Origin of the sequence: Lactobacillus sp. ESL0237, from assembly GCF_003692985.1 — a bacterium.
GTDB classification, from domain to species: Bacteria; Bacillota; Bacilli; order Lactobacillales; family Lactobacillaceae; genus Lactobacillus; species Lactobacillus bombicola.
Map to the genome: position 1 here is coordinate 1 of NZ_REHE01000006.1, position 57,671 is coordinate 57,671.

A 57,671-nucleotide genomic window follows, 5' to 3' on the forward strand; every position below is an offset into this window, starting at 1 on the left:
AAAAGAAGTACGGTGGCAAGAGCAAGAAGGAAACACCTGTAACCATGCCGAACACAGAAGTTAAGCTTCTTAACGCCGAGAGTAGTTGGTGGGAGACTGCCTGCGAGGGTAGGACGTTGCCGTGCTTATGGAGGATTAGCTCAGCTGGGAGAGCATCTGCCTTACAAGCAGGAGGTCACAGGTTCGAGCCCTGTATCCTCCATTCCGAGTCGTTAGCTCAGTCGGTAGAGCATCTGACTTTTAATCAGAGGGTCGACGGTTCAAGCCCGTCACGACTCATGGCCCCATTTTTTGCGGGTGTGGCGGAATTGGCAGACGCGCTAGATTTAGGTTCTAGTGTTTTCGGACGTGTGGGTTCAAGTCCCACCACCCGTATTCGCCAATATTATTACCATATTTACATTATGCCGATTTAGCTCAGTTGGTAGAGCATCTGTCTTGTAAACAGGGGGTCGTACGTTCAAATCGTATAATCGGCATTACATATTTATGCGGAAGTAGTTCAGTGGTAGAACATCACCTTGCCATGGTGGGGGTCGCGGGTTCGAATCCCGTCTTCCGCTTTCATTACTTGCCGGGGTGGCGGAATTGGCAGACGCACGGGACTTAAAATCCCGCGGTTGGTTTCAACCGTACCGGTTCGACTCCGGTCCTCGGCATATAATGACGCGCCCTTAGCGCAACTGGATAGAGTGTCTGACTACGAATCAGAAGGTTGAAGGTTCAAATCCTTCAGGGCGCATTAATTTCGGGAAGTGGCTCAGTTTGGTAGAGCACCTGGTTTGGGACCAGGGGGTCGCAGGTTCGAATCCTGTCTTCCCGATTGTAATCTTTATTATTAATGGTTACATTTGTTTGTTGGCGGTGTAGCTCAGCTGGCTAGAGCGTCCGGTTCATACCCGGGAGGTCGAGGGTTCGATCCCCCCCGCCGCTATTTGTTCGACCTTGGACCTTTAGCTCAGTTGGTTAGAGCAGACGGCTCATAACCGTCCTGTCGTAGGTTCGAGTCCTACAAGGTCCATATGGCATGGTAATTTGTTAATATCGCGGGATGGAGCAGTATGGTAGCTCGTCGGGCTCATAACCCGAAGGTCGGTGGTTCAAATCCACCTCCCGCAATTGGTCCATTGGAGCAGTGGTTTATCTCGTCTCCCTGTCACGGAGAAGATCATCAGTTCGAATCTGATATGGACCGTAAGATGGCTCGGTAGCTCAGTCGGTAGAGCAAAGGATTGAAGCTCCTTGTGTCGGCGGTTCGATTCCGTCCCGCGCCATTTTTTGATATTTATTTGCGGGTATGGTTTAGTGGTAAAACGAAAGCCTTCCAAGCTTTAGTCGCGAGTCCGATTCTCGTTACCCGCTTTAGGGGCCTATAGCTCAGCTGGTTAGAGCGCACGCCTGATAAGCGTGAGGTCGATGGTTCAAGTCCATTTAGGCCCATCTAAATATATGGAGACTTACTCAAGTGGCTGAAGAGGCGCCCCTGCTAAGGGTGTAGATCGGGTTATTCCGGTGCGAGAGTTCGAATCCCTCAGTCTCCGCTATATAATAATAAAAAGGCTTGATACTTCAAAGTATCAAGCCTTTTTATTTACTTTCGTAAGGAAAATGCACGGCAAAAAAGTAATTTACATGTTTAATTTTTGGATTAAAGCAATTACAGTAGCTTCGTGCTTGGTTAATAAGTCGTTTTTATGACGACGTTGCCTAGCACCTTAGATTATGACTAAGCGATAAGAAATATGGTTTACTACTGCGCCGGAAGTTTCAACTTAAATGTATGCTAATCTTTTTAATTAGATTTGATAACCAACAATCGTAAAAGCGGTTATGTTATTTTTCTTTATGGAGCTAGTCTACTTACTGAAGGAATTAAAAGATGATTAATTTTTTGATATACGAGGTCGAAAAAATCATTTACGTCAATCTATTAATTTGATCTTGCAACAGCTTGGAAGCGTTAAAAATACCAATTCCCAATTTTTTATTCTCTAGTAAAGAGCATAAAGGAAAATTCGACCTCCATGCTTTTAAAAAAGGCGTACTGGGCTTGTTGGTACCAAGCAATTTGCCAATTGCGAAAGTGGGAGCATTTTATCTCTACTGGCGATTTTACCGCTAATCGCTTATTAGCAAGCATTTAGGGTGTTTTTGGTAATATTACAGAGCAAAATTGAATTTTTTACTTGTTGTTAACAAATTGTTTTAAAATTATGGTAAATAAAATTGCATGATTTAAAAATAGATTGGTCGAATTGTGGAATCAAAAAATAGCTACAATAAAAAGCCCAGATTATTGGACTTTTTATCTGCTATCCAGATTTAAATTCACAAATTTATTTTGGGGACGATTGTTTGTTCTGATTTAGTGGCGTTTTTTGCCTACTTTGTTTAAGGTACATTATATTAAATTGGTAGTGGTATAAATTAAGGACAGGTAAATGTAATAAATTTGTTTCTAGTTATGCTTCATTAATAGCTGCATTTTTATTAGTAGAATAGACTACCCTAACTATTGTTGCTAAAATAATTAAACAAGTTACACCTAACAGTGTTAATGCGATAGTAATACCGAACGAAGCAGTAATTGTAGTAAAAATAGTTGTCATAACTGGCGCAGTCACTACTAAAATCGTGTTAAGCATTCCCATAGTTGATGACAAAATGTTTTGGTCGACTGCTTTAACAAGCCACTGTGTTAATTTAGGGCTAGCCGTACCAATAAATATTGCAAGGCTTGCCATGATTGGCAGATAAATGAAAATATTTTTAATAAGCATTGTACCAATAACTACGATACTTAAAGCTGTTGAAATAATTGCGATAGTGAATAATGACATATTCTTGAATAATTTTGTGCCTACAATACTACCAAGTGCCATACCAGCAGTCATTACACCTCCTATTAGGGCAATCGTAAAACTGTATGTTCCAATGACCATAGAGGACTTATTACCGGCGATTACGATTGAAATTAAAGGTTCAATTGTTCCTAAAACTCCATTTAATAAAGCAATTGTTTTAAAGCCCCCCTCTTCATTAACTGACGTAGTTCCTTCTTGAGGACGAGTCTTGTAATAATTACGGCCGACGCTGGCAAAAAGGGCACCTGCCGCTAGAAATGTTAAGGCGTTGAAGATTGCTAGACTGGAATAAGACATGAAAAGTAATAAACCAGAACCAATGAATTGTGCAATCATATTGATAATACCGTTGATCCCACTAACAAATCCCTCAGCTTCAGCAACTTCATCATCGCCAACAATGTTAACAACTAGAGGCATTTGAAGACCGTTAGAGTATGAGCCAGCGATATCTGATATTAAGTTAATACCAATAACAGCTAAAACTAGATTCCAACCAGCAAAGCCGCTGGCAAAAAGCAAGCCGACGATTAGATAGAGTCCAAAGCGTATAGCGGCTAACCAAACCATTAATTTGAATTTATTTTTGGTACGGTCAGCTAAATAGCCACTAAAAACTTGTAGAATTTGAGGTACTGATTCTGAAATTGAAATCAGTGAAATAGCTAAGGCATAATTTCTTAATTTACTTGCATAAGTAATAAGTGCTAAGTAAAACAAAATATTGCCTGCACCAGATAGAAAACTGGCGATTGTAAATTTTCGATAATCCTTGTTCTTTGCAAAAACGTCCATAATTTTATAACTCCTAAATTAAATATTTTATACATTAAGTTATAACGTGTTTATAATAAGGAATATCAAAAAAAGTCGTATTTGAATGTTAAACGCCAAATTTGAATGAAATTAAGAGGATCACGAATGACAATAGGACAATTGCTAAAGCAATATCGAATTGAGAGCTTGAAAACTCAAAAAGAATGGGCTGGTAATACGATTAGTACATCATATTATTCAAAAGTTGAAAAAGACCAGCACAGAATTACAGCCGAGGATCTAATTGCATTATTGCATGCTAATAACATTAAGCTGTGGGAATTTTTTGGCAGGCTTAGTCAAGAAGATAAAGTAAAATATGATGAAAACAGCGATATCGGCGAAGCAATTAATGAAGCGTTTTATCATAATGATAAGGAACAGCTTAAGGATATTAAAAATGTCATTGCAAATAGCGAAATAGTTGATAAAGAAGATCAGTTGCTATTTATAGATGCACTTATAGCTTTAGTTGGCAATCACGTAGAAGATCTTGATGAAAAAGAACGAATTAAGTTGAAAGAAAAGATTTTTAATATTTCTAATTTTGACGAAAATAAATTAGATTTGTATTGTAACTTGATGCCATTTTATGATCTTGATAGCAACTTGTTAATAAGTCGGCGAGTGATTACGCAATTTTGCCATTCTGGGAGTTCGAATGTTCAAGAAACAATATTAGGAATAGAGATAAACATGTTAATTATGTGTATTGAGAAAAGTAGATATAAAGAAACAGAATTCTTTATTCGGACAGCTGATCAAATTAGTACTAAACCAAATTTGTTTTTTTATAAAAACTGCATTTTTATACTTAAAAATATAGTGAATTATCACTGTGAAAGAAAGGATGAGTATTTAAATAAAGCTCGAATGGCAATTGATCACATTAGTTCGTTAGGCATGCCGGAGTATAGCAAAGATATGAAAGACATTCTAGATAAGTATGGGAAAAATTAAAAAAAGTCGTATTTGATATTTAAAATTCAAATACGACTTTTTATTATCTTCTGTTAAATCGAAAATATACTTAAGCTACAAAGTTTAAAACAGAAGGAGAAGAAAATATGAATACATCAACTTTTACATGGATGATTATTATCATTCACAAGTAATGCAAGTAATGAATAAAGCGGAGCAACAAACAGTTAAACATCAAGTATCTACAAAAGCAGTGTTGATAAAATTTTAAATCACCAGTTTATAAATTAATATTTTTGGTGGTCTTTTTCTTTTTTTAAAGACCTTATATGGCGCGGATAGTTTGCTTGAAGATACCTGATTCATTCGCTAACTGCTTGATTGTTTTGGCCACAATACATTCTTCATCTTAGTAATTACTGCTGATTATTTAGGTATAGCTACCAAGAAGTTGAAAACTATAGGATAGCTGCTCGTGTCGCACATGTCTAGATTGTTGACCGGTTAAAAATAAAGAATAGGTTTTTAATGTTATACCTTAAGAAAAAAACAAATTTTTTTCAAAAAAGTCTTGCAAGATCACTTTGAATCCTGTATTATAAATAGCGTTGTGAGTCAACGTAGTAGCTCAACTTAATTATTTGAAAAAATTGTTGACTTTCTTGCTTAAGTTAGGTATTATAATTAAGCGTTATGTGACATTTGTCATGACGAATCTGACCCGTTGGTCAAGTGGTTAAGACATCGCCCTTTCACGGCGGTAACATGGGTTCAAATCCCGTACGGGTCATTACCACTAATATTTTGGTAAATTTACAATTGGAGGATTACCCAAGTGGCTTAAGGGGACGGTTTTGAAAACCGTTAGACGGTCTTGCCGTGCGTGGGTTCAAATCCCACATCCTCCTTTATAATATCGCGGGATGGAGCAGTATGGTAGCTCGTCGGGCTCATAACCCGAAGGTCGGTGGTTCAAATCCATCTCCCGCAATTGGTCCATTGGAGCAGTGGTTTATCTCGTCTCCCTGTCACGGAGAAGATCATCAGTTCGAATCTGATATGGACCGTAAGATGGCTCGGTAGCTCAGTCGGTAGAGCAAAGGATTGAAGCTCCTTGTGTCGGCGGTTCGATTCCGTCCCGCGCCATCAGCCTGGAGGAGTAGCGAAGTGGCTAAACGCGGCGGTCTGTAAAACCGCTCTCTCTGAGTTCGGCGGTTCGAATCCACCCTCCTCCATAATAGGGATATCGTATAAAGGTAGTACATCGGTCTCCAAAACCGCTAGTGTGGGTTCAATTCCTACTATCCCTGTTAAAACTTTATGGCGGAATTGGTGAAGGGGTTAACACACCGGTTTGTGGATCCGGCATACATGGGTTCGAATCCCATATTCCGCCCTAGCATTGGGATATAGCCAAGTGGTAAGGCACTAGACTTTGACTCTATTATGCGCTGGTTCGAATCCAGCTATCCCAATCTATTAATAAAATATTCGATGGCGGTGTAGCCAAGTGGTAAGGCAGAGGTCTGCAAAACCTTAATCGTCGGTTCAAATCCGATCCCCGCCTTTGGTTCAGTCATTGAGCTTTAAATTAATAAGTAGCTTTTATGGCGGTGTGGCGGAATTGGCAGACGCGTCAGACTCAAAATCTGGTGTCCCTTGGGACGTATCGGTTCGACCCCGATCACCGCTATAATAATTAGCCCTTCTGAAGGGCTATTTTTTTATAATTTTTTGCTTTTTTTCTTATATAAATTGCACAAGTATTAACTAATCTTTATAATACCTTTATACGGAGGTATTCAAATGAATATTGGTATTTTTACCGATACATATTTCCCACAAATAAGTGGAGTGGCAACATCAATTGAAACGCTTAAAGAAGCTCTAGAAGATCAGGGACATAATGTTTTTATTTTTACAACTACTGATCCCCATGTTGAAAAAGGACGAGTAGATGCTAATGTTTTTCGTTTTAGTAGTGTACCGTTTATTTCTTTTACTGATCGCCGAATTGCCTATAGAGGTTTTTTTGAAGCAACTAAGGTTGCTCGTGAAGTTAAGCTTGATATTGTTCATACTCAAACTGAATTTGCACTAGGAATGATAGGTAAGTATGTAGCCCATCAGCTCAAGATTCCAGCCATTCATACTTATCATACAATGTATGAGGACTATTTACATTATGTTCTAAATGGTCATTTGCTTAGACCATATCATGTTAAGCAGTTTACCAAGGTCTTTCTTAAAAACATGGATGGGGTAATTGCTCCTAGCGAACGTGTAGACGAACTTTTAAAACGTTATAGGGTTGGTATACCTATAAAGGTAATTCCAACAGGCGTGGACGTTAAAAACATGAATAAGAAGGTAAATCGTGATATTCGTCAAGAACTAGGCATTGCTGCTGATGCACCAGTAATATTAACTTTAAGTAGAATCGCTGGCGAAAAAAAGATTGATCGCATACTTAATGTGATGCCAGAAATCGTTGAAGAATTTCCTAATGTTTGTTTAGTTATTTCTGGTGATGGACCTGATGTTAAAGTATTGCAAGATCAAGTGGAGCGGTTGACCCTTGAAAATAATGTAATTTTTACTGGTGATGTGAATCATGATGACGTCGGAGCCTTTTACAAAATGGCAAATTTATTTGTTTCAGCAAGTGATACTGAAACACAAGGATTAACTTACATTGAAGCATTAGCAGCTGGAACAAAATGTGTAGTTTATGATACTGATTATACTGAACATGTTTTTGATGATCCTGACTTTGGTCAAGTATTTACTACTCCAAGCGAGATGCGCGACAAAATTATATTCTATTTAAATAATAAGCAAACTATAATTCCTAAAGATAAACTAAAGACGAAACTCGATCAAATTTCTGCTGAAAAATTTGGTAGAGAAGTTTATCAGTTTTATCAAGAAGTAATTGATAATTATCAAGAAAATTTTAAAGAGGATTCAAATGATTAGAATCAACATGTTCTCACAAGCAGATTCTGTAGCTGGTCAAGGCGTTGGCTCGGCTTACAAAGAATTGATGAGCCTGCTTAGGACGCATTTAATTAATGAATTTTACGTGACAAATAATAAATATGGGCTGAGTGATTTAACCCACTATCATACAATTAATCCAACTTATTATGCCAATAGTTTTTCACCAGCTAGAGGACGTAAGATTGGATATGTGCATTTTTTGCCTGAAACACTTGAAGGTTCACTTCAATTACCTTCATATGCTAAAAAAGTCTTTTATAACTATGTCATTGATTTTTACAAAAGAATGGATCAAATTGTTGTAGTTAATCCAATTTTTATTGATAAGTTAGTTAAATATGGCATCAGACGAGAAAATATAAAATATATTCCTAATTTTGTAGCTAAAAATGAATTTTATCCCAAGAAACAAGTAGAAAAAAATGCTTTTCGTCATCAAATAGGGATTCCATTGGATAAATTTGTTGTTTTTGGAGATGGTCAAGTTCAAGCACGTAAAGGTGTCGATGATTTTGTAAAAATGGCCAAAGCTAATCCAGAGATTCAATTTATTTGGGCTGGAGGTTTCTCATTTGGTAAAATTACTGACGGCTATGAGCATTTTAAAAAAATGGTTGACCAACCACCAAAAAATTTGCAATTTACAGGGATCATTGACCGGCAAAAGTTAGTTGACTACTTAAATATTGCCAATCTTTTTGTTTTACCATCATATGATGAATTATTTCCAATGTCAGTGCTTGAAGCATTTAGCTGTGGTACGCCAGTATTATTGCGTAATCTTGACTTATATGAAGCAATTATTAGTGGCTATTATCTAAAAGGTAAGGACTTTGCTGAGATGAATGCACAACTTCGTCAAGCTGTGCAAGATCAAGCGCTCTTAAATAAATACAGTAATTTATCAATTAAAGCTAGTGAAAAATATTCAGAAAATAACTTAGCAAAAATTTGGAACGATTTTTATCATGAACAATATGAAATTGGACAAAAATTAGGGCAGATTCACTAATGAATAAAAAATATTTTTGGGGAATTGTGGTTGTTTTATTAATTAGTGGCGGAGTCTTATACTTAGACCTCAAAGACATACCTTTTGTTCACTTAATCGAAGCTGCTAAAAATATAAATGTTATTGCTTTATTTGCAGTATTTGGTCTAATGATGCTATCTTATGCTTTTGAAGCGAGTATATTAGCAGTGTTAGCGAAGAGAAAGAACGAACCTAGGCGCTCAAGATGGGCTTTTTTTCGTATACCGATAATCCAAGCTTTATTTAATGCAATAACGCCTATGTCAACTGGGGGACAACCTTCACAGTTAGCAGCAATGATTCAGATTGGAATTGAAGGAGGACGGGCGACTTCAATTTTATTAATGAAATTTATTATTTATCAAATTGTAGTATTTTTTGCTTATGTGATAACGATTATTACTGGATTTAACTTGGTTGCAACCAAGTTCGCTGGCTTGGCTTTTCTGATTGCGGTTGGTTTTTTACTACACATTAGTTCAATTGTCTTTTTACTAGCAATTTTTTTTGCTTATGATTGGACAAAAAGAGTGACAAATATCTTAATGGATTTATTGAGTAGATTTATTAATACTAGCCGAGTTGCTGGCTGGCGAAATGGTACTTTAGAAAAGATTGATGCCTTTTATTATGAAAGTCAGAAATTAAGACAGGAAAAAAAGAAATTACTTTTGTCTGGTAGTTTAACGATATTACAGTTACTGTGTTTTTATTCGGTGCCATATTTGATATTACTAACTTTAAATGTATCGGCTGATTGGGTAAGCGTCACTCAAATGAATATTATGATTATGATGTTGATGTCAATAGTCCCAATTCCAGGAGCATCTGGTGGCGCTGAGTATAGTTTTCAGACACTTTTTGCAACATTTGTTTCTTCGCGTGGTTCATTGATTTTGGTTATGTTTTTGTGGCGTTTTGTTACGTATTTTTTTGGCATGATTTTAGGAATATTAGGCTGGATTTTTAAACCCCAAAAAATTTCTAGTACACTAGATGATTGATTTTAACTAAAAGATGTAGTAAGTAATCATACTGATTAGGATATTGGCATGGCAAAAGGAGAATAAAATGACACGAATTAAATCTTTTCTTCAATGGCTAACACAAGATAAATTGGGTTTTTTTGTCATTGTTTTAATGGCCTTTTGGCTAAAAACCTACATTGCATACTTGACCAAATTTAATTTAGGTTCAGTGGGTGCGATGCAAAACTTTTTATTATTTATTAACCCGCTTCCTGCTGCCATTTTATTGATGGGAATAGGTCTATTTTTTAAAGGGCGTAAATCATACTGGATTATTTTATCAATTGATCTATTACTGACTTTATGGTTATTTGCTAATATTTTATATTATCGGGAATTTTCTAACTTTTTATCCGTTTCAATTATTAAGACTTCTGGTTCAACTGCAGATAATTTAGGTAAAAGTATTATAGGAATAATTCATCCAAGTGATTTTTTAGTTTTTCTGGATTTCATAATAATTATTGGATTAATATCCAGTAAGGTAATTAGGTATGATCTCCGTCCTTTAAAATTGAAATTCAATTTATTAGTAGAGGGACTAGCAGCAATATTAATTGGACTGAACTTATTAATGGCACAAAAAGATCGGTCTGGCCTTTTAACTAGAACTTTTGATAATAGTTATATTGTTAAATACCTAGGAATGAATGAATATGCAATCTATGATGGCTTTAAAACCGCCCAAACAAGTGAACAGATGGCTAAAGCTAATGTATCAGATTTGCAATCGGTAAAAAAGTATTTAAAAAGTAATTCAGTTAAACCTAATGCAACATATACTGGCGTTGCCAAAGGGAAAAATGTTTTAATTATTCATTTGGAAAGTTTTCAGCAATTTTTGATTGACTACAAGTGGAAAGGTAAAGCAGTTACCCCCAACTTGAATAAGCTTTATCATTCTAAAAATAGTCTAAGTTTTGCTAATTTTTATAATCAAGTTGGTCAAGGTAAGACATCAGATGCTGAAATGATGCTTGAAAATTCACTTTACGGCTTGCAGTCTGGTTCAGCTATGTCTAGTTATGGCACATCTAATACCTTTGAGAGTGCTCCAGCCATCTTAAAGCAAAAAGCAAATTATACAACTGCAGTTATGCATGGTGGAGCAGGATCATTTTGGAATCGAAATAATGCATACAAGCAGTTCGGCTATCAATACTTTATGCCCCTTTCGTACTATGATAATAAGCCAAAATATTATATTGGTTATGGTTTAAAAGATAAAATCTTTTTCTCTCAATCAATTAAATATATAGAGCGCCTGCCGCAGCCGTTTTATTTAAAATTGCTAACCGTTACTAACCATTATCCTTATGAGATCGATAAGAAAAACCAAAAAATAGAACGTACGGATACTGGTGATGAAACAGTTGATGGTTATGTTCAGACAGCGCATTACTTGGATCAGGCTGTAGGTGAATTGCTTTCTTGGATGAAAAAAACGGGCCTAGATCAAAAGACGATTTTGGTTCTATATGGTGATCACTACGGTATTTCTGGTAATCATCATAAAGCTAGCGCTGAATTATTAAAGCAAGCTGATTTTACTAATTTCGATAATTTAAAATTTCAAAGGGTACCATTAATATTTAACATGAGAGGACTTAATGGCGGCATTAAAAAAACATATGGCGGTGAAATAGATGTGTTGCCAACTTTACTAAATTTACTTGGAATTAATAATCAAGATACTATTCAATTTGGGCATGACTTGTTGAGTTCAGCAGCGCCGCAAATTGTTGCTCAAAGAAATGGCGACTTTATTACGCCAAAATATGCAAAAGTAGGCGGAAATTATTATAGTACTAAGACAGGATTAGAAATAGAACATCCTGATAAAAAATTAAAAGCTGAACTTGTTGGCCTCTCAAATAAAGTTACTACGCAATTGTCGCTATCAGACCGAGTAATTGCGGGGAATTTGCTACGTTTTTATAAGCCTAAATGGTTTAAAAAAGTTACGCCACATAAATATGATTATAATGAGGAAAAGTCTTTGAAAGATTTATTTAGTCAAAATAAGACTTCAATGTGGTATCAGAATCATCAGAAGTCAACGCAGTCGAAGTTTAAAACTGATGCGCCAGAATTGGAAAAATAAAATTAGTAATAAAACATATTTTGTGCTAAAATTTAACAGTAATCGTATCTGTATATTGGAGGCAGCATATTGTATAATTTATTTATGACGCTACTAATTATTGTTTCAATTTTAATCGTTATTGTTACAATGATGCAGCCGCAAAAGCAGCAAGATGCATTAAATGCCTTATCTGGCGGTGCAGTTTTTAGTGGACAAACAAAAAAACGTGGTTTTGAAGCATTTATGGAAAAAGTGACCGCAATTTTATTAGTTCTCTTTTTTGCTTTTGCTATTGTGTTAGCTTATTTGTCCTCAAAATAAGTGTTGGTTCCTCCCAATCAAACGATGGGAGGATTTTTTTTATCTTTTTATTAAAGAATGGAGATTAGTGCATGGCACAAAACGATAAAATCTTAGCTAATGTTTTAGAGATATTTCGTCATAATCCCAAAAAACAATATCAAGTAGAACAAATTGATCGAATGTTGCGACGCGACCACCTAGGTAACTTTTCTGATATCGTTAAAGCTTTGTCTTTCCTTGAGCAACAAAAACAAATTATCACTGACGGCAACGGACATTATCAGCTTACTCAAGAAAATATTGTTGTTGAAGGAGTTTTTAAGGCTAATAGTAAAGGATTTGGCTTTGTGAGACTCGAAGATGAAGAAGCCGATGATGTTTTTATTGCTAAAGATTATACAAATTGTGCACTTGATGGTGATCAAGTGCGTGTAAAGATCACTGCTGGTGGTAACCCTTGGAATGGTAAGGGGCCAGAGGGTCAAGTTGAAGAAGTTGTTGAACATGGCATTGAGAATGTAGTCGGGGAATTTAATCCTTTAACCGATCAACAAGTTAAAGTTAGTCATTATATTGGCTATGTAGTAAGTACTAATAAAAAATTAGCAAATTACCGTATTTATGTGGGTGAAGTCGGACTACACCCACAAAAGGGTGACATTGTTAAGGTGGCAATTGAAAAGTATCCTAATGAAGCTAATCCTGATACAATGCTAGGAATTATTACCAACGTCATTGGTAATAAAAATACTCCTGGTGTTGATATTATGGCAATTGTTTCTGCTCATAACGTTCGTTGTGAATGGGATCAAAAAGCATTGGATCAAGCTAACGCAATTCCGGATCATGTGACTGCTGAAGATATGGCTAATCGAGAAGATATTCGTGAACAACCAACAGTTACAATTGATGGTGATGATTCTAAAGACTTTGATGATGCAGTTGTTTTGTGGAAATTACCTAATGGTAATTATCATTTAGGTGTTCACATTGCTGATGTTGCCTATTATATTAAAGAAAATTCTCCTTTAGACCAAGAGGCATACACTAGGGGTAACAGTACTTATTTAGTTGATCGAGTAATTCCAATGTTACCATTTAGATTATCTAATGGAATTTGTTCCTTAAATGAGGGCGAAGACAGATTAGTTTTATCATGCGATATGGAAATTACTCCTGAAGGTGAACGGGTAAATTACTGTATACATCCTTCTGTTATGCGCTCACAGGCTAGAATGACTTATAACAATGTAAATAAGGTCTTAGATTTAAATAATCGTGAACCATTGGAAGAAAAATACCATAAGCTGGCACCAATGCTACATGATATGGCAGAATTGCACAATGCACTTTATCAAAAGCGCCATCAGCGTGGTGCAATTGATTTTGAAGAACCGGAAGCTAAAATTGTCGTCGATGAGCTAGGGAAACCCGTTGATATTGTCCTTCATAATCGTGGAATTGCCGAAAAAATGATAGAATCCTTTATGCTGATAGCTAATGAAACAGTAGCTGAGGATTTTTATAAAAAGCATGTTCCGTTTTTATATCGGGTCCATGAAACTCCAGATGGTGAGCGGATTAAGGGATTCTTTGAATTTTGTAGTGCTTTTGGGTTGCAAATTACGGCTGATCCTAACCATGTTCGCCCAATTGACTTACAAAAAGTAGTTTCAAAAACATTAGAAACGCCAGAAGAAGCTGTGGTTCAGATGATGATGCTTCGTAGTCTAAAACAGGCACATTATTCAGAAGAGCCGCTGGGTCACTTTGGTCTTGCAGCCAAATTTTATACGCATTTTACTTCACCAATTAGGCGTTATTCTGATTTAATGGTTCACCGTATGATTCATGCATATATGGATCAGGGAACCGATAAAGCTATTCAAGCTCATTTTGCTAGTTGTTTACCTGATGTTGCCGATCAAACTTCAACTCAAGAACGTGTGTCAATTGATACTGAACGTGAAGTTAATGATTTAAAGATGACGGAATATATGTCGGATCAAGTTGGACAACACTTTGCTGCAGTTGTTTCATCCGTAACTAGTTTTGGTATGTTTATTCAGTTACCCAATACAGTTGAAGGTTTAATTCATATTTCGAATTTAACGGATGATTTTTATAGTTTTAATGAAAAAAGCATGACTTTAACTGGACGAGGAACGCACAAGCAATATCATGTTGGAATGCCAATTAAGGTTACTTTAATAAATGCTAATATTGAACAGCATCAACTTGACTTTGAAATCTATGATCCTGATGCACCTAAGAAGGCACATAATGATCGTGGGCATGGTTTTAAGAAGACGCAGGACCGTAACCGCTCTAATCATCGTGGTAAGCGGACTGGTTTTCATCAAAGCGGCAATCATCCGCATTTAAGTAAATATAAGCGGTAGGTTAAAAAATTGAAGAATGAAAAGAATGAGAATTTAGTTGCTCAGAACAAGAAAGCGCACCATGATTATTTTGTTAAAGAGACTTTTGAAGCGGGAATTGCTTTAACTGGAACAGAGATTAAATCTGTGCGAGCACGGCGGATAAATTTGCGTGATGGTTATGTTCAGATAATTAATGGATCAGCTTTTTTGGAAAATGTGCATATTAGTGAATACAAGCAAGGTAATCGCTATAACCATGAACCACTTCGAAGTAGACGCCTATTGTTACATAAAAAAGAATTATTGCGTTTAGCAAAGGCACAGGCTGAACGAGGAATCGCTATTATTCCGCTTAAAGTATATATCAAACATGGCTTTGCAAAAGTATTACTTGGTGTGGGTCAAGGTAAGAAAAAATATGATAAACGAGAAACAATTAAAAAACGCGATCAAGAACGTGAAATTCGTCGCCAGTATAAAATTTAAAAATAGTTTGGCTAATTTAGTAGTCAAACTATTTTTTATTAAAAATTGAATTTATTTTGATTCATTTTATCTAGTTAAACAAGCAATTTGATTTTTAGATTTAAACAATTTATTGGTTAAATCTTTTCTCAGAGTTACAGCTAAAGAAGAAAGATTATTTTTATACTTAAAAAATATAAATATAACTGGACTTTATATTGTAGATATAGATAATATAATGCTGAGGTCTAAATTTTGGCCGATTCATTTAAATTAGTTAATTATTATTTTAACAAGGTACAGAATAAATTTGGGTTTGTAATATGTTATTTTATAAACCAATAATTTTAATAAAAATTATGCGCCACAAGTATAATTGTCTTCTGACGTAAAAATTATGCTTATTTATTCAGATTTCATTTATTTGCTTACAACTGTGATATTTCGTATTATTAAAGTGTATGTGTATGTATAGTTACACTTGCTTACAATAATATACTCGGTTACTTTTTTGAAAAGTAGACTATAATTTTGCAAAAGTTATTTAATTTAATTTTATATTTTAAAATATTTGCTAATTTTGCTAATAATGTGAGGATTTGAAACAAAATGGAATTTAATGATGTTTATAATGGTGAACGTGTGACACGTAAGTTTACAAATCGTAAAGTCAATGAAAACTTACTTGCTAAAATAATTGAACATGCTAAGCAATCACCTTCACTGCTCAATTCACAGCCATGGAAGGCATATGTTTTAACAGGTGAAGCATTAAAAAAATTTAAAAAAGATGTCAAAGAGCAATTGGATGCCAACGTTGAACCAAATGAAGATTTTACCAAAATGCTATCACTTAATTGGGATTTATATCCTAGTCAAAATATGGCAACAGTTGGGGCTTCACAACCCTATTTTTTTAATAATAAAATGGAATTATTTACAGAAGCAAATAATACTATGTTTAATGCCCAAGATATAGTTTTTTTAACAATTCCGAAAGCTTCGCCCATATGGTCGGTGTTTGACTTAGGGATTTTTGCACAAAGTATTATGCTTTTAGCGATTGATGCCGGCTTAGCAATTATGCCAGCCCATTCAATGGTTTCTTATCCTGAAGTAGTAAGGAAATATACCAAAATTCCTGATGAGGAACTAGTTGGAATGGCGATTGGTCTAGGCTATCGTGACAATGCAGCAGAAGTCAATAACTCCAAGTATATTCCTAATAGATTACCTACTGAAGAAGTTTATAAATTAGTTAAGTAAAGGGATAGATTTTTCCATTAAAAGGGAGCGATTAATGTTAAGATATATGCTAGAGGATAATTAGTAAAAGGTGATATAAATTTTGAATGATACCCAAATAATTATAAATTTGTTTGCTACCCTAGTAATTTTTGCTTTTGCTGCTTTTTTTGTGGCAGCAGAGTTTGCACTAGTGCAGACAAGATCGAGCCAACTTGAAGATATGTTAGCTAATAATGAAGGTAATCCGCGCAAGGTTAAACATGCTCTGCGAATGGTTCATAACTTAAATGAATATTTGTCAACAACTCAAGTCGGGACAACATTAGTAGGAGTAGTTTTAGGTTGGTTTTCAGCCGATACGTTTGCCGCGATAATTGAACATCTCTTAAAGCTAGCACCGGTGAATTATTCTTTACTTAGATCAATTAGTGCGATTTTGGGTGTAATTTTATTAACTTATTTAGAAGTTGTAGTTACAGAAATTGTACCTAAAAATATTGCAATCGATATGCCAGTAAAGATATTACTTAAAATTGTTACGCCCTTGCAGCTTTTTCATACTCTGGTTTATCCATTTGTTTGGTTATTGAATGTTAGTTCTAATTCGCTATTAAAGTGGCTGGGATTTGAGCCAGCTGATGAAGAGAATCAGGTTTATTCTCAATCAGAAATTATCAAATTATCAAGAAAAGCTGTTCATGGTGGTTCACTTGATAAAAATGATTTAACTTATATGAAACGTGCTTTTGAATTTAATGATAAAGTTGCCAAAGATATTATGACAGATCGGACTAGGCTAATAGTTATTAATTCAGCTGATACAATTAAGAAGGCTTTAAAAATGTATCTAGATGATGGTTTTAGTCGACTGCCGGTTGTTCGCGATAATAATAAAGATAATATTGTTGGCTATATATATGCTTATGATGTGATTCAACAAAGCCAAATTGACGAACGAGTACCAGTGACAAGAATTATTCGCACAATGATTACAGTTCCAGAATCAATGCCCATTCAAGATATTCTACATTTAATGATAAAAAAACATACCCCAATTGTTTTAGTGGTTGATGAATATGGTGGAACAAGCGGAATTGTAACTGATAAAGATATTTATGAGGAGCTTTTTGGAACTGTTAAAGATGAAATTGACGATGTTTCTGATGATTATATTATTCAAGATAAGAAAGGAAACATCCGAGTTTCCGGTAAAACTACTCTGTATGATTTTGCCCGCTACTTTCGGACAGATTTAAAAAGCTTTCAAGATAGTGATATTATCACAATCGGTGGTTATATGATGGAACATTATCCAGATTTGAAAGAACATCAAACTGTAAAATTAGAGAATTTTGAATTTGAACTGGAAAGTATAGAGCAAGGATTTATGCGTTGGTTTGTTGTGAAACCACCAATAAATGAAACCAACGAATAGCTAATATTAAAAAAAGGAACTATTGGTTTTAGATAGTTCCTCTTTTATTAAATTTAATTATTTTTAAGACTAGCAATAACTTCAGGTTTAAGTACCCCGATAAAACGTAAATTACGGTAAAAATTCATAAAATCTAAACCATAACCAACTACAAATTCATTGCCAACTTTTGAGCCGTAATATTCAATCTCAACGTCAGTTCTACGATTAGTTTCTTTATTCAGTAAAACACAGCATTTGACACTTTTGGCACCACGTTTTTTCAGCAAATCTTTCACATATTTTAAAGTCAATCCTGTGTCAACAATATCTTCAACAATCAGAACGTCACGATTTTTAACATCGGTTTGCAGGTCTGAAATAAGGTCCACTTTGCCAGATGATTCTAATTCATTACCATAGCTGGATACATCAAGAAAATCAATTTCTTCTTTAACGTCCATTTCTCGAACAAGGTCAGTTAAAAAGAAAATTGCACCTTTAAGTGCACCAACAATCAGTGGTTGCTTGCCTGCATAGTCTTGGGTTAACTGTTTGCCTAATTTGACGCACATTTCGTGAATATCATCTTCGGTAAACAACTTATGATCAATAATACTGTTAATATTGTCGTTTTTCGGCATTTATTTACCTTTCACTTTAAACAATTTAAATTTCTAATAAAGTCGATTATATCATTTTCTAGATGAAATAGTAGATAGTTTTAATTTTTTTTGTCTATACAAGGTTTTTATTTAAAAATGAAGTTTAATTTAAATTGTAGTTTTCTTAATATAAATTTTGCTACAATTAAGAATAATAGTAAAAAATGAAAGGCTAAAAAATGAAAAAAGAAGAAGAAATTAAAATGCTTAAAGCCTTTGCAGATGCAAACGCAACCTCTGGCTTTGAAGAAGAATTTGTTAAATTGTTTACAGAAACTGTGAAGAGTTACGCTGATATTAAAATTGATGGTATGTTGAATGTTTATGCAGCTAAAAAGCAAAATAAAGCTCACCGTCCAATAATCCAGCTTGATGCACATTCAGATGCTGTTGGCTTTATTACACAGGCTGTAAGGCCTAATGGCTTAATCAAATTTGTTCCACTTGGTGGCTGGGTTAAATACAATATTCCAGCTTTACGTGTCAAAATTAGAAATCGTGATGGTGAGTATATTCCAGGAGTAGTGGCAACTAAACCGCCTCATTTTATGACTGAAGCAGAGCGTAACAATGTTCCAGATGTTGCTGACATGTCGATTGATGTTGGTTCAAGCTCACGCGAAGAAACTATTAATGATTACAAAATTGACACTGGCTGTCCAATTTTCGTTGATGTAAAATGCGAATATAATGATAAGACAGGTTTGTTTTTTGGTAAAGATTTTGATGATCGCTTTGGTGCAGCCGCAATGGCGGATGTTCTTGAAGAATTAAAAGATGAACAAACAAACTTTAATATCGTTGCTGCTCTTTCAAGTCAAGAAGAGGTTGGGTTACGAGGTGCGTATGTAACAGCTAGGGAAGTTAAACCCGATTTGGCGATTGTACTAGAATCATGTCCAGCTGATGATACTTTTACCCCTGACTGGTTATCTCAAACTGGTCTTAAAAGAGGACCGATGCTACGTGACATGGATACCTCATTCTTACCTAATCCTAAATTTCAACAGTATGCCTGCGATGTAGCTGATAAAAATCATATTCCTTATACGCGCTCAGTTCGTACTGGTGGGGGACAAGATGGAGCCGCTATTTACTATGAAAATGGTGCACCTACTATTGTGATTGGTATACCTGTACGATATGAACATTCACCATATTGCTTCAGTGCATACCATGATTTTAAGGCTGCAGTTGATTTAGCAGTGGCAATTATTCGTGACATGACTGAGGAAAAGCTTGCTAGTTTTAGTAATTTTTAAATACTTAATAAAATAAAATCGTGTAAGCAAAGGCTACACGATTATGCTATAATACAGAAGAAGTCACTAGGGGTGCATATAGCTGAGAAATACCCTCTGAACCTGAACGGGATAATTCCTGCGTTAGGGAAGTGTAACAGAGTAAATTACTAAGTACTCCTAATGACTTAATAGTTATTTAGGAGTATTTTTATGTTTACAAGATCATCAAAGTGGAATACTAAATCAATTATTTTAGTTGCTTTAATCGGAATAATTATGGGTGTGATTTACACTTATGGCTTCAATTGGGCCTATAATTTAATTAAAATGGCCTTGATTCCAACAGGCTTTGCACCGGTAGTTGATACAGTTTTTACAGGTTTGTGGCTCATGGCTGCGCCTTTAGCAATATATTTTGTGCCAACTGCTGGGTCTGGTACTATTGGTGAATTATTAGCGGCAGTTGTTGAAATGGCGATTGGGGGACAATGGGGAGCAACGACTATTATATCTGGTATTCTACAGGGGGCATTAAATGAAATTGGCTTTTTCCCTAAAAAAGAACGCTATCAGAAATTTTCTTGGGCAAGTGTGATAACAGGAGCAATTTTTGCTGGCTTGGGCTGCTTTATTTTGTCATATGTGCTTTATGGTTGGTCAAAATTTAGTCTTGTACTACAAATAACAATGTTTATTACTAACTTGATTTCAGCTGTTGTTTTTGATGGTATTTTAGTTAAATTAATTATTAATATGTTTGAACGTGCTGTAAAGCCAAAAATAAGTTAATTAGAGTAAAATAGTTGCAACTTATCCTGTCCAAAGGTTGATAGCAGATAAAACAGTTAGCGGCTATTTTTGTTTTGGTTGAAATTTGGCTCTAGCTCGAGTAAATTTTTTGATAAAAAGAATAATTCGGATATATTAGATATAGATAAGGGGAATTATGGTAAAAGATATTACGAACTGGCGCTCATTAGGCGGTTATGTCGGTGCAAATGGGAAAAAAGTAAAAGAAAATATGCTTTTTCGGTGTGGACAGTTATTTGATTTATCTTTAGAGCAAAAGGAGGCCGTCCGAAATAAATATCAAATTAAGCAATTAATAGATTTTCGTGGTGCTGATGAACGAAAAGAATATCCAAATTATATTTGGAATGGATTAACTTATATTACGATAGATGTTCTAGCAGATGCTGCTACTAACCAAGCTAGTCTTGATGAAATTATTTCTGCTAATGGGGATGTTGCAGGTAATATGCTAATTACATACAAGCAACTAGCTTTAACAAATTCTGCGCGTGAGGGATATCAACAATTTTTGCTGACTCTAGTTGACAATCCCGTACCAACAGCTTTCCATTGCTTTGCGGGAAAAGATCGTACTGGTGTTGCAGCAGCGTTAATTTTAAAGTGTTTGGGTGTTGGTAATCATGATATTTTTACTGATTATTTAAAGACAATTGAAGCAAGAAGCAAAGCTAATAACGAAATTTTAAATCTTTTAAAAGGACAGTTAGATGCAGTTCAACTTGAAAGTGTAAAGGCAGCACTAACTGTACAGCCTTCGTATTTAGAATGCTATTTTAAAACAATTGAGCAGAATTATGGGGATTTTGATAATTACTTGGTAAATGGGTTGAAGTTGCCAACTAATTTTAAGGAAAAAATGCAAGGTACTTATTTGGAATAATTAATGAATAATCATCAAATAACTTAGTAGCAAAAAGGACTGATCTCGAACATAAAGGAGAATCAGCCCTTTTTATTTAGAACAGAATGTACTTTGGTTGTCAACATATCAATAGCAACATCATTAGTGCCACCTTCTGGAATAATGATGTCAGCATAACGTTTAGTGGGTTCAATAAATTGATGATACATCGGCTTAACTGTGTCAAGATACTGTTCAATTACTGAATTAATTGAGCGCCCACGTTCTTCAATGTCTCGTTCAAGTCGGCGAATAAAACGAATATCGTCATCAGTATCAACGTAAACTTTAATATCCATTAAGTCACGAATTTTTTTACTGGATAAAACTAAAATTCCTTCAAGTATAATAATATCAACGGGTTCAGTATGAATTGTTTCGCTGCTACGAGTGTGTTCTTTAAAATTATAAACTGGCATCTCAATAGGTTTATGTTGTAATAAACTTTGCAAATGCTTAGTCAAAAGGGGAACATCAAAAGCATCTGGATGATCGTAGTTAATATTTAAGCGTACATCCATTGGCACCCCGGTGTTATCTTTATAGTATGAATCTTGCGTCATAATTAAGACATGCTCATTTTCTTGCATTTGTTCCACAATTTTATTAGCAATAGTAGTTTTACCGCTGCCTGAACCACCGGTTATACCGATTACAACGGGTTTTTCAAGTTGAGACATTAAGACACTCCTTTTTTTATCAAATAACATTTTACTTTACTTTGTCAAGAATTACCAATTGATTAGGTAAAAAATACTGATTTAGCAAATAAAATTTATTTGGATATAGTCAGAATTGGGAAAATAGTTCTCAACTGTTAGGTTAGCTAACTTGCTTGTGGTTCAGCTTAACTTAATAAGCTTTATTTTTTTGAAATAAGTGTATTAGATTTTGCTTGCTAGTGTACTTGTTTCCCCAAGAGCTGTTGACTCATTTAATGAAAGCGATTACTATATCTTTGGTACCAAAAAATAATTATTTATCATTTATATTTTAAAAAAATGTTTTTAGTAGTCATGTTTTAACCTTGTTTATTTTTCAAAAGATACATTAATTAGTAAAAGAGGACCAAGAGCTAGAATGGAATATAAAGAAAGAACAGCTGCTACGCAAGCCCAGGAATATATACAAGATTTAATTCAATTTAAGTCCGCTACTAAATTTTTGCCATCGCAAAGAGCAATTGCTGAAGAACTAGGAGTTAGTCGCAATGCTGTGTTACATGCACTAGTAAAGTTGAAGAGTGCAGATCAAGTTTCAACTAAGGAAAGGACAGGAATTGTTGTAAACACTAAAATTAATATTAATATGCTTGGCATGGAATCAATGACAGTAGAGATAAATGATCGACTGATTCAAATTGACCATCTAACTACTGAATTGATTTCTGTACCAAAAAATTTAATTAATTTCTTTGGTCCAACGGTAAAGAAATTAATTAAAATAAGTCGAGTACGATTAAAAAATAAAATCCCTTTAACCTATGAAACTACGTACTTTAATGCTGCAAAATTTAAAGAATTTGCTGAAATTGATTTTACTAATAAATCTTTATATGCGTTATTAAAAGATAAATACGGAATTGTCTTAGCTTATGGGAAGGAAAATATTGCTTGTAGCTTGGCAAATGAAAAAATAAGTGAAATTTTAAAGGTGAAAAAAGATACCCCGCTTTATCGCATCGATAGTTTTAATTATTTAGAGGGTGCTACCCCGATAGAAGCAACTACGCAGTACCTGATTGGCAGTAAATTTAAATATCATTTTACGGCTGCTGATATTTATACTTATTTGTAGGAATAAAAAAGTGTTATTTAAAGAGGTTTATGCGGACTTAAAGTTGAAAATCACGCAAAAGAATTATTTGCCTGGCAGTAATTTGCCCACTGAGACGGAATTACAGGAATATTATCAGGTCAGTAGAACAACTATTCGCAGAGCAATTGACCAACTTGTAGCAGAAAATAAGGTTATACGAAAAAAGGGCAGTGGCTTATTCGTTGCTCCAGCAATTTCAAAGCAAAATATCTTAGAAATGACAGGTATCATTAAACAATCAGTTCCTGACCTAGCAGACATGATAAAATTTAAAGATAGTTATTTAAGGTTGGTTGGTCCATATTATGCTGATGTTTTTAATATTAGTGCTAATGAACTGCTATATTTTATTTCGTTTGTAATCAATATAAAAGGACAATTAACATGGGAAAAGTTGATTTTACCCCTAGAATATTTTCCTGACTTTGATCCCACTTGCTTAAAGATAATGTCAATTATTGAAGCAGTTAATTCTGGTAAATTAAAACTCAAGAACTTATTTCAAGATTTTCAATTAATAAGAGCAACGGATGAGATAGGCAAGCAGTTGTGCATCCAAAAACAAGCGCCAGTATTTAAAATAACTAATCTTTTTTCAACTAAAGATAGCAAAATTGTAGCCATTGAGTACAGGCTACAAGATGCTTTAACTACCAAGTACTCAATTGATTTTAATTAGTGGAGGGAAAATAATGATTAAGCTTGTAAGAGTAGACCATCGATTAGTTCACGGCCAAGTGGCCGTTTCTTGGTTCAATAGTTTAGATGTAAATACAATTTTTGTGGTTAATGATGAAGTTGCTAAGGATGATTTTCGGAAATCAGCTATTCGATTGGCTAAACCAGAGAACTCTAAATTAGTAATGAAATCGGTTGATGATAGTATCAAAGCCATTAATTCTGGGGTAACTGATAAGTATAAAATGCTAATTGTAGTTGAATCGGTGGCCGATGCGACTAAATTAATTAAGGGGACAGGAGAAAAAATCAAAAGTTTGAATTTGGGTGGAACTAAACCACGACCTGAAACTAAAAATTATGCAAAAACAATTAACTTAACTCCGACAGAAGCAGATCAGCTTGATGAACTTCAAGCTAGTGGGGTTGATGTTTGGATAAAGCAAGTTCCCAATGATGATAAGCGGGAATTTCATAAATAGAGTTGAGGAGCTTAAGGTATGAATGTTTATGTAACAGCAATTATTTTAGCCTTAATTGCAATGTTGGGAAATGGTGAGTATTTTTTAGGTTCATCAATGCTATCAAGACCACTTGTAACATGCACATTAACAGGACTAGTATTAGGAAATCTGCAACAAGGCATCATTATGGGTGCAACTTTGGAACTAGCCTTTGTAGGTTCATTTTCAATTGGTGGAGCTATTCCCCCGGAAATTATTTCAGGTAGTGTTTTAGGTACAGCTTTTGCTATCGGTGCTGGGAAAAGTACCGCTGTTGCTTTAACGCTTGGTATTCCTATTGCATCACTAGTTTTAGTAATTAAAAATTTGTGCTTTATCTTTATTTTGCCTTACTTTGTTCATCGAGCTGATCATTATGCAGAATTAGCTGATGGCAGTGGTATAAGTCGAATGAATGTTTTAGGAGGCTTTTTTTCAGTTAACTTACCAATTGGTTTAGTGGTAGGGATTTCTTATATTTTAGGTAGCCCAGTAATTAAAGGAATTTTAAGTGTAATTCCGCAATTCATTATTAATGGCTTGGGAATTGCTACTGGGTTGCTACCAGCTTATGGTTTTGCCCTTTTAATGAAAATGATGATTAATAAAAAGAATGCAACTTTTTTTATCATCGGATTTGCGTTAGCAGTTTATTTAAAGATTTCAGTTACCGGAGTTGCCATTTTTGGAGCTTGTCTTGCCTTGATTTTAACGGGATATTCCGCATTTAACGGTAAACCAGTAGTAAATACGGCGCCGAGTACTAATAAAACAGCTAAATTAAATACAGAAAATGGAGGCATTGACTATGAAGATGAAGAATTCTAAGTTACTTACTAAAAAAGACCTAATGAAGACTTTTTGGCGTTCATTTACAATGGAATGGGCATGGAACTATGAGCGGCAGATGAACTTAGGTTACTCCTATGCCATGGTTCCTGCCTTACGGAAAATCTATGGGAATAATAAAGAAAAATTGCAGGCTGCTTATAAACGCCACCTGGAGTTCTATAATGTCACTCCATGGCTAAGTACTTTTCCATTAGGAATTTCCATTGCAATGGAAGAGCAAAATAAACTTGATCCTGAATTTGACGATGTAGCAATTAATAATATTAAGGTAGCGCTGATGGGTCCACTAAGTGGTATTGGTGATTCATTTTTTTGGGGTACTTTACGGGTGATTGCAACCGGGATTGGTACTTCACTTGCTCTGCAAGGTAATATCTTAGGCCCACTACTATTTTTGCTAATTTTTAATATTCCAGCATTATTGGTGCGCTATTATGGCTTATTTGTTGGTTATAATGTTGGTTCATCATTTATTGATAAAATTCAAAAAACAGGGTTAATGGATAAGTTGACCTATGGAGCATCTGTTTTAGGGTTAGCTGTTGTCGGTGCAATGGTGGCGACAATGGTGACTTTAAAAATGCCCTTAAAAATTGGTAGCGGGGCGCAAGCAACATCGATTCAAAAAATATGTGATGGGATAGTACCAGGTATTTTACCCTTACTATTCACATTTTTCATTTTTTGGCTTGATCGAAAAGGTTGGAAATCACAGTACATTCTGTTGTTGATTGCCGCAATTGGTATATTTGGTGCCTGGTCAGGTTTATTAGGATAATATTTAAGGAGATATTTGTGAAAAGCATTGAAGATTATGTTAATTTAGAACCGCAATATTATCAGTCCGTTCTCGATAATTACCAAAGTTTGTTTGGGGACAAGTTCACCAAAGACGAGGTAACGAAATTTGATAACGTAGTAATTTATGCAACAGGGTCAAGTTCAAATGCAGCTTATGGTGCCTTGCCCTTTATGAGTAAAATTTTAAAAATGCCGGTACGAATTGAAGAACCATCAATTTCGGAAAATTATCTGTTGAATGTCAAAGAAAATACTTTGTGTTTGGCAATTTCACAAGGTGGCCATAGTTATTCAGTAGTCAAATTAATCGAACGTTTGCTAGAAGCAGGGCATAAAGTATATACGCTGACTAGCGAACTTGATAGTCCGGTTGCCAAGATTAGTAAAAATCTTTTATTAATGGGGATGCCGGTAGAAGAAATGCCATATGTTAGTGCTGGTTATAGTGTGGAAATTTTAGATTTACTACTAATCACATTAACAATTGCGAGCGTAAAAAATCAAATTACTAGCGCGTGTTATCAAAAATATTTAACCGAACTGACATCAATTGTGCAGGCAATGCCTTCTGTTATTAAAAGGTCTAGTCAGTGGGTTGATTTGCATTTATCTGAATTTAGTAATGCACAAAGAATAATGTTTATTGGTTACGGAGCTGCTTATGGAGTTAGCCGAGAAGGCGAAACGAAAATAACCGAAGCTGTTCGAATCAGTTCTTGGGGTAAAGAACTGGAAGAATATATGCATGGCCCTTATTTAGGACTAAAACATGATGATTTTGTTATTTGCTTGGAGCCTAATGGAAAATTACAAAAGCGGCAAGAACTATTGCAACAATTTTTAAATAAGCATATTGAGCATGTTTACTCAATTTATGCCGGTATGGCTCAAAATTTAGGTAATCATGATTTAAGTCTTAAAGTAGAAACAAATGAACTGTTAAGCGCTTTATTTATGACTGTTCCGATTCACTTACTGGCTTATCGTTTGTCGCAAAAAAAGGGAATTGATTTGCAACATTCAGCTTACCCTGATTTTGATGAAATTACAGCGTCAAAGATCTAATCATAATTTTAAAAAAGAGGAAAATACAAATGCGTAAATTTAATAAGCAAGAATTAATTCAAAGCATGGATGGTGCCCTTAAGCTAAGAGGCAAGATTAATGAAATAATTGATCCATTATTTAACAAAGGTATTTCTAATATTTGTTGGTTAGGAATTGGTGGCACCTATGCTTCAGGTATGCAAGCTAACATTCATATGAAAGAAAAGAGTGCCTTGGAAACTTTCTATCAAAATGCAGCAGAATATATTGTAACTGGTAATAAACGAATTACAGCTAAAACATTAGTAATCATTTCATCTGTTACGGGTAATACTAAAGAGATGGTTGAGGCCGTCAAAAAGTTGAATGAAGTAGGTGCAACTATCTTGGGTTTTATGGATGATCCGAAAGCAAAGCTTGTCTCTAGTTTGACTTACTGCATTTCTTATCCAGAAAACGAACAACTAAAGTTCTTTATGGTTGGTGATCGCTTAATGTATCTAAATGGTGAATTTCCTGATTATGAAGACTTTTATCAAGAAATGGAGCAGTATTTCGCTCAAGACATTGCTGAAGTTAGTGTAAAAGCAGACGATTTTGCTAAAGATTTTGCACAAAAGCACCATGATGATGCAATTCATTACTTTGTTGGCGCTGGTAATCAATGGGGGGCAACTTATTCTTATGCAATGTGTTATTGGGAGGAGCAACATTGGTTAAAAACGCGCGCAGTTGAAGCAGCAGAATTTTTCCATGGCATGTTTGAAATAATTGACTGTGATACTCCCGTAACCGTATATGTGGGAGAAGATAGCCAGCGACCTTTAAGTGAGCGGGTAGCCAACTTCTTACCTAAAATTTGTGGTAATTATACGATTATTGATGCCAAAGATTATGACTTACCAGGTATTTCAGAAAAATATCGTGGAACATTATCACCATTTGTTTTCCACGCAATCAATAACCGAATTGATATTCATATTGAACACCTGAATCGTCATCCGATGGATATAAGACGCTATTATCGAGCTTTAGACTATTAATTGGTGATATTTATGATTGGTGTGATAGTTTGTATGCATGGTAACTCTGCACTAGAACTAGTGAAAAGTGCGGAAATGATTTGTGGCAAGCAGGAAAATTGCTATGCAGTCAATTTTACAATGGGCGAATCATTAGATAAATTAAGCGAACAATTAACTAATAAAATAGAGTTATTGTCTCAGCCGCTGATTTGTTTGACGGATTTAAAGGGCGGTACGCCATTTAATACATTAGTTAACCTTAAAAAGCAATATTCAAATATAGAAATTGTGGCAGGCGTTAATATGCCAATGTTGCTAGAACTATTTGTTAGTCGTAAACAAATGACAATGCCAGAATTACTTGAGACTATTATAGAAGCAGGGACAGCTGGTGTATACCAATATGTTTCTGAAAAAATAGTTGATGAAGATGAAGAATTTTAAGTCATTTTTGCTTTTGTGAAATATTTATTTACGAATACTATATTTTTATATATTACTAGTAACTGTAGATGCTATAATGTATTATCTATAAAGTGGATAGTTATTAAGGATAACTAAAAGGAGTAATCATATGTCTAGAAGTTTTAATTATATTAATGGTTCAAAATTTGAAAGCTTTTTTGGTGTAATATTAATATGTTTAGCAGTGTATCAACTATTTAATAGTGTGAAATATACTAAGGGGATACTACATAAAGGAACTAATAATGGCTTTTCTTTAGGGGCAATCGCGTTTTCATTTTTCTTTAGTATAATATTATTTGTAATTGGTATTTTAGCGATTATGCAAAAATTTTAAAGACGATAGTTATGGATGTATTTGAAATTTTTAATGATAATTAAAAATTAATTTAAACATTTTATAGGTCATAATAGTAAGCGCTACCTAAAAAGTGGTATAATAAAATAAATTTTATGGATACATTCTAGGAGGAAAATTTTATTATGGCAGAACAAACAATTATGCTAAATTGTAGTGCAGGTATGAGCACATCATTACTAGTAACAAAAATGCAACAGGCAGCTCAAGAGCAAGGAATCGATGCAAAAATTTTTGCTTGTCCTGCTTCAGAAGCCTCACAACACATTGGGCAAGAAGAAATTGATTGTGTCTTACTTGGACCACAAGTTAGTTATATGAAAGATGATTTTGTCAATAAAGTAAAAGGCAAAGGAAAAGATGGTCAAGATATCCCACTTGATGTAATTAATATGCAAGCATATGGCATGATGGATGGTAAAAAAGTATTACAACAAGCAGAAGATTTAATTAACGGTTAAAACGGGAGATTAAGATGGCAGAAAATCAAACAGAAGAGCAAACTTTACAGGCTGCGATGGGTCTAATTGCCAATGGTGGTAATGCAAAGAGTTTGGCTTTTGAGGCGATTCGTCAAGCTAAAAAAGGTGATATTACAGGAGCGCGGGCTAAGTTAAAAGAAGCTGATGCTTCTTTAAATGAAGCCCATAATTCGCAAACTGCAATGTTAACCCAAGAAGCTCAAGGAGGGCACACTAATGTAACTCTACTTGTGGTTCATTCACAAGATCATTTGATGAATGCGATTACTTTTAGAGATTTAGCAGGTGAAATGGTTGATTTGTATGAGAAATTATATGAAGCTAATTCCTTGGCAAAATAAATAATAGTAAATAAAAAACGAAGTTCAGTTTAACTTCGTTTTTTTGTTATTCATCTATTTTAATTCAAATCTAAACCGTTAGTCTTAATTACTTTTTTATACCAGTCAAACGAATCTTTCCGTGAACGCTTTAGAGTACCTTCGCCAGCGTCGTTTTTGTCAACGTAGATAAAGCCATAACGCTTATCCATTTGTCCTGTTCCAGCTGAAACTAAATCAATTGGTCCCCAAGGTAAATATCCCATTAAATTAACGCCATCAATTTCCACGGCTTTTTCCATTTCTGAAATATGTTTTCTTAAGTAATCAACGCGGTAATCATCATGAATTGAGCCATCGGCTTCAACTTTATCGTATGCCCCAAGACCATTTTCAACAATAAATAAAGGTTTGTGATAGCTATCTGTTAAATGGTTTAAAGCAATGCGCAGACCTTCAGGATCAATTTCCCAGCCCCAATCGCTACGTTCTAAAGTTGGATTTTTGGCCACGGCTTTAGCTAAATCATTTAGTTCATCTGGCTTAACTTTTTCCGCTGAAACGGTAGTTGTTTGATAATAACTAAAGCCAACATAATCAACAGTACCTTCTTTTAAGACAATCCGATCTTCATCGGTAATATCTGGGCGGTAGCCGTTACGAGTAATATATGCTTCAACTTCGTTGGGATATACACCAAAAACATGGACATCAGAGAACCAAGAGCGGCGTTGTTCAAATTTGTCAGCCAATAGTACATCTGCTGAAGATGAAGTAAGAGGCCGAACGGGTGAATAATTAATCATACAACCAATTTCAAAGTCAGGATTAATTTTGTGCCCAACTTTAACCGCCAAAGCTGATGCAACTAATTCATAATGAGCCGCTTGGTACATGGCAGCTTCTTTTTCTTTGTCACTTAAGTTGTCAAGCATAATTCCAGAGTTAGTAGCCATTAGAAAATCATCATTATAGGCTGCTTGGTTATCAATTTCGTTAAAAGTCATCCAGTACTTAACACTATCTTTATAGCGCTTAAAGCAGACCGTAGCAAACCGAACAAAAAAGTCAATTAATTTCCGGTTGGTAAAACCATTATATTTTTTGACTAAATTAAACGGAATTTCAAAATGAGATATAGTAACTACCGGTTCGATACCATATTGATGACAAGTGGCAAATAAGTCATCGTAAAATTTTAAACCTGCTTCGTTAGGCTCTTTGTCATCGCCATTAGGAAAAATTCTTGTCCACGCAATTGAAGTTCGAAATGCTTTAAATCCCATTTCGGCCATTAATTTGATATCTTCTTTGTAATGATGATAAAAATCAATAGCACTATGATTTGGATAGTTTTTTCCTGGAACAATTCCGTCTGTTATTTCACGAGGTTTAGTTGCCGAACCAACGGTCATTACATCGGCAACAGATATTCCTTTACCATCAACGTTCCAAGCACCTTCTAATTGGTGCGCAGCAACGGCACCACCCCATAAAAAACCATCTGGCATTTTTGCTGAATACATATTTTTCTCCTTTTGTCATTTATACTGATAGCGCTAACAGATTTATTTTATAATAAATTGAAGTGTTTTATCAAGTTAAATAATAATTGACTTTTATTAGTATATAAAGACTATAATAAATTTATAAGATGGGAGATTTTTTATGATCAATAAGAAAGAAAATCAAGCAGACTACCAACGTAAAAACCATGAAGACAGCATCAAGTATTTATACTTTAGTCGTTATCTAATGTTGCGTTATATAGTGGTCATTTTTTTGTTTACTAATCTTTTTTGGTTATTAATTCTAATTCAATATAAAACGTGGCTTGGAGTTGTTATAGCAGGAATTATGACTTTAATTGCTACTGCTGCAGCGATTGAACAATTAGCTAAATTGCATAATCGAAAATCAGCTGTACCAGTAACGCAAGCCTTTTTGTGGCTACAATTGGCGGTCAACCTGTTATTGGCGGGGAGTCTTTTTTTACCTATTAGAGTAGACTTATTCCCTTTTATAAATACTAATAATGTTTGTTATTTAATATTAGCTATCCTTTTTATTGGTGTTATTTTAGCGTATTGGTCAATTAAGCGGATTCACCAGATTATTAATAATCGTGATAGGTATGTTAAGGTTATTGAAACTTTCAAAAATAATTAAAAAATTCTTGCATTAGTTATGAAAACGATTACAATATTAATTAAGTAGTTTTTAAAAATTACTATTTTGAAGGGAGTTTTGATTATGGTTGAAGCCAAAAAGCCGTTTAAGGAGCGAATTGCCGCCGCCGCGGGTAAATTTGCGGCAACAAGATTTGTGCGGGCAATTATGGATGCGGGTTACAGTGTGATCTCGTTTTCAATTGTTGGAGCGTTTTTCTTAATTTTAACGGTGTTGCCACAGATTATTAATACACCGGGATTTATAAGCTTTTATGCGAATACGATTGGCCGATTTTCTAATTTATACCAATCAGTCTATAATGCAACCATGGGGATTATTGCCTTGGTCTTCTCAGGCACCTTTGCTTATTCGTATACTAAAATTTATCATGATGAGGAAAAAATTAACTTAGTCCCGATGAATGGGTTAATGATGTTTTTAATGGGCTTCTTTATCACGGTAGCTGAGTTGGTCTGGAAAAATGGCCGAATGGAATTCGTGCAAGTTTTCAATAAAACCCAAATGGTTGCTGGGGGTTATGAGGCCAATAATTCAGGAATTTATCGGATTGGTGCAGTTGGTATCTTTATTGGGTTAGTCGTTGCCTGGTTAACTGTTCAAATTTATCGTTATACCATCAAGCATAACTGGCAAATTAAGATGCCTGCTTCAGTTCCATCTGGCGTTTCAAATTCCTTTAGTGCTTTAATTCCTGCTTTTTGTGTCGCAATTATTATTGCTGCAATTAATGCTGGATTTGTTTTAGCTGGAACAGATTTATTTAAGATTTTATTTATTCCGTTTTCCTTTATTAGCGATATTGCTGATACTTGGTGGGGCTTTTTAATTATTGTATTTTTAATTCATTTCTTATGGTGGTTTGGTATCCATGGGGCAACCATTATTAGTTCATTTTATACCCCAATTGTTTTAGCCAACATATCTGCTAATGTTAAAGGAGCGCATCACTTCTTTGCTGGTGACCCGACTAACGCCTTTATATCTATTGGTGGCTCAGGTGCGATGTTAGGTGTTGCTATTTGGTTAGTAATAGGAGCACGTTCAGCTCAATTAAAGGAATTGGGAAAGGTTGAAATTGTGCCCGCAATCTTTAATATTAATGAACCTTTACTTTTTGGCTTACCGATTGTCTATAATATTAACTTAATGATTCCGTTTATTTGTGCACCACTTGCGTCAGGAATTATTGCTTACTTAGGAATAAGTTCACATTTGGTGCCTAAAATTATTATGCAACAGCCATGGCCGACACCAGTTGGCTTAGGTGGTTTTATTGCCACTGCTAGCTGGCAAGGTGGAGTACTCTCAATTGTTTGCGCAATTGTAGCTTTTCTTATTTGGTATCCATTTATCAAGCATTATGACAATGTCTTATTGAAGAAAGAGCAAACTGCTACTGACTAACAATAATTAATAATATAAAAAACTGGCTGCATTTGGAGCCAGCTTTTTTATATTATTAAAGAAAGCGTTACCAAAAAGGTGCTATAATAGAAAATAGAAATAATGAAAAGAGGTATGACTGATGCTGATTTTTGGTAAAAAATTAAATTTTCGGCCATTATTAATTGGATTGTTATTTTGTTTAGGGATAGGAAGCTTAGCGGCAATAATGCTACAACTAATGAATATTCACCCAATTATTTGGGCTATTTTAGCGGGGATAATAATTTTTTTGTTGATTACTCTAGTTTATTACCCTACAGTTTTGCAGGATGAATTTAATTATTTTACTATTTCTAAGCAAGAAATAACATATTACAATTATGGTAATCGTTTCAACAAATTTAAATTATTGTTGTTGGGTAAAAATGCTCCTGTAAAGACAATTAAATTGACTGACATTAAATCAGCTCACTTAGTTGGTAAAAATGAAATCAAAAAAATGGCTTTTACAGTGCCTTTTGATATGCTGCAAGTTTATTTTTCAGGCATTATTTCTATGCTGATGAATCCGTTTGGGCTTGAACTTGTATTAAATAATGGGCAAAAAATATACTTGTCACTTGCTCGTGATCGTATCTATGATCCTGAAAAAACTTATAATCAAGCTAATACAGCTATCAATATGATTAAGAAGTAGTAAGTTAAATTTTATAAACTAAATTTTGGTATTGCGACCGCTTTCTTGTTATGATAAAGAAGTAAGCAAGGTATCTGAAATGGAGGAATTCTAAATGAAATATCCAAAGACTAAAGAAGTATTAAATCAATTAGTAGCGGATTTAACGCAAATGCATATGGTTGTTCACCAACATCACTGGTATATGAGAGGAAATCGCTTTTTAAAACTACATCCATACTTAGACAAGGTAATGGACGAATTAGCTGATCAGCTTGATCAAGTTTCAGAGCGCTTAATTACGCTTGATGGCTCTCCCGTCTCAACTTTAAGTGAAATTGCTGAGAAAACAAAGATTGCGGATGAAAAGGGCAATTGGACTGAAACAATTGATGAACGTTATGCCAAAATAATTGCTGGTTATAAATACTTAGAAGGGCTTTATGAAGAGGGAATCAGAGTTAGTGATGAAGAAGGCGACTATTCAACTAATGATATGCTAACGGGTTTCCATACTGATATAGAGAAACGGATTTGGATGATGGCTAGTGAGATTAATCAAGCTCCTACTATTGATCCAGAATAATGAAACTAGCAAATAAAAAGACAGTCTTTCGGGCTGTCTTTTTTAGTGCCATGATTATTAAATTTATTTGCTATAATAAAGTTAATTTGCTGGTTATTAAAAATAATTATGAGAAAGGTGTAGGTAATGGACGAACAGAATCAAGCTGAATTAAAAAAAAGAGCAGCAATCAAGGCTGCGAGTTTGGTGCGCTCAGGAATGAAATTAGGGATAGGCACGGGCTCAACGGTCGCTTATTTAATCGATGAACTAGGTCGTCGTAAAAAAGAAGAACATTTAGAATTAGCGGCAATTGTTACGACTTCCAGCAGAAGTAAGAGACAAATGGAGCGGTGGGGCTTTCAAGTTGATGAATTAGCTGAAGTTGATCAACTTGATTTAACGATTGATGGTGCTGATCGTTTTGCTACTGACTTTTCCGGTATTAAAGGTGGTGGCGGTGCCTTGACTATGGAGAAAAATGTAGCAGTTAATTCTAAAAAAATAATCTGGATTGTTGATGAATCTAAAGTAGTTGATTATTTGAGTGGTTTTCCTTTACCAGTTGAAGTATTACCCATTTCCTGCGAGCAAAATTTTCGCCGGTTTCAAGCGCAAGGGCTCAAGCCTACATGGCGCATGGCTGATGAAAAGCGATTTATTACTCACTATGGCAATTATATAATTGATTTAAATATTGAGCGAATCTTAGTGCCACAAGGATTAGCAGCTTATCTTGACCATATGGTAGGAGTAGTCGAACATGGCCTTTTTATAAATATGTGTGATGAAGTGATTATTGCTCACACTAACGGTAAAATAGAGCAACGTAAAAAATAATTTTTGCAAAGAGGGAAAATATATGACAAAAAAACCATTAATTATTAGTACTGATCCAGGAATAGATGATGTAGTAGCACTAACAATTGCCCTTTTTTCTGCTAAGCTTGATGTGAAATTAATTGCAGCAACTTGGGGTAATGTACCATTAGCTAACACTTTGGTTAATACATTAAAATTAGAAGCATTTTTAAAAACGAAGGTACCAGTTGTCTCCGGCGCAACGTGTCCTTTATTACGTCAAGCTATTGATGCTTCTGATGTTCATGGTAAAAATGGTCTTGCTGGTTATGAATTTCCTGCAGCTGATCAAAGTTTACTGCAGCCAGGATTAGCGGCAAGTGCAATTCACCAAGTTGTAGAGCAAAGTTCAGAAAAAGTAACTTTAATGCAGATTGGACCAGCAACTGATTTCGCTCTTTACTTTCGGCAATTTCCAGAGGATCTAGCTAAAATTGAGCAGTTAGTAATTATGGGTGGAGCAATCGGACGTGGAAACTGGGGGCCATATAGTGAGTATAATGTTGCTGGGGATCCCGAAGCTGCGCAAATTGTTTTTTCTAGTGGTGTAAAAATACTGTTGGCACCACTAGAATTAGGTCATCAAGCTTATATTACGCAGGAAACGTTACAAGAAATTAAGCAGATTGGTGATGTTGGTGATATGCTGTATAACATTATGACGAATTTACATGATGAAACAGAAACAGATGGTCGCGAAATATATGATGCCTTAGCAGCTGGAATGTTAATTGAACCAGATATGTATACTTTTAAGCCAGCCTATGTAGTTATTGATACAAAAAGTAGTAATGCTTATGGGGCATCGATGATTGATTTTGATAATTTCTTTGGTCAGCAGCCAAATGTACAAGTAGGAGTAGAAATTAACCAAACTGTTTTTGCAAGCTGGCTTGTAAATGAAATTACTAAAGCAGAACAATTGAGGTAATTAATGACAGATTTTGTGTATCGCACGGTAATGCGTGATATAAAACAGAATATTTTAGAAAATAAGTACGATGGGATGCGTCTTCCAGATGAACGAAGTTTGGCAGATCATTATCAGGTAAGTCGTTCATCAATGAAAAGAGCAATGGAGCTTCTTTCACAGCAGGGAATTGTGTTTAAAAAACGTGGCAGTGGCACTTTTATTAACCCGCTATATCTAAAAAATCAGTCTCTGTTTCGTTATGATGGTTCCAATCTGGGTTTAACCGATAGTCTTAAAGTACCAGGTAAAACTCAAGGTATTAAGTTAATTGATTTTAATGTTATTCCAGCGCCAAAGGCAATTGCACAAGACCTATTTTTGGAACCTAATGATTTTGTATATGAATTTCATCGCTTGCGTTTATTAAATGAGCAACCTTTTTTGCTGGAAACGGGCTATTTACCTATCAAAATTGTACCGGAACTGAAACCCGAACACTTAAAAAAGTCCTTATTTAATTATTTAGAAGATAAGCAGAATAAAGTTGTTACTAAGGCATTTTTAAATATTACGGTGGCTCCATCTAACGAGAATGATCAAAAATGTTTGCAACTTAAAAAAACAGAGCCAGTAGGCGTAATAGAAGGAATTTTTTTCTTAGATGATGGTACTCCTTTTGAAGTATCAACCATGCGGATACATTATCAGTACATGAGATTTAATACTTTTGTTAATTTAAATCAATAAAAAAACAGGCTTTTAGCCTGTTTTTTTGAATACCATATTTAGTAGCCTTCAAAATTGGAACGAACCAATTATAAAAATGGTTGAACTTAAATGGAAACTTGTTATAATATGTGTATCAAGTGAAACTAAAAACTTTAAAAAAGGGAGAATTAAAATGGCAGTTGATTATGACTCAAATGAATTTCTTAAAAGCGTTGATGCCCATTGGCGTGCCGCTAACTACTTATCGGTTGGTCAGCTTTTCTTAATGAGCAATCCATTATTGAAGGAAGAACTTAAGGCAAGTGATGTTAAGCCTAAGCCGATTGGCCATTGGGGCACCATTTCACCACAGAACTTTATTTATGCCCATTTAAATCGGGTAATCAAAAAATATGATCTTGACATGTTTTACATTGAAGGATCCGGTCATGGTGGTCAGGTAATGGTTTCTAATGCCTACCTTGATGGTTCTTATAGTGAGCTTTATCCAGATATTCAACAGGATGAAAAGGGGATGGCCAAACTATTCAAGCGTTTTAGTTTTCCAGGTGGCTCAGCTTCACATGCTGCCCCAGAAACTCCAGGTTCAATGCATGAAGGTGGCGAGTTAGGTTATTCGATTTCTCACGGTACTGGTGCTATTTTGGATAATCCAGATGTAATTGCGGCCGTTGAAGTTGGTGATGGTGAAGCTGAAACGGGTCCTTTGGCAGCAAGCTGGTTCAGTGATAAATTTATTAACCCGATTAAAGATGGTGCAGTTTTACCAATTTTGCAAATTAATGGCTTTAAAATTTCTAATCCAACGATTGTTTCCAGAATGTCCGATGAAGAATTAACTAAGTATTTTGAAGGAATGGGTTGGCATCCGTATATTATTTCAGCTTATCAAGGTGGAGAATTTGCTGGTTATAAGGACCATATGCAAGTGCACCAAGAAATGGCTAAACTTATGGACACTGTAATTGAAGAAATTAAAGCTATCCAAAAGAATGCACGTGATAATAATGATGAATCTGTTGCTCATTGGCCAATGATTATTTTCCGCGTACCAAAGGGTTGGACGGGTCCGAAAACCGATCTTGACGGCAATCCCATTGAAAATTCATTTAGAGCTCACCAAATTCCAATTCCAGTTGCTCAAGATGATATGGAACATCAAGAAATGTTACTAGATTGGTTGCAGAGTTATAATCCAGCAGAATTATTTGATGAAAATGGTGCTCCTACTGCTATCGTAACTGCTGATAATGTTCAAGGTGACAGACGCATGGCTATGAACCCGATTACTAACGGTGGAAAAAATGCCAAACGTTTGAATTTACCTGATTATCGTAAGTATGCTTTAAAATTTGACCAACCTGGTTCAATTGAAGCAGAAGATATGACGGAATGGGCAAAATATCTAAATGAAATTGCCAATCTTAACCCTAATGATTTTAGGGGCTTTGGTCCTGATGAAACTAAATCAAATCGATTATTTAAATTTATTGATGATCAAAAACGGCAATGGGAAGGGTCAGTTCATACCCCTAATGATGAAAATTTGGCACCAAGTGGTCGCTTAATTGATTCGCAATTGTCGGAGCACCAAGATGAAGGGTGGCTTGAAGGATATGTTCTTTCTGGACGACATGGCTTTTTTGCTACTTATGAATCATTTGGCCGCGTAGTTGATTCAATGTTGACTCAACATATGAAGTGGTTAAGAAAGGCTAAGGAACAATACTGGCGCAAGGATTATCCTTCACTTAACTTTGTAGCTACTTCAACTGTTTTTCAACAAGATCATAACGGCTATACCCACCAAGATCCAGGTATTCTTACTCATATGTATGAAAAGAATCGTCCAGACCTTGTTCATGAATATTTACCAGCTGATACCAACTCACTCTTAGCAATTTCACAAAAAGCTTTTACTGATCGTGAATGTATTAATATTCTGGTTACTTCTAAGCAAGAGCGTCCGCAGTGGTTCTCTATTGATGAAGCAACGAGAATTGCTGAGCATGGTTTATCATATATTGACTGGGCGTCTACTGATCAAAATGCTAAACCAGATGTAGTTTTTGCTTCAACTGAGACTGAGCCAACAATGGAATCGCTTGCAGCAATCGACCTTTTGCATAAGAACTTCCCAGCTTTAAAAATTCGGTACATTAACATTATTGATGTAATGAAGTTGATTAATACTGAGGATAATCCAGCAGCAATTTCTGATGCAGAATTTGAGCAACTATTCCCAAGTGATGTACCTGTTATCTTTGCTTGGCATGGATACAAGGCGATGATGGAATCGATTTGGTTTGGTCGCGGGCGTAGCAATGTTCATATTCATTGCTATGAAGAAGAAGGTGATATTACTACCCCATTTGATATGCGAGTAGTCAACCAACTTGATCGTTTCCATTTAGCAAAGGATGCAATTTTGAGTGTACCGCAATATGCAGAGCAAAGTGCTGGTTTTGTTGCTAAAATGGATCAATTGCTGGCGAAGCATCACCAATACATTAGAGATAATGGTAAGGATATCGCTGAAGTTACGGAATGGCAGTGGTCTGGCTTGAAGTAGCAATTAGTTAGCTATTTTTATAAAATGAAAAAGTTGTTAAGTCTTACTGAAAAGTATAGACTTAACAACTTTTTTGCTAGAGATAGAATTATTTCTTTGTACTCTTTTCAAAGCCCCAAAAGTAAGTGAGCAAAGCCCCTGTTAAAAGTGCGGTTCCCGAACCTAGAATCATGAATCCAATTGGCTCATACATCATCATTAAGATTGAAAAAATATTATCAATTAAAAATGATTTAACCACAACGTGTAAAGAGGCACTAACTGCACCACCTAGCCCGCCAGCAATTGCCGTAATAATAATTAAACGCTTGGAAGGCATAATTAAACCATATAAAATTGGTTCGGTTACGCCTGCAAAAATTCCAGTAACTGTTACTGAACCTGCTAAACTTTCTAGTTTAGCATTTTTACTTTTAATTAAACTATATAAAAATGCACCTAAAGCAACACCAATTTGAGCCCAAAATGCGCATACGCCGACGCCACCAATGACATCACCACCATAGACTTTTAAATTTTGTAACGTAATCGGGACGAGTCCCCAATGTAATCCTAAGACAGTCAAAAATGAGTAGGATGCTCCCAGTACTAAACCTGCTACTAATCTACTTTTGCCAAATAGCCACATAATAATTGTGGAAATCCAATTACCCACTGTATTACCAAATGGCCCAAAAATTAAAACGGTTGCTGGTACTAAAATAATTAAACAAATTGTTGAGTTTAAAAAAATTTGTAGTTGTTGCGGAATAATTCGTTTTAAGAAACGTTCTAAAATAACGTATGCCCCAATAATGACAAATATAGGAAAAACAGTAGTTGAATAATCAATCGGGTCTAATGGCATTCCTAAAAAGTTTAAACCATGTTTGCCAATTAAATGGGTAAAACTGGGTTCTAATAATGCAGCTCCTAATGCTCCGCCAACAAAAGGATCAGCCTTAAATTCTTTGGCTAAAGTAATACCAACAAAAATAGGTAAAAAATAGAAAACGGAATTGCCTGCCGCAGCTAATACCAAATATGGCGTACTAGTGGCTGATAACCAATGCAGACTAGTCAATACAGTCAGGATAGCCTTAACCATGCCCGCGCCAGACATAATTGAAAGTAAAGGCATAAAAGCGCCTGAAATAATTTTTGTCAATGAAAATTTTACTTTATTACTTGAATTAGCTTCAGGTGATTTATTTAAATCAGTCTGTTTATTAGTGGCTAATTTTTGTTGAATAATGTCATAATATTCAGCTACGTTGGGACCAATTACAATTTGATCTTGCCCGCCAGTGTGTACGATACTTAAAACACAGGATAAATCATTTAATTTTTTTTCATCAATTTTATGACTATCTTTAAGTTCAAATCTTAGTCTAGTCACACAATGGACAAGACTATTTACGTTTTGCGAGCCACCAACATATTTTAAAATAGCTGCTGCATCTTTATTTATTTTATCCATATATTCTCCCGGTTAAACTATATTTTAATATTATTAATTTTTTATTTTATATTTTTTAAAAAATTAATAATATAATAATTTAATCAGATTATAATGTCAATATATAATTAATTGGTTCAAAAAATATATTGATATTTACGAACTATTTATTATAAAATTAATTGTATTGTTAACAATATTAATATTAATGCAAAGGAAAAAACAATGACTAAGCAAATAAATGTGTTAACCACAACGGATATTAACGGCTTCATTGCTAATACGGGAGAACAGCCAGCATTGGCTTTTGAGGGATTAAAAGAAAAGTATCCTCATTCATTATTAATGGATAGTGGAGACTTTTTTGTGGGCAATCCTTTAACTACCTTTTTCTGTGATCAAATGACGGTTTCACCATTAGTCGATTATGCTAATGCAATTGGTTTTGATGTTATGGTACCTGGTAACCATGACTTTGATCACGGAATTAACTATTTGAAAGAGCAGGTTAAGCATTTAAATGCTGACTATGTATGTTGTAATGCTTTTTCTGAAGAAGATGAGTTACTTTTCCCACCATTTGCTATTAAAGAAATTAATGGTATTAAAGTAGGCGTTATTGGCTTAGTAACTAGTCGAATGTCAATGATTAGTGATTTTCCAGTTACCAGGGGTGTGATTGTTAAAACAGCTTTACCAGAGTTGCAAAAGCAAGTTGCCGTTTTAAGAGATCAAGTAGATCTGATTTTAGTAGGGTATCATGGTGGAATTGAACGTGACTTAGCAACACATAATGAAATTAATTATGCAACGGGAGAAGACGAAACTTTTAAATTGGTTTCACAAACTCCAGGGATTGATGGATTTAGTTGTGGTCATCAACATCGGGTTAATCATGGACAAATTGGACAAACTTTAATTGTTCAATGTGGTTATCGTGGCAATTATTATGGTCATTTAACGTTTGAATTCGATGAGTATAATAAAATCACTCAGCGAAAAGAAGAAGTGGTTGCCAGTGAAACTCTACTAGCAAAAGTTGAGAGCTTTTATGATGAGCAAGAATATCAAGAATGGCTAAGTGAAGAACTTGATCTTAGTCAGTTGGTTAGTTTTTTGCAAGAGAAATTTGCGCGCACAAATTTAGGAATTTTTATCAATTTACAAGGTAAAACTAGAAAACAGGTAATTGATTCCTTTACTATTCCTTATGGTGTTAGAATTTATCATTTGACTAAGTCTGAATACACAACTTTTAGCCAACAGCCTTGGACCTTAAAAGAGGGGCATTCCCCTAATGATGCTCAAGATTTTGTTGTTTTAACAAATTCATATGATGTACCAGAGTATCGTTTGACTGAACAATTTGTTGATAATATTTTTGATGAATATTCATACTACTTAAAACAACGCGGATAAGGAGAAGAGAATGGGATTAATTGGAATAATTTTAGTTTTGGGCTTACTGTATTGGGTTAGTTTTGATCGGGAAAATATTGATTATAAATCAATTTTATACCTGTTTATTACAGAAATAATTTTGCTGTTTTTAATACTGAAAACTTCAATCGGTAACTGGATTATTAATGGGCTTTCTAGTAGTTTAAACATTATTAGTGCTTCTAGTAGTAAGGGCGTCAATTTTGTTTTCGGTAATTTAAAAAATCCTGGTGTAGTTTCGCAATTTTTCTTAGATGTGCTACTACCATTAATTTTCATTTGTGCCTTAATTGAATTATTACAGTACTTACGCATCTTACCATTTATTATAAAATATGTTGGTAAAGTACTTAAAAAGTTGTTTCACATTGATGAAATTAATGCTTTTGCAATTTTAAGTTATCCAATTGTAAGTAACGGTGTATTTGTTCCCTTTAAAGACCAGATGAAGGAAATGGCCCCTAACCAGTTGTTTACCTTGTCTATATACACTTTATCAAATACTACTTTGACAATGCTTGCTTCATACATGCACATTATTAAGTCAGAATTTATTCTTGTAGCGCTGGTACTTAATTTATTTACATCAATTATTGTCGCAAAAATTGTTGCGCCATATGATATTACGCAAGTTAATTATGAAATTTCAACTAAAAGTACAAACCAGAAATCACTTATTACACGTTTGATTGACAGTATGGGTTTGGGTTTTAAATTAGCGATTAATATTTCAATTTCAATCATTGGGTTTGTTTCTTTAATTACATTTGTTAACATTATTTTCAAATCGGCCTGCGGCAAGACTTTAACTGCTTTAATTGGCTATGTTTGTGCTCCAGTTGCATTTTTAATGGGAATTGATCCACATTCAATTGTTAGTGCCGGGACAGTTTTAGCAACGAAAGCTTTTACAAATATTTTTGTAGCAATTAATCAAATTAATATGAATGCCGTGCCAGTTAAAACCCAAGCAATCGTTAGCGTATTTTTGATTTCATTTGCTAACTTACCTAATTTAGGAACCACATTAGGTATTATGCATACTATGGTCGATGAAGAACATGGTGAAGCAATTGCCAGACACGCCTTGCGTTTATTTATGGTGGCAACTGCAGTAAGTATTATTAACGGTGCACTCGCTGGATTATTTTATTCATTTTAATTATTTATTCTTGTTAAAAATGCCAAAATTATTTATAATTAAATAATCATAAGGGAGTAACAGCAATTATTTGCGGTAAGTCCAACAATCGAAGAAATACTTCTGGACTTATCTTAATTAGTGAGACTTGTGTGCTAAGCGCACGAGTCTCTTTTTTAGTAATTAGGGGGTTAAAATATTGCAAGATTTTTATCATCAAACTGTCGCAACAATTGAACAGGAATTTTCTACTTCGTGTGCTAAGGGATTAACAGACAGTCAAGTGCTTGAAGCACGAGAAAAATATGGTTCTAATAGTTTGGCAGGCAAGAAAAAAATTAGTATCTGGCAAAGGTTTTTAGCGCAATTTAAGGACTTTATGATTATCGTTTTAATTATTGCAGCTGTTTTATCGGGCTTTGTGGCTCAAGAATGGACTGATGCAGCGATTATTATGGTCGTGGTTATGTTAAATGCTATTCTTGGTGTATTTCAAGAAGCGCGTTCAGAAGAAGCAATTAATGCCTTAAAGAAAATGGCTACACCGAATGCGCATGTGCGACGTGGAGGGCAGATTGTAGAAATTCCGAGTCCGCAATTAGTTCCCGGTGATATAGTTTTACTTGAAGCTGGGGATGTTGTACCGGCTGATCTACGTTTAACAGTAGCTAAAAGTTTAAAAGTTGAGGAATCAGCTTTAACCGGTGAATCTGTACCAGTTGACAAAGAGGCAACAATTATTAATGACGTAAAAGTTGCTTTAGCAGACCAGAAAAATATGGCTTTTGCTAACACTAATGTGACTTATGGGCGTGGAGAAGGTATTGTAACAGAAACAGGGATGAATACTGAAGTTGGTAAAATAGCTACAATGCTTAATAATACTGATGAAACAGATACCCCTTTGAAACGTAATCTTAATCAATTAGGCAAAACTCTAACGATCATGATTTTGCTGATTTGTGCAATCGTGTTTGTGGTTGGCTTTTTTACGAAAAGAGGAACCGAGCCAACGGATAAATTGGCAATTGACATGTTTTTAGTAGCCGTTTCTTTAGCTGTGGCTGCGATACCTGAAGGCTTGCCAGCAATTGTAACAATTATTCTAGCACTGGGTACCCAGGTAATGGCTAAGCACAAATCAATAGTACGCAAGCTTCCGGCGGTCGAAACACTGGGAGCTACAGACATTATTTGTTCTGACAAGACTGGAACTTTAACACAAAATAAAATGACTGTTGAGCAAGTTTTTTACAATAATCAACAGCATCCAGCTACACAAGCACTTGCAGCCGATAATCATGCTTTAATGACCATGGTTCTAGCAAATGATTCTAAATTAGATAATAATAATAAACTATTAGGTGATCCGACAGAAACTGCTCTAATTCAATTTGCCCTTAATCAAAAAATTGCTGTTCAGCAACTTCTGCAAGTACATAAACGGCTGCAAGAGGTACCATTTGATTCTAGTCGGAAATTGATGAGTACCATTAATTTGGACCAGCAGCAGTATTTTGTAGCAGTCAAAGGTGCTCCCGATCAATTGCTTAAGCGTGTAACCAAAATTGAACAAAATGGTAAAATTGAGCCTATTACTGAAGAACAGAGGGCAGCAATTGCGGCTGCCAACCAGGAAATGGCGCAAAAAGCTTTGCGAGTATTGGGGTTAGCATATAAAACTGTTGATCAGTTATATGATGAACCAACTACCGATAATGTTGAGCAAAACTTGATTTTTGCAGGATTAGTTGGAATGATTGATCCGGAACGTCCTGAAGCTAAAGCAGCAATTGCTGAGGCACATAGTGCTGGTATTAAAACAGTTATGATTACTGGCGACTATCAAGTAACTGCGCAAGCTATTGCTGAAAGGTTAGGGATTTTGGCTCCTAATCAAGATGAGCGAGTAGTTACAGGTAGCCAGTTAGATAATTTTAGTGATAATTATTTGGCAGAACATGTGCCTGATTTTAGTGTGTATGCTAGAGTTTCACCAGAACATAAGGTACGTATCGTTAAAGCTTGGCAGTCACGTGGTAAGATTGTTGCGATGACTGGAGATGGCGTTAATGATGCGCCAAGTTTGAAACAGGCAGATATTGGTATTGGGATGGGGATCACAGGTACTGAAGTTTCTAAAGGCGCCAGTGATATGATTTTAGCAGATGATAATTTTGCAACAATTGTTGAAGCAGTCAAGCAAGGAAGAAAAGTATTTAGTAATATTCAAAAGGCAATTCTTTATTTAATGAGTTGCAATGTTGGTGAAGTATTAACCGTATTTATGATGACAATGCTAGGCTGGGATATTCTAGCACCGGTTCAATTATTATGGATAAACTTGGTAACAGACACACTACCGGCAATTGCTTTGGGACTTGAACCAGTTGAAAAGGGGATAATGAAAAGAATGCCGCGTGGAAAGGAATCAAACTTTTTCAGTGGGGGAGTAGCCAGTTCAATTGTTTATCAGGGAATACTAGAAGGAATACTAGTTTTAACTACCTACCAATTGGGATTGAATTTTGGCCCACATGTCGGTAATACCAGCTTACAGCATCAGGATGCTTTGACAATGGCTTTCTTAACGCTGGGATTGATTCAACTTTTCCATGCGGTTAATTCTAAATATATTCACCAATCGATTTTTTCAAAAAGAACGTTTGCGAATAAGTGGTTTAATCTGGCAATTTTAATTTCTGCAGTTGTCATGTCTGCAGTTGAATTGCCGTTTATGAATCAGTTCTTTGACGTAACTGAGTTAAATATTATACAATGGCTAATAGTTTTAGTAGCTGGTTTGGGTATGATTGTTATTGTTGAAGTAGTTAAGTTTTTGCAACGTATATTAGGTAAAAAATAAATTAAATAATAAAAAAGCTCTTTGATAAAGTTAACAATTAGTAAATGGTCTAAATTGTTACAATAAGAGCTTTTTGTTTGTTATTCAACACTTTTTTAGAGTTGCTAAGTATAATTTTTTATTAAATTTATGCATATTTTCTAAAAAAATTAACCATTTATAGTATACTAGAAAACATATATTTTACTTTGCAATAAAATTTTTGTTGCAATTAAATACGAAAGAGGCGATAACAGTGTCGATGATAGAGTTCCATGACGTGCAAAAATATTACGGTCATTTTCATGCATTGCACGACATTAATTTAGAAATTGATCAAGGCGAAACCGTAGTTTTGATTGGACCTTCAGGCTCAGGGAAAAGCACCTTAGTGCGTACTGTAAATGGTCTGGAGTCAATTCAAAAGGGTCAATTGATTGTTAACGGGCACGACCTGTCAGATCCTAAGACTAATTTAAATATTTTACGTAGTGACGTTGGAATGGTATTTCAACATTTTAATTTATATAAAAATAAAGATGTACTCGAAAATATTATGTTAGCCCCTAGAATTGTTAGTCACATTCCTGAAGCAGAGAATAAGAAGCGGGCAATGGACTTACTAGAAATGGTTGGCTTAGAAAAATGGGCACATAACATGCCTTCACAAATTTCTGGTGGACAAAAGCAGCGTGTGGCTATTGCTAGAACATTAGCAATGCGTCCAAAGCTAATTTTATATGATGAGCCAACATCAGCACTTGATCCGGAAATGATTGATGATGTTTTGCAAGTTATAAAGAAAGTTGCTAATGATAGCGGAATGACCTCTTTAATCGTAACTCATGAAATGGGCTTTGCTAAAGAAGTAGCTAATCGAGTAATTTTCATGGATAAGGGTATAATTGTCGAAGATGATGATTGTCAAAGCTTTTTCAAACAACCAAAAACAGTACGTGCCCAACAATTTTTGAGTAAAATTATCTCTCACTAAGGAGGTTATGTATGAAAAAGAAATTTTGGCTAATTTCTCTTATAGCTAGCATTTTTCTGGTGAGTGGATGCGGTAAAAGTACAAATAACCAGTCTGTTTTAAAAGATGTTCAACAGGCGAATACAATCACTTGGGGCGTTAAAGGTGATGTCAAATTATTTGGTTTAATTGATGTACATGATGGTCAACAAAAAGGCTTTGACGTCGATATGGCTAAGCATATTACTAAGCATATTTTAGGACCTAAAGGGCGTGCTGAATTTGTTACAACCACTTCGCAGTCGAGAATACCGCTACTTAAAAACCGAAATGTGGATGCGGTAATTGCAACAATGACGATAACCCCGGAACGAAAAAAAGTAATTTCTTTTTCTAAATCGTATTTTGATGCTGGTCAATCGCTTTTGGTTCCCAAAAATTCAAAAATCAAAAGTACCAAAGATCTTAGTGGTAAAACCGTCATTGGAGTTGTTGGTGCGAATTCGGTGCAAAACATAAAAAAAGTTGCACCTAAGGCAAAAATAATTGAACTTCAGGATTATGCTCAGGCAATGAATGCTTTAAAATCTAAGCAAGGAGATGCTTTGACTACCGATAATGGTATTTTGTTTGGTCTTGCTGTTCAAAACCCAGGCTATGAAGTTCGTGGCGGAACATTTACTGTTGAACCATATGGTGTTGCAGTTGATAAAGGACAAACCGCATTTGCCGAGGCTGTTGACAAGGCAGTACTTGAGATGCAGCATAATGGTGAATATAATCGTTTGATTAAAAAGTGGTTTGGCGATGTTCCAGGTTTTAAGTATAAGGAGCTGTATCGCCAATGATTAATATTTTTACCAAATTTAGTAGCCAATTATTAATTGGACTGGGCTGGACAGTTTTTTCTAGTATAATTGCACTGTTTTTTAGTCTAATTATTGGAACAATTTTTGCTATTATGGAAGTTTTACCAAGTAAGGTAATGCGTACAATTGGTCGAGCTTATGTTGAAATTATGCGTAACATTCCATTATTAGTAATCACAATGTTTTTTTATTTAGTAATTCCCAACTATGTAGTAAAGATTAGTGGATTTACTGCTGGTACAATTGGATTAACCCTCTATACCTCGGCCTTCATTGCTGAAACAATCCGTTCTGGTATCCAATCCGTTTCTGGAGGTCAAATGGAAGGGGCGCGTTCAACGGGAATGACATATTGGCAAGCAATGCGCTATATTATTTTGCCACAAGCTTTTAAGATTGTTATTCCACCATTAGGTAATCAATTTGTTAACCTAGTTAAAAATTCATCAGTCCTTGCTTTTGTGGCGGGATTTGACTTAATGTATCAGGCTAATACAATTGCTTCGACTACGTTTGATACTATTAATAGCTATTTAGTGGTAGGAATCTTGTATTTAATCATAACTCTACCACTTAGCTATTATATGCAACACTTAGAAAAGAAATTGGCTTAAGGGAGGTACATTGAAATGCAAAATTGGATTAATGCCCTTTCATGGCTTAATTTACGTTTTTTATTAATGGGCCTTTGGGTAACTATTTATATTTCGGTAATCTCCGTTATCTTAAGTTTTATTATTGGTTCCATTTTGGGTATTATTAGGTACTCTAAAATTAAATGGATTTCAAAAATTGTCGGTTTCATTATCGATATTATTCGTAATGTACCATTACTTTTGATTATCTTCTTTACTTATTTTGGATTGCCAAATTTTGGCTTGCGGCCAGAAACAATTCCAGCTGCAATTATTGCAATGACAGTATTTGAGTCAAGTATGATTGCTGAAATTGTTCGTTCAGGTATTCAATCGGTTTCTGAGGGACAAATGGAAGGGGCTAGGTCAACGGGAATGAGCTTTATTCAAGCTTTGTGGCATGTGGTTCTGCCTCAGGCTTATAAGAATATGATTCCAACAATCATCAGTCAATTTGTTTCACTAATTAAGGATACCTCATTAGCAACAATTATTGTTGTACCAGAAATGATGCAGCATGCTCAAGTTATTTATGGCCAAAATGCTAACTATATCTTGCCAATGTTTGCTGCTTTAGCAGTTTTATATTTTATTGTTTGTTTTACCCTGTCAGTAATTGGAAATGCGATTGGGCGGCATTTATCTTAATGAAACTGATTTTTAGTAAGTCAATGGGAGTATTTTGGAATGCGTCCAACTAATAAAACTGAATTAATGACAGCTAGTCAGAATTTATACGACCAACTATTAGTTTTAATTTCGATGAATGCAAGCTTAAAAAAGCACCTTAGGGGGTGTCTTGATTCACCTGTGGGAGTGGCCAAAGATATACTTACATGGCTAAGACTAATCAAGCTGCTAAAGAAGAAGCTGATAACACTTTCAGCAGGAAGTAAGGCCCTTGTTTGTTATATTTACGAATGATGAATTAAATCTATCCGTGGGTTGGTAATAACTAGAGTCACTTACTCGATCTAGTACTGCTAGTTATTATGATAGGCCCTAAAGAATTCCCGTAAGTTTAAACGCTTATTGAAATAAAAAGTTATTCAAACCGCTGGCATTTTGTCAGCGGTTTTGACATTTTAAAAAAAGAGGTCCTTATGATACTGAAGCAATCAGACTTTGCTTTAACTCTTGTTAGTGAAATTTTTAATAAATTACAAGGGTTACATAATAATGTCATTCAAAAAGTAAGCATTGTTGGCCAGAATTTGTATGCTTTGCAATACAATAACCAACAAGATCCTCATAATTATGTTTATCGGGCTAGAAAAAGACGCTATCCTCTTTTTAAGCAAGTTTTTAATGCTTCTCAAATGGCGGGTGGTCATACGCAGACACTTGATTTGGCTAATCAGCCAAATATGTGGTTTATTGGTACGAAAAAAAATCACTTTAATTGGTCAACGCAATTAGCCCGCGTCACAATTCCATCTAGAAGTGCCCATACAAGCAATACCGAATTTGCTCGTTTGGCTTATCTTAACCGAGCTGGACGTGGATTGCGGGTTGTAGAGCATCAGGGGGTGGATACTTATTTACCTTTTCGGGGAAATGATTTACTTAGATTTGATGCGGCTATTTCGCCGGCAGGTAAATTGTTAATGTTAGTTACTGTTGATCAGCAAACTGCTACTCTGTCAAAGGGAAATAACGGTTATTTTATTCTATATGATTTAGCTGTAATTAATGCAGCTCTTGATAAAGTGGGTACTGGCTATGTTAATCTTGACGAATTACCATATTTGAGCGAATTTTATATTAACCATATTACAACTGCTGATAAAATTGGTTCTTTACAAGGATTTGCTCTTGATGAAAAAAGAAATGTGTATATTTCTAGCGAATTCGCGCCTAGCCAAGGTAATTTAAGCCAAAAACCACGGCGGATTATTAAAATGCCATGGGGCACATGGGGCTCATCTAATGATCAAGGATGGCAAATTCTTGACTTTGATCAAGCGAATATTGATATTTTAGGCTATGCAACGGAGTTGGAGAATATTCAAGTGATTTCAGAAAATAATCTATATTTAACGATTTCTTATCATAATGGTGCTGGGGTGACAACACGGAGTCGAGTTTATCAAGTTAAGTGGTAAAAAAGATTGAACATTAGTGAAATTTTTAAAATTTAGGTATAGTTTAAGGACAGCTACTGAAAATAAAGGTGTCCCAATTATCCAATTAATATTAATTAAAGAAGTACTAAAACTTAAGCAATTTGTGCTTTAAAAAGGTAGACTTTTAAGGAGAATTTTGTTACTTAAACTTTGAATAGAAATCAAAAATTTAAAAGATTTAAGAATAATTTTAAAATAGTGTAGCAGTACTTTATTTAATCTATACTATTACTAATAGAGTTTGTTAGCGCAATATTAATTTACTAAAAAGTTTGCAATGTAAGTAAAAAAACTTGAAAGATTCGCTATCTTTTGGGTACGCTTGGAAAATAGAAAGATTGGCTAATGAAGAATTTTCTGTTTCGTTTATATTTGAGCCTAATGAAATTTGGCGCTCGGTTTACTAAGATACAAGATAATAAAATTGTAATTCTAAATGGTGCTGGCCGTTCAGGTTCGAATGGTTATTTGTTTGGTAAATATATGAAAGAAGCACATTCAGAATATAAAGTAACTTTGGTCGAACCATGGCCTTCTTCACACTTATCTTTTGCAATTTGGCGCGAAATTGGTGCAGCTAAGTATGTAGTAACAACGCACCAGCCGTTTAAAATTCATAAGAAACAAATTAATATTCAATTTTGGCACGGAATTCCCCTCAAGCGAATGGGAATTATGGCCAATAATACTAATCGAAAAACGGACTTGCGTAACCAATATTTATGGCAAAAAAATGCCGATATTGTTACTTCTAGCTCTGATCTTTATGAAAGCCTGATGAGTGCGTGCTGTGCAATTGAAAATGACAAGTATCAGAAAGTTGGTTTTCCCCGCCTTGACTCTTTAAAGTCCCCGACAATTTCTCAATCCCAATTGTTACATGACTTATTTAAAATTGTTGATGATCAAGCTCAAATTGGGATTTATCTGCCAACTTTTCGCTATGAAATGCAAGATAGCCAAGTCTTAGACCAAATTAAGGCTGGTAACTTTTTGACCTTACCAGATTTTGATGTAGAACAGCTTAATTGTGCTTTGAAAAAACAACATCAGTATTTAGTGGTTAAATTGCATCCCTATGAAATGAGTTTTTTTGAACACTTGACTAGTCAGTTTTCTAATATTGCTTTTCTAAATAATGATTATTTGTTTGAACATGATTATGATTTATATGAATTATTAGGTGCTACTAATTTCCTAATTACTGATTTTTCATCAATTTATTTTGATTATCTAAATTTGGATCAGCCAATTATCTTTCTCACGAATTATTTGACTAAATATGAAAATACACGCGGTTTGCTGCTGAGTCCATATGAACAAGTTGTGCCTGGAATTTGTGTAAAAAACCAACAGGAACTACTTGTTGCTTTAACCAATTCGGATGAATATCAGTCAAAGCGACAGTATTGGCTAGATTTGACTAATCAAGTTCAAGGTCATTCATGTTGTGATGATATTTTTACTTTAATGTCAACAAACTATTAAAGGGGAAATTGTGAAAAGAACTTTTTTAAATATTTTATATAATGCTGTTTATCAAATTTTTTTAGTTTTAGTGCCATTGATAACCGTGCCGTATCTTTCACGGATATTAGGCCCCCATACTTATGGAATTTACAGTAATGTAAATAATATAGTGCAATTTTTAATGATATTTTGTACCCTGTCAGTCTCTTATATTGGAATGCGAACAATTTCCCAAACTCGTTCCCATGGTAACCAGCAAGAACTGACTAAAGTTTTTTGGGGCTTGTGGTATTTTCAAGCAATTGCTGGGGCAGCTACAATTATAATTTTATTGGTTGTAGTTGGCTATTATCGAATTAAATATGGAAATTATTTATTACTGATGATACCATATTTGATTTCTGCCCAAGTTGATATTTCGTGGTTTTTTCAAGGACTAGCTGAATTTGGGCGTGTTGTTTTGAAAAACACGGCTGTCAAGTTAGTTTCAGTTATTTTAATTTTAGTCTGGGTTAAAGAACCAAGTGATTTATGGAAATACATGTTAATTATGTCGGTTTCGACTTTATTGGGATCGCTTGTTTTTTGGTTTGATATTCATCGCTATATTGGTGGACCAGTTAAGCATTTTTATCAATTTGACACAACTATTAAAGCTATCATTACGTTATTAATTCCCCAAATTGCCACCCAAATTTATACCTCCCTGGATAAGCCAATTTTAGGTCTTTTTCAAAATTCTACCCAAGTTGCTTTTTATGATAATTCGCAGCGCATTTCTAATATGGTTTTAGGAATTGTTACTAGTATTTCCTTGGTAATTATGCCTAAAATGGCTGGTGAAGGGCAAAAGCAGCAACGAATAATTCTAAAAAAGTCATTGGATGCAACAGTGATGCTAGGAACAATGTTTGCGGTGATCATTATGGCCAATACTAAGGAATTTGTTCCGTTCTTTTTTGGCGCCAAGTTTATCCCAATGACCCCATTAATGTTTTTCTTTGCCCTGACAATTATCATGATTCCGATGGGCGGCGTGTTTGCCAATCAGTTCGCTTTAGCCAATCACCGTGATCGAGATTATGCTATTCCAGTTATTGTAGGAGCCATTTTAGAAGTGGTTTTAAGTTATTTTTTGGATCAATTATACGGGGCAACTGGCGCAATGCTTGCAATTTTAACAACCGAATTAATCGTTTTAATCTTACGCTTGCTAATTGTGCGTGATGGCTACGACTTTAAATATTCATTTCAAGAAGTTCCAAAATATTTCTTAATTGCCGGGATTGTCTTAGTAGTAGGTATGCTACTACCACAGCTAGTTTCATCAGCTTTCTTCAACATGGCAATGAAATCGATTATTATGTTTATCTTATACATTGCCCTGATGTTTCTTTTACGGCTTGACTTTAATCAAGATTTAATTATGTTATTTAAAAAATTTTTTAAGTGAGGTTAAAATGATTCCCAAAATTATTCACTATGTCTGGGTCGGTGGGAAACCGAAACCTAAAAACATCCAGCGTTGCATGAAAACATGGCGTAAGCACTTAGGAGATTATCAAATTATTGAGTGGAATGAACAAAATTTCAATGTTCATGAAAATGAATATGTTGCCCAAGCCTATAAAGCACAAAAGTGGGCGTTTGTTTCTGACTATATTCGGGCAAAAGCTATTTATGAGCAGGGGGGCATATATTTAGACACTGATGTTTTAGTTTTAGATGACTTAACCGCACTATTAAATAATCGTGCTTTTGTTGGCTTTGAAAATAAGGATAATCCTTTTACTGCTGTTTTTGGGGCTGAACCCCATCATCCATTACTTAAAGATATGCTAGCTTATTATGACGGGCGTGATTTTACTTTTGATGCCAAAGACCAATTAGCCGGTGTCAATACCCTATCTGTTTCAAATATTTTGAAAAAGAAGTATGGGGCGAAAGCTAATAATCAAGAGCAAGTTTTAAAAGAAAAGATTCATGTTTATCCGGATGGAATTTTATGCAATCCGTCTGCTAAATCGAAGACAATTCATGTTTTTACTGGAACGTGGATGGAAGGCGAAAAACCCTTAAAAAGAAAATTAGTAACAGCGCTTAAAGTTAGAATAAAGACTAAGAAAGAAGCTGCTCTGTATGCGAAAATATTAAAATAGCAATGAATGAACAAGAACTACAAAAATTAGTTGAATTGCTATCAATTAAGTATTTTGGGCGCAAGTTTAAACATCAAGTTAAAATTAATCGGCGAATGACAACCACTGGGGGACGTTATCACTTAAGTGATCATCATTTGGAAATTAATCGTCACTTTTTAGCACCACAATACAAACATGAATTAGTGGGAATTATTAAGCACGAATTGGTGCATTACCATTTACATTTAGCTAAATTGGGTTATCGTCACTCTGATTGGGAATTTAAGACCTTACTCAAACAAGTAGGTGGGTTGCGGTATGCCCCCGATATTGGCTTACGACGACACCAGCCAGTTAGCTATTTATATCAGTGTGAATTTTGTAAACAAAAGTATGCTCGAGTACGTCCAATTAATATTGCCAAGTATGGCTGTAGTAAATGTCGTGGGCACCTTAAGTTAATAAAAATGATACCTAAAAAATAAAGCTGCAAAAGTTGTTAAATTTTTGCAGTTTTTGTTTGACAAAACGTTAGGTACGAAACTATAATCTAAGTATAAATTTAGGTACCTAACAAAAATAAAATTAGTAAGGTAAGGAGCTTTTATTATGAGTCAAACAAGTGATAACTTAATGAAAAAATTATACTTTATTATGCGGGCTAGTCGCTACTTTATGTTTGAGAATAAGCAGCCAATTTCAGGTCAAAAACGAGTGTTGGCGGTTTTAAAATTAGAAGATGGTTTAACCCAAAATTATTTGGCAGAAGTTTTGGCACTGCAACCGGGCTCATTGGCTGAATTATTGAAAAAGATGGAGGTAAAGGGTTATATTAAGCGTGAAACGGATAACCAAGACAAACGGGTAAAACGAGTTTTTCTAACTAGTGAGGGAAAAGCGGAAGCAGGTCGACTGAAAGAACTCGAAAGGGCGCAAGACACTGCCCCTTTCTTTGCCGGCTTAAGTGAGAATGAGCAACAAGAATTTGGTCAGTATTTAGAAAAGATTGCTGATGGCTGGGATGAGAATCTAAAACAACAAGCGCAAAAATTTGTTGATCCAGCATTTCGGATGAAAGCAATTTCCCAGTGGCGTAAATATGCTGCCCAACATAACTTATCACGAGCAGAAAGTAATAATATGTGTCGGAGAATGCAAAAGTGGAATCATTTTGCAAATTATCAAGATTTTAAGCATGATAAGAACAGAAGGTATTGTCAATTTAATGAAATGCCAGAGTATAACGCAGATTTTTGGCACCGATTTTGGCATAATGATGAAGAAGAAAGATAATTAAGTAAGGGTTTTTCAAGTTTGAAAAACCCTTTTTCGTTTTCAAATAATGAGTTCAGCTATGACTACTTTTACAAGTGATTTAGGTCATGATAGGTACAAGTAATTGATTATAAAAAGATAAACGGGCAAATAAGTTAATAAAAAGCGCAGGAAAGTATTGAACTGAATTTGATTTTACAGTATACTAATTACTGTACTTGCGGGCATGGCGGAATTGGCAGACGCGCAAGACTAAGGATCTTGTGATCGTTTTTAGATCGTGGAAGTTCGAGTCTTCTTGCCCGCATCATTTGTAATGGAGTAGCAACTCCATTTTTTTGTTTAAAAATAAAATTCAAATAAAAATGTGAAATACTCTGTAATTGTTAAATTGATATCTAACTTTTATGGGGTATTTTTAAATATTAATTATCTTTTTTTATTTTAAAAATTAATTACATTCCATAATTTTAACGTGCGAGAAGGTATACTTATTGTAACAACTATTTTAAGTAAGGACTTTTTTATGGCAAAAAAACGCAGGGGTAAAAAACAATCTAACTGGCTAATTATTATAGAAACGTTTGTCATTTTGTTTGTATTAATAATTGCTTTCGTCAGTTTTAGATACTATCGTCGTCAAGCAATTGAAACAGAAAAAATCAGACAACAACAAATTGCACGGGAAGCAGCTAGACAAAAGATTATTAAGCAGCACAAAGCTTTTATTAATGAGATTGGTCCAGTTGCTCAAGAAGTTGACAAATCATATGAACTTTTACCTAGTATTACGATTGCCCAAGCATGTTTGGAAAGCAACTACGGTAAAAGTAGTTTATCGCAAAAATACAATAACTTATTTGGGGTAAAAGGTTCTAACCCTAACACGTCGGCAATTTTAACGACTAAGGAATTTGAAAAAGGGAAATGGGTTTTAGTAAAAGCACGTTTTCAAATTTATGATTCCTATGAAGCATCGATTCGGGCTCATGCTCGACTTTTTCAACGAGGTACTAGTTGGAATAAAAATCAATATCAGCATGTTCTTGCGGCCAAAGACTATCAAACGCAAGCCCATGCTTTAGTCAAAGATGGCTATGCTACTGATCCAAATTATGCAGATAAATTAATTAAAATAATCCAGCAGTATCAACTTGATCGATTTGACAAGTAAGAAACAAACCATGCCAAATTTATATAACATTTTTGGTACAATAAGATAGCTATCAAAAATCAGACGAAGGGAATTAGAATGAGCGAAGAATCTATTTTAGCGGGCTTAAATCCGCAGCAAAAGCAAGCTGTTAAAACGACTGAGGGACCGCTTTTAGTGGTTGCTGGAGCAGGTTCTGGAAAAACCTCAGTTTTAACTAGACGGATTGCATATCTTGTTAATGAAAAAGGAATTTTACCCTGGAATATTTTGGCGATTACTTTTACTAATAAAGCAGCCGCAGAAATGCGTGAACGGGAACGGGAGTTGCTTGGTTCACCAGCAGAGAGTATATGGATGTCAACTTTTCATGCATTGTGTGTGAGGATCTTACGGCGTGATGCTGAAAAAATTGGTTATAGCCAAAATTTTTCGATTGCAGATGCAGCTGAACAGCTAACCTTAATTAAGCATATCGAAAAAGAACTAAATATTAATCCTAAAATGTATGAACCACGTCGTGTTTTATCAGCTATCTCTAATGCCAAAAATGCGCTACTAACGCCTGATGCATTAAAAGCCAGCAGTTCAATGCCCTTTGAGAAGATAACTGCACAAATTTATCAAGAATACCAGAAACGCTTAAAACATGATCAAATAATGGATTTTGATGATTTGATTATGCAAACTTTAGTGTTGTTTAAAACGGATGCTACAGTTTTACATTACTATC

Annotated in this window: 53 protein-coding genes, 28 tRNA genes, 1 rRNA gene and 1 riboswitch (1 of these 83 running past the window's edge); of the genes, 77 read left to right on the top strand and 5 right to left on the bottom strand. The window is 34.9% G+C overall.

Annotation, left to right across the window (positions count from 1 at the left end; genetic code table 11):
- Positions 1-8: 8 nt before the first annotated feature.
- The 17 genes from rrf (at position 9) to F5ESL0237_RS01590 (ending at position 1,541) form a co-directional block, all read left to right on the top strand.
- Positions 9-125 (top strand): 5S ribosomal RNA (gene rrf / locus F5ESL0237_RS01510).
- A gap of 4 nt (positions 126-129) precedes the next feature.
- Positions 130-202, top strand: a tRNA-Val gene (locus tag F5ESL0237_RS01515).
- A gap of 4 nt (positions 203-206) precedes the next feature.
- Positions 207-279 (top strand) — tRNA-Lys (locus F5ESL0237_RS01520).
- Between the two features lie 14 nt (positions 280-293).
- Positions 294-375: transfer RNA gene (locus F5ESL0237_RS01525), tRNA-Leu, on the top strand.
- 31 nt (positions 376-406) lie between these two features.
- Positions 407-479 (top strand) — tRNA-Thr (locus tag F5ESL0237_RS01530).
- A 12-nt stretch (positions 480-491) separates the two neighbouring features.
- Positions 492-563: transfer RNA gene (locus F5ESL0237_RS01535), tRNA-Gly, on the top strand.
- Positions 564-573: 10 nt separating this feature from the next.
- Positions 574-659: transfer RNA gene (locus tag F5ESL0237_RS01540), tRNA-Leu, on the top strand.
- A 9-nt stretch (positions 660-668) separates the two neighbouring features.
- Positions 669-742 (top strand) — tRNA-Arg (locus tag F5ESL0237_RS01545).
- 7 nt (positions 743-749) lie between these two features.
- Positions 750-823 (top strand) — tRNA-Pro (locus tag F5ESL0237_RS01550).
- A gap of 37 nt (positions 824-860) precedes the next feature.
- A tRNA-Met gene (locus F5ESL0237_RS01555) sits at positions 861-934 on the top strand.
- 13 nt (positions 935-947) lie between these two features.
- Positions 948-1,021 (top strand) — tRNA-Ile (locus F5ESL0237_RS01560).
- Between the two features lie 24 nt (positions 1,022-1,045).
- Positions 1,046-1,119 (top strand) — tRNA-Met (locus F5ESL0237_RS01565).
- A gap of 2 nt (positions 1,120-1,121) precedes the next feature.
- Positions 1,122-1,195: transfer RNA gene (locus F5ESL0237_RS01570), tRNA-Asp, on the top strand.
- Between the two features lie 6 nt (positions 1,196-1,201).
- Positions 1,202-1,274, top strand: a tRNA-Phe gene (locus F5ESL0237_RS01575).
- A 17-nt stretch (positions 1,275-1,291) separates the two neighbouring features.
- Positions 1,292-1,362: transfer RNA gene (locus tag F5ESL0237_RS01580), tRNA-Gly, on the top strand.
- Between the two features lie 4 nt (positions 1,363-1,366).
- Positions 1,367-1,440 (top strand) — tRNA-Ile (locus F5ESL0237_RS01585).
- An 11-nt stretch (positions 1,441-1,451) separates the two neighbouring features.
- Positions 1,452-1,541, top strand: a tRNA-Ser gene (locus F5ESL0237_RS01590).
- Positions 1,542-2,462: 921 nt separating this feature from the next.
- On the opposite strand, the gene F5ESL0237_RS01595 is transcribed toward F5ESL0237_RS01590, so the two are convergent.
- On the bottom strand, positions 2,463-3,659 hold the full coding sequence (locus F5ESL0237_RS01595; RefSeq protein WP_122024448.1) for an MFS transporter: 1,197 nt from the start codon (positions 3,657-3,659) through the stop codon (positions 2,463-2,465).
- Positions 3,660-3,785: 126 nt separating this feature from the next.
- Here F5ESL0237_RS01595 and F5ESL0237_RS01600 point away from each other — a divergent pair, with 126 nt between their 5' ends.
- From F5ESL0237_RS01600 to F5ESL0237_RS01700, 21 genes are all read left to right on the top strand, one after another.
- Positions 3,786-4,640, top strand: a complete 855-nt coding sequence (locus tag F5ESL0237_RS01600) for a helix-turn-helix domain-containing protein (protein ID WP_158592423.1) — start codon at positions 3,786-3,788, stop codon at positions 4,638-4,640.
- 679 nt (positions 4,641-5,319) lie between these two features.
- Positions 5,320-5,391, top strand: a tRNA-Glu gene (locus tag F5ESL0237_RS01605).
- A gap of 31 nt (positions 5,392-5,422) precedes the next feature.
- Positions 5,423-5,509, top strand: a tRNA-Ser gene (locus F5ESL0237_RS01610).
- 9 nt (positions 5,510-5,518) lie between these two features.
- Positions 5,519-5,592: transfer RNA gene (locus F5ESL0237_RS01615), tRNA-Met, on the top strand.
- Between the two features lie 2 nt (positions 5,593-5,594).
- Positions 5,595-5,668, top strand: a tRNA-Asp gene (locus F5ESL0237_RS01620).
- A gap of 6 nt (positions 5,669-5,674) precedes the next feature.
- Positions 5,675-5,747 (top strand) — tRNA-Phe (locus F5ESL0237_RS01625).
- A 7-nt stretch (positions 5,748-5,754) separates the two neighbouring features.
- Positions 5,755-5,836 (top strand) — tRNA-Tyr (locus F5ESL0237_RS01630).
- A 4-nt stretch (positions 5,837-5,840) separates the two neighbouring features.
- A tRNA-Trp gene (locus tag F5ESL0237_RS01635) sits at positions 5,841-5,911 on the top strand.
- Between the two features lie 13 nt (positions 5,912-5,924).
- Positions 5,925-5,997, top strand: a tRNA-His gene (locus tag F5ESL0237_RS01640).
- A gap of 7 nt (positions 5,998-6,004) precedes the next feature.
- Positions 6,005-6,076 (top strand) — tRNA-Gln (locus F5ESL0237_RS01645).
- Positions 6,077-6,097: 21 nt separating this feature from the next.
- Positions 6,098-6,168 (top strand) — tRNA-Cys (locus F5ESL0237_RS01650).
- 42 nt (positions 6,169-6,210) lie between these two features.
- A tRNA-Leu gene (locus F5ESL0237_RS01655) sits at positions 6,211-6,294 on the top strand.
- Positions 6,295-6,407: 113 nt separating this feature from the next.
- Positions 6,408-7,580, top strand: coding sequence for a glycosyltransferase family 4 protein (locus F5ESL0237_RS01660; protein WP_122024450.1), 1,173 nt, complete (start codon positions 6,408-6,410; stop codon positions 7,578-7,580).
- Positions 7,573-8,616: a glycosyltransferase family 4 protein gene (locus F5ESL0237_RS01665; protein ID WP_122021339.1), complete on the top strand. Its 1,044-nt coding sequence runs from the start codon at positions 7,573-7,575 to the stop codon at positions 8,614-8,616. The genes F5ESL0237_RS01660 and F5ESL0237_RS01665 overlap by 8 nt, the downstream gene beginning before the upstream one ends.
- Positions 8,616-9,641, top strand: coding sequence for a lysylphosphatidylglycerol synthase transmembrane domain-containing protein (locus tag F5ESL0237_RS01670; protein ID WP_122021340.1), 1,026 nt, complete (start codon positions 8,616-8,618; stop codon positions 9,639-9,641). The genes F5ESL0237_RS01665 and F5ESL0237_RS01670 overlap by 1 nt, the downstream gene beginning before the upstream one ends.
- A 67-nt stretch (positions 9,642-9,708) precedes the next feature.
- Positions 9,709-11,769 carry an LTA synthase family protein gene (locus tag F5ESL0237_RS01675; protein ID WP_122024451.1) on the top strand — a complete coding sequence of 687 codons (2,061 nt, stop codon included), beginning with the start codon at positions 9,709-9,711 and terminating at the stop codon, positions 11,767-11,769.
- A gap of 69 nt (positions 11,770-11,838) precedes the next feature.
- Entirely contained in the window at positions 11,839-12,072 is a 234-nt protein-coding gene (gene secG, locus F5ESL0237_RS01680; RefSeq protein ID WP_090093394.1) for a preprotein translocase subunit SecG, read from the top strand.
- A 71-nt stretch (positions 12,073-12,143) separates the two neighbouring features.
- Entirely contained in the window at positions 12,144-14,456 is a 2,313-nt protein-coding gene (gene rnr / locus F5ESL0237_RS01685) for a ribonuclease R (RefSeq protein ID WP_122024452.1), read from the top strand.
- A gap of 9 nt (positions 14,457-14,465) precedes the next feature.
- Entirely contained in the window at positions 14,466-14,924 is a 459-nt protein-coding gene (gene smpB, locus F5ESL0237_RS01690) for an SsrA-binding protein SmpB (protein ID WP_122021343.1), read from the top strand.
- A 588-nt stretch (positions 14,925-15,512) separates the two neighbouring features.
- The gene (locus tag F5ESL0237_RS01695; protein ID WP_122024453.1) at positions 15,513-16,169 is read left to right on the top strand and encodes a nitroreductase; all 657 of its coding nucleotides are present in this window, start codon (positions 15,513-15,515) and stop codon (positions 16,167-16,169) included.
- A gap of 82 nt (positions 16,170-16,251) precedes the next feature.
- Positions 16,252-17,586 carry a hemolysin family protein gene (locus F5ESL0237_RS01700; protein ID WP_122021345.1) on the top strand — a complete coding sequence of 445 codons (1,335 nt, stop codon included), beginning with the start codon at positions 16,252-16,254 and terminating at the stop codon, positions 17,584-17,586.
- A gap of 53 nt (positions 17,587-17,639) precedes the next feature.
- Here the strand turns inward: F5ESL0237_RS01700 and hpt are convergent, their stop codons facing one another.
- Complete coding sequence (gene hpt, locus F5ESL0237_RS01705) at positions 17,640-18,209, bottom strand: hypoxanthine phosphoribosyltransferase (RefSeq protein WP_122021346.1); 570 nt, start codon at positions 18,207-18,209, stop codon at positions 17,640-17,642.
- A 200-nt stretch (positions 18,210-18,409) separates the two neighbouring features.
- On the opposite strand from hpt, the gene F5ESL0237_RS01710 reads away from it, so the two are divergent.
- The 3 genes from F5ESL0237_RS01710 to F5ESL0237_RS01720 all read left to right on the top strand — a co-directional run bounded on the left by F5ESL0237_RS01710 (position 18,410) and on the right by F5ESL0237_RS01720 (position 21,167).
- Entirely contained in the window at positions 18,410-19,492 is a 1,083-nt protein-coding gene (locus F5ESL0237_RS01710) for a M42 family metallopeptidase (protein WP_122021347.1), read from the top strand.
- Between the two features lie 58 nt (positions 19,493-19,550).
- A riboswitch (TPP riboswitch) is annotated at positions 19,551-19,639 on the top strand.
- 45 nt (positions 19,640-19,684) lie between these two features.
- Positions 19,685-20,263: an ECF transporter S component gene (locus F5ESL0237_RS01715; protein WP_122024454.1), complete on the top strand. Its 579-nt coding sequence runs from the start codon at positions 19,685-19,687 to the stop codon at positions 20,261-20,263.
- Between the two features lie 157 nt (positions 20,264-20,420).
- Positions 20,421-21,167, top strand: coding sequence for a tyrosine-protein phosphatase (locus F5ESL0237_RS01720; RefSeq protein ID WP_233551841.1), 747 nt, complete (start codon positions 20,421-20,423; stop codon positions 21,165-21,167).
- Between the two features lie 62 nt (positions 21,168-21,229).
- On the opposite strand, the gene udk is transcribed toward F5ESL0237_RS01720, so the two are convergent.
- Positions 21,230-21,898, bottom strand: coding sequence for a uridine kinase (gene udk, locus F5ESL0237_RS01725; protein ID WP_369931537.1), 669 nt, complete (start codon positions 21,896-21,898; stop codon positions 21,230-21,232).
- A gap of 370 nt (positions 21,899-22,268) precedes the next feature.
- On the opposite strand from udk, the gene F5ESL0237_RS01730 reads away from it, so the two are divergent.
- From F5ESL0237_RS01730 to F5ESL0237_RS01780, 11 genes are all read left to right on the top strand, one after another.
- Positions 22,269-22,985, top strand: a complete 717-nt coding sequence (locus tag F5ESL0237_RS01730; RefSeq protein ID WP_122024456.1) for a GntR family transcriptional regulator — start codon at positions 22,269-22,271, stop codon at positions 22,983-22,985.
- A gap of 10 nt (positions 22,986-22,995) precedes the next feature.
- Positions 22,996-23,685 (top strand): GntR family transcriptional regulator, encoded by a 690-nt coding sequence (locus tag F5ESL0237_RS01735; protein ID WP_122024457.1) that lies wholly within the window; start codon positions 22,996-22,998, stop codon positions 23,683-23,685.
- 13 nt (positions 23,686-23,698) lie between these two features.
- Positions 23,699-24,166: a PTS sugar transporter subunit IIB gene (locus F5ESL0237_RS01740; protein WP_122021352.1), complete on the top strand. Its 468-nt coding sequence runs from the start codon at positions 23,699-23,701 to the stop codon at positions 24,164-24,166.
- Positions 24,167-24,184: 18 nt separating this feature from the next.
- Positions 24,185-25,015 (top strand): PTS sugar transporter subunit IIC, encoded by an 831-nt coding sequence (locus F5ESL0237_RS01745; RefSeq protein WP_118896922.1) that lies wholly within the window; start codon positions 24,185-24,187, stop codon positions 25,013-25,015.
- Positions 24,996-25,817 (top strand): PTS system mannose/fructose/sorbose family transporter subunit IID, encoded by an 822-nt coding sequence (locus F5ESL0237_RS01750; protein WP_122021353.1) that lies wholly within the window; start codon positions 24,996-24,998, stop codon positions 25,815-25,817. The genes F5ESL0237_RS01745 and F5ESL0237_RS01750 overlap by 20 nt, the downstream gene beginning before the upstream one ends.
- A gap of 17 nt (positions 25,818-25,834) precedes the next feature.
- The gene (locus tag F5ESL0237_RS01755) at positions 25,835-26,905 is read left to right on the top strand and encodes an SIS domain-containing protein (protein ID WP_122024458.1); all 1,071 of its coding nucleotides are present in this window, start codon (positions 25,835-25,837) and stop codon (positions 26,903-26,905) included.
- Positions 26,906-26,934: 29 nt separating this feature from the next.
- On the top strand, positions 26,935-27,930 hold the full coding sequence (locus tag F5ESL0237_RS01760; RefSeq protein ID WP_122021356.1) for an SIS domain-containing protein: 996 nt from the start codon (positions 26,935-26,937) through the stop codon (positions 27,928-27,930).
- A gap of 12 nt (positions 27,931-27,942) precedes the next feature.
- Positions 27,943-28,356, top strand: a complete 414-nt coding sequence (locus F5ESL0237_RS01765) for a PTS sugar transporter subunit IIA (RefSeq protein ID WP_122021357.1) — start codon at positions 27,943-27,945, stop codon at positions 28,354-28,356.
- A 130-nt stretch (positions 28,357-28,486) separates the two neighbouring features.
- Entirely contained in the window at positions 28,487-28,714 is a 228-nt protein-coding gene (locus tag F5ESL0237_RS01770; RefSeq protein ID WP_122024459.1) for a hypothetical protein, read from the top strand.
- 146 nt (positions 28,715-28,860) lie between these two features.
- Positions 28,861-29,196 carry a PTS sugar transporter subunit IIB gene (locus tag F5ESL0237_RS01775; protein ID WP_090093423.1) on the top strand — a complete coding sequence of 112 codons (336 nt, stop codon included), beginning with the start codon at positions 28,861-28,863 and terminating at the stop codon, positions 29,194-29,196.
- 14 nt (positions 29,197-29,210) lie between these two features.
- On the top strand, positions 29,211-29,558 hold the full coding sequence (locus F5ESL0237_RS01780) for a PTS lactose/cellobiose transporter subunit IIA (RefSeq protein ID WP_122021359.1): 348 nt from the start codon (positions 29,211-29,213) through the stop codon (positions 29,556-29,558).
- Between the two features lie 59 nt (positions 29,559-29,617).
- On the opposite strand, the gene F5ESL0237_RS01785 is transcribed toward F5ESL0237_RS01780, so the two are convergent.
- Positions 29,618-31,063 (bottom strand): 6-phospho-beta-glucosidase, encoded by a 1,446-nt coding sequence (locus F5ESL0237_RS01785; protein ID WP_122024460.1) that lies wholly within the window; start codon positions 31,061-31,063, stop codon positions 29,618-29,620.
- A gap of 142 nt (positions 31,064-31,205) precedes the next feature.
- Between F5ESL0237_RS01785 and F5ESL0237_RS01790 the strand changes: the two genes are divergently transcribed.
- From F5ESL0237_RS01790 to F5ESL0237_RS01825, 8 genes are all read left to right on the top strand, one after another.
- Positions 31,206-31,706 carry a PTS cellobiose transporter subunit IIA gene (locus F5ESL0237_RS01790; protein ID WP_122024461.1) on the top strand — a complete coding sequence of 167 codons (501 nt, stop codon included), beginning with the start codon at positions 31,206-31,208 and terminating at the stop codon, positions 31,704-31,706.
- An 84-nt stretch (positions 31,707-31,790) separates the two neighbouring features.
- Positions 31,791-33,134, top strand: a complete 1,344-nt coding sequence (gene celB / locus F5ESL0237_RS01795; protein WP_122024462.1) for a PTS cellobiose transporter subunit IIC — start codon at positions 31,791-31,793, stop codon at positions 33,132-33,134.
- 121 nt (positions 33,135-33,255) lie between these two features.
- Positions 33,256-33,813, top strand: a complete 558-nt coding sequence (locus F5ESL0237_RS01800; RefSeq protein WP_122024463.1) for a hypothetical protein — start codon at positions 33,256-33,258, stop codon at positions 33,811-33,813.
- A gap of 94 nt (positions 33,814-33,907) precedes the next feature.
- A complete protein-coding gene (locus F5ESL0237_RS01805; RefSeq protein ID WP_090093433.1) occupies positions 33,908-34,378 on the top strand; it encodes a DNA starvation/stationary phase protection protein in 471 nt (156 codons plus the stop codon).
- A 126-nt stretch (positions 34,379-34,504) separates the two neighbouring features.
- Entirely contained in the window at positions 34,505-35,197 is a 693-nt protein-coding gene (gene rpiA, locus F5ESL0237_RS01810; RefSeq protein ID WP_122024464.1) for a ribose-5-phosphate isomerase RpiA, read from the top strand.
- Between the two features lie 22 nt (positions 35,198-35,219).
- Complete coding sequence (locus tag F5ESL0237_RS01815; protein WP_122024465.1) at positions 35,220-36,149, top strand: nucleoside hydrolase; 930 nt, start codon at positions 35,220-35,222, stop codon at positions 36,147-36,149.
- A gap of 3 nt (positions 36,150-36,152) precedes the next feature.
- On the top strand, positions 36,153-36,878 hold the full coding sequence (locus F5ESL0237_RS01820; RefSeq protein WP_118897905.1) for a GntR family transcriptional regulator: 726 nt from the start codon (positions 36,153-36,155) through the stop codon (positions 36,876-36,878).
- A 154-nt stretch (positions 36,879-37,032) separates the two neighbouring features.
- On the top strand, positions 37,033-39,432 hold the full coding sequence (locus F5ESL0237_RS01825) for a phosphoketolase family protein (protein WP_122024466.1): 2,400 nt from the start codon (positions 37,033-37,035) through the stop codon (positions 39,430-39,432).
- Positions 39,433-39,520: 88 nt separating this feature from the next.
- Here F5ESL0237_RS01825 and F5ESL0237_RS01830 read toward each other — a convergent pair whose 3' ends face one another.
- Positions 39,521-40,891, bottom strand: coding sequence for a PTS transporter subunit EIIC (locus tag F5ESL0237_RS01830; protein ID WP_122021367.1), 1,371 nt, complete (start codon positions 40,889-40,891; stop codon positions 39,521-39,523).
- 204 nt (positions 40,892-41,095) lie between these two features.
- Here F5ESL0237_RS01830 and F5ESL0237_RS01835 point away from each other — a divergent pair, with 204 nt between their 5' ends.
- The 17 genes from F5ESL0237_RS01835 to pcrA all read left to right on the top strand — a co-directional run.
- Positions 41,096-42,289, top strand: coding sequence for a bifunctional UDP-sugar hydrolase/5'-nucleotidase (locus tag F5ESL0237_RS01835; protein WP_122024467.1), 1,194 nt, complete (start codon positions 41,096-41,098; stop codon positions 42,287-42,289).
- A gap of 10 nt (positions 42,290-42,299) precedes the next feature.
- Positions 42,300-43,472, top strand: a complete 1,173-nt coding sequence (locus F5ESL0237_RS01840; protein WP_122024468.1) for a nucleoside transporter C-terminal domain-containing protein — start codon at positions 42,300-42,302, stop codon at positions 43,470-43,472.
- Between the two features lie 175 nt (positions 43,473-43,647).
- The gene (locus F5ESL0237_RS01845; protein ID WP_122024469.1) at positions 43,648-46,317 is read left to right on the top strand and encodes a calcium-translocating P-type ATPase, PMCA-type; all 2,670 of its coding nucleotides are present in this window, start codon (positions 43,648-43,650) and stop codon (positions 46,315-46,317) included.
- A gap of 235 nt (positions 46,318-46,552) precedes the next feature.
- On the top strand, positions 46,553-47,290 hold the full coding sequence (locus F5ESL0237_RS01850) for an amino acid ABC transporter ATP-binding protein (RefSeq protein ID WP_305020016.1): 738 nt from the start codon (positions 46,553-46,555) through the stop codon (positions 47,288-47,290).
- Positions 47,291-47,301: 11 nt separating this feature from the next.
- A complete protein-coding gene (locus tag F5ESL0237_RS01855; protein WP_122021372.1) occupies positions 47,302-48,117 on the top strand; it encodes a glutamate ABC transporter substrate-binding protein in 816 nt (271 codons plus the stop codon).
- A complete protein-coding gene (locus F5ESL0237_RS01860; RefSeq protein ID WP_090093447.1) occupies positions 48,114-48,752 on the top strand; it encodes an amino acid ABC transporter permease in 639 nt (212 codons plus the stop codon). The genes F5ESL0237_RS01855 and F5ESL0237_RS01860 overlap by 4 nt, the downstream gene beginning before the upstream one ends.
- Positions 48,753-48,767: 15 nt before the next feature.
- The gene (locus F5ESL0237_RS01865; protein WP_118896904.1) at positions 48,768-49,421 is read left to right on the top strand and encodes an amino acid ABC transporter permease; all 654 of its coding nucleotides are present in this window, start codon (positions 48,768-48,770) and stop codon (positions 49,419-49,421) included.
- Between the two features lie 39 nt (positions 49,422-49,460).
- Complete coding sequence (locus tag F5ESL0237_RS01870; RefSeq protein WP_122024470.1) at positions 49,461-49,697, top strand: hypothetical protein; 237 nt, start codon at positions 49,461-49,463, stop codon at positions 49,695-49,697.
- A 179-nt stretch (positions 49,698-49,876) separates the two neighbouring features.
- Complete coding sequence (locus F5ESL0237_RS01875) at positions 49,877-50,878, top strand: helveticin J family class III bacteriocin (protein ID WP_122024471.1); 1,002 nt, start codon at positions 49,877-49,879, stop codon at positions 50,876-50,878.
- Positions 50,879-51,244: 366 nt separating this feature from the next.
- Entirely contained in the window at positions 51,245-52,387 is a 1,143-nt protein-coding gene (locus F5ESL0237_RS01880) for a CDP-glycerol glycerophosphotransferase family protein (protein ID WP_122024472.1), read from the top strand.
- Between the two features lie 10 nt (positions 52,388-52,397).
- Entirely contained in the window at positions 52,398-53,822 is a 1,425-nt protein-coding gene (locus F5ESL0237_RS01885) for an oligosaccharide flippase family protein (protein WP_122024473.1), read from the top strand.
- 7 nt (positions 53,823-53,829) lie between these two features.
- On the top strand, positions 53,830-54,528 hold the full coding sequence (locus tag F5ESL0237_RS01890; protein ID WP_122024474.1) for a glycosyltransferase family 32 protein: 699 nt from the start codon (positions 53,830-53,832) through the stop codon (positions 54,526-54,528).
- A 2-nt stretch (positions 54,529-54,530) separates the two neighbouring features.
- Positions 54,531-54,995 (top strand): SprT family protein, encoded by a 465-nt coding sequence (locus tag F5ESL0237_RS01895; protein ID WP_122021378.1) that lies wholly within the window; start codon positions 54,531-54,533, stop codon positions 54,993-54,995.
- Positions 54,996-55,119: 124 nt separating this feature from the next.
- Positions 55,120-55,803, top strand: coding sequence for a MarR family winged helix-turn-helix transcriptional regulator (locus F5ESL0237_RS01900; protein WP_122021379.1), 684 nt, complete (start codon positions 55,120-55,122; stop codon positions 55,801-55,803).
- A gap of 202 nt (positions 55,804-56,005) precedes the next feature.
- Positions 56,006-56,092, top strand: a tRNA-Leu gene (locus F5ESL0237_RS01905).
- Positions 56,093-56,311: 219 nt separating this feature from the next.
- Entirely contained in the window at positions 56,312-56,959 is a 648-nt protein-coding gene (locus F5ESL0237_RS01910) for a glycoside hydrolase family 73 protein (protein WP_122024475.1), read from the top strand.
- A 78-nt stretch (positions 56,960-57,037) separates the two neighbouring features.
- A protein-coding gene (pcrA, locus tag F5ESL0237_RS01915; protein WP_122024476.1) for a DNA helicase PcrA crosses the window boundary here: on the top strand, positions 57,038-57,671 show its start. 1,607 nt of this gene lie beyond the right edge of the window; the window shows 634 of its 2,241 coding nt (coding positions 1-634); the start codon lies at positions 57,038-57,040; its stop codon lies beyond the right edge, outside the window.

What these genes read in the sequence shown, in the direction of transcription:
- F5ESL0237_RS01595 (WP_122024448.1), bottom strand. Translation starts at nt 3,659, where the DNA reads ATGGACGTTTTTGCAAAGAACAAGGATTATCGAAAATTTACAATCGCC.
- F5ESL0237_RS01600 (WP_158592423.1), top strand. Translation starts at nt 3,786, where the DNA reads ATGACAATAGGACAATTGCTAAAGCAATATCGAATTGAGAGCTTGAAA.
- F5ESL0237_RS01660 (WP_122024450.1), top strand. Translation starts at nt 6,408, where the DNA reads ATGAATATTGGTATTTTTACCGATACATATTTCCCACAAATAAGTGGA.
- F5ESL0237_RS01665 (WP_122021339.1), top strand. Translation starts at nt 7,573, where the DNA reads ATGATTAGAATCAACATGTTCTCACAAGCAGATTCTGTAGCTGGTCAA.
- F5ESL0237_RS01670 (WP_122021340.1), top strand. Translation starts at nt 8,616, where the DNA reads ATGAATAAAAAATATTTTTGGGGAATTGTGGTTGTTTTATTAATTAGT.
- F5ESL0237_RS01675 (WP_122024451.1), top strand. Translation starts at nt 9,709, where the DNA reads ATGACACGAATTAAATCTTTTCTTCAATGGCTAACACAAGATAAATTG.
- rnr (WP_122024452.1), top strand. Translation starts at nt 12,144, where the DNA reads ATGGCACAAAACGATAAAATCTTAGCTAATGTTTTAGAGATATTTCGT.
- F5ESL0237_RS01695 (WP_122024453.1), top strand. Translation starts at nt 15,513, where the DNA reads ATGGAATTTAATGATGTTTATAATGGTGAACGTGTGACACGTAAGTTT.
- hpt (WP_122021346.1), bottom strand. Translation starts at nt 18,209, where the DNA reads ATGCCGAAAAACGACAATATTAACAGTATTATTGATCATAAGTTGTTT.
- F5ESL0237_RS01710 (WP_122021347.1), top strand. Translation starts at nt 18,410, where the DNA reads ATGAAAAAAGAAGAAGAAATTAAAATGCTTAAAGCCTTTGCAGATGCA.
- F5ESL0237_RS01715 (WP_122024454.1), top strand. Translation starts at nt 19,685, where the DNA reads ATGTTTACAAGATCATCAAAGTGGAATACTAAATCAATTATTTTAGTT.
- F5ESL0237_RS01720 (WP_233551841.1), top strand. Translation starts at nt 20,421, where the DNA reads ATGGTAAAAGATATTACGAACTGGCGCTCATTAGGCGGTTATGTCGGT.
- udk (WP_369931537.1), bottom strand. Translation starts at nt 21,898, where the DNA reads ATGTTATTTGATAAAAAAAGGAGTGTCTTAATGTCTCAACTTGAAAAA.
- F5ESL0237_RS01730 (WP_122024456.1), top strand. Translation starts at nt 22,269, where the DNA reads ATGGAATATAAAGAAAGAACAGCTGCTACGCAAGCCCAGGAATATATA.
- F5ESL0237_RS01740 (WP_122021352.1), top strand. Translation starts at nt 23,699, where the DNA reads ATGATTAAGCTTGTAAGAGTAGACCATCGATTAGTTCACGGCCAAGTG.
- F5ESL0237_RS01745 (WP_118896922.1), top strand. Translation starts at nt 24,185, where the DNA reads ATGAATGTTTATGTAACAGCAATTATTTTAGCCTTAATTGCAATGTTG.
- F5ESL0237_RS01750 (WP_122021353.1), top strand. Translation starts at nt 24,996, where the DNA reads ATGAAGATGAAGAATTCTAAGTTACTTACTAAAAAAGACCTAATGAAG.
- F5ESL0237_RS01760 (WP_122021356.1), top strand. Translation starts at nt 26,935, where the DNA reads ATGCGTAAATTTAATAAGCAAGAATTAATTCAAAGCATGGATGGTGCC.
- F5ESL0237_RS01765 (WP_122021357.1), top strand. Translation starts at nt 27,943, where the DNA reads ATGATTGGTGTGATAGTTTGTATGCATGGTAACTCTGCACTAGAACTA.
- F5ESL0237_RS01770 (WP_122024459.1), top strand. Translation starts at nt 28,487, where the DNA reads ATGTCTAGAAGTTTTAATTATATTAATGGTTCAAAATTTGAAAGCTTT.
- F5ESL0237_RS01775 (WP_090093423.1), top strand. Translation starts at nt 28,861, where the DNA reads ATGGCAGAACAAACAATTATGCTAAATTGTAGTGCAGGTATGAGCACA.
- F5ESL0237_RS01780 (WP_122021359.1), top strand. Translation starts at nt 29,211, where the DNA reads ATGGCAGAAAATCAAACAGAAGAGCAAACTTTACAGGCTGCGATGGGT.
- F5ESL0237_RS01785 (WP_122024460.1), bottom strand. Translation starts at nt 31,063, where the DNA reads ATGTATTCAGCAAAAATGCCAGATGGTTTTTTATGGGGTGGTGCCGTT.
- F5ESL0237_RS01790 (WP_122024461.1), top strand. Translation starts at nt 31,206, where the DNA reads ATGATCAATAAGAAAGAAAATCAAGCAGACTACCAACGTAAAAACCAT.
- celB (WP_122024462.1), top strand. Translation starts at nt 31,791, where the DNA reads ATGGTTGAAGCCAAAAAGCCGTTTAAGGAGCGAATTGCCGCCGCCGCG.
- F5ESL0237_RS01800 (WP_122024463.1), top strand. Translation starts at nt 33,256, where the DNA reads ATGCTGATTTTTGGTAAAAAATTAAATTTTCGGCCATTATTAATTGGA.
- F5ESL0237_RS01805 (WP_090093433.1), top strand. Translation starts at nt 33,908, where the DNA reads ATGAAATATCCAAAGACTAAAGAAGTATTAAATCAATTAGTAGCGGAT.
- rpiA (WP_122024464.1), top strand. Translation starts at nt 34,505, where the DNA reads ATGGACGAACAGAATCAAGCTGAATTAAAAAAAAGAGCAGCAATCAAG.
- F5ESL0237_RS01815 (WP_122024465.1), top strand. Translation starts at nt 35,220, where the DNA reads ATGACAAAAAAACCATTAATTATTAGTACTGATCCAGGAATAGATGAT.
- F5ESL0237_RS01820 (WP_118897905.1), top strand. Translation starts at nt 36,153, where the DNA reads ATGACAGATTTTGTGTATCGCACGGTAATGCGTGATATAAAACAGAAT.
- F5ESL0237_RS01825 (WP_122024466.1), top strand. Translation starts at nt 37,033, where the DNA reads ATGGCAGTTGATTATGACTCAAATGAATTTCTTAAAAGCGTTGATGCC.
- F5ESL0237_RS01830 (WP_122021367.1), bottom strand. Translation starts at nt 40,891, where the DNA reads ATGGATAAAATAAATAAAGATGCAGCAGCTATTTTAAAATATGTTGGT.
- F5ESL0237_RS01835 (WP_122024467.1), top strand. Translation starts at nt 41,096, where the DNA reads ATGACTAAGCAAATAAATGTGTTAACCACAACGGATATTAACGGCTTC.
- F5ESL0237_RS01840 (WP_122024468.1), top strand. Translation starts at nt 42,300, where the DNA reads ATGGGATTAATTGGAATAATTTTAGTTTTGGGCTTACTGTATTGGGTT.
- F5ESL0237_RS01855 (WP_122021372.1), top strand. Translation starts at nt 47,302, where the DNA reads ATGAAAAAGAAATTTTGGCTAATTTCTCTTATAGCTAGCATTTTTCTG.
- F5ESL0237_RS01860 (WP_090093447.1), top strand. Translation starts at nt 48,114, where the DNA reads ATGATTAATATTTTTACCAAATTTAGTAGCCAATTATTAATTGGACTG.
- F5ESL0237_RS01865 (WP_118896904.1), top strand. Translation starts at nt 48,768, where the DNA reads ATGCAAAATTGGATTAATGCCCTTTCATGGCTTAATTTACGTTTTTTA.
- F5ESL0237_RS01870 (WP_122024470.1), top strand. Translation starts at nt 49,461, where the DNA reads ATGCGTCCAACTAATAAAACTGAATTAATGACAGCTAGTCAGAATTTA.
- F5ESL0237_RS01875 (WP_122024471.1), top strand. Translation starts at nt 49,877, where the DNA reads ATGATACTGAAGCAATCAGACTTTGCTTTAACTCTTGTTAGTGAAATT.
- F5ESL0237_RS01880 (WP_122024472.1), top strand. Translation starts at nt 51,245, where the DNA reads ATGAAGAATTTTCTGTTTCGTTTATATTTGAGCCTAATGAAATTTGGC.
- F5ESL0237_RS01890 (WP_122024474.1), top strand. Translation starts at nt 53,830, where the DNA reads ATGATTCCCAAAATTATTCACTATGTCTGGGTCGGTGGGAAACCGAAA.
- F5ESL0237_RS01895 (WP_122021378.1), top strand. Translation starts at nt 54,531, where the DNA reads ATGAATGAACAAGAACTACAAAAATTAGTTGAATTGCTATCAATTAAG.
- F5ESL0237_RS01900 (WP_122021379.1), top strand. Translation starts at nt 55,120, where the DNA reads ATGAGTCAAACAAGTGATAACTTAATGAAAAAATTATACTTTATTATG.
- F5ESL0237_RS01910 (WP_122024475.1), top strand. Translation starts at nt 56,312, where the DNA reads ATGGCAAAAAAACGCAGGGGTAAAAAACAATCTAACTGGCTAATTATT.